The following is a 55,855-nucleotide window of genomic DNA, read 5'->3' as shown; positions in this document are numbered from 1 at the left end:
CTCAGCCGTGACGCTTTCCGGCTTCGAACCGGACGCCGTCGATGTCCTGTCCGGCCGGGAGGCCCGGCTCGACGAGGGTCTGGTGCTGCGTCCGAAGGAATACCTCTGGCTGAGGGTCTCGGCACGGCAGCCGGCCTGAGGGCTGGTTTGGAGACGGCAGCGGGGGCGGGAAATCCGTGATTTCCCGCCCCCGCTGCCTTTGAATTCCGGGCCTGTGTTAGTTCCTGACCAGGGTGTTGCCGTACGCGGCGTCGCACTTTCCGTCGTGCAAGACGCCGGAGCCGGGAGCAACGACGTAGTTCGGAGCGGGGTTGAAGACCACGGTGTGGAGCTTGCTGGAACCGTCGGTGACCGTCCCGGCGCAGGCAGCGGCAGTATCAGCGGTAGCGCTCTGGCCGCCGAGCCACAGATCCAGCCAGATGGTGGAGCCGGAGCCGTCGGCATTCACGCCCTGGTGGCAGGAGCCGTCCTGCGGGGTGGGGCCGTCACCGCAGGAGTCCTCCACGATGAAGTAGCGGCGCACGTCAGGGATGTACATGCGCGTTCCGGCCGGGTAGTCAGGGATGTCCTTGCCATTGATGATCGAGTGTCCAACGGCGATGGTCAGCGGGTCGGCGTAGGTGCCGGTGCCGCCGGCCGTCTTGTGCAGCACGGGGTAGGCGATCGCGGACGAGCCCGCCGGGGTGTTGTCGAACCAGGTGTACCCGGTGGTGTAGGCGGTGGTAACGATCTTTTCGTTCGACGCCGGAGCGGCAGCGGGAACGGGCTGCGGCGCGGGAGCCGGAGCGGCCACCGGCGCGGCAACCGGGGCCACAGGTGCAGCTGCCGGTGCGGCCGGGGCAGGTGCCGGAGCAGGTGCCGGAGCGGCGGGAACGGCCTTGGCCGTCCGCTTGGGCTGGGCCTTCGGCTTGGGCTTGGCCTTCGTGGCGGACGGCTTGGGGGTGGGTTTGAGAGCGGAATGCTGCGTCCAGCCCACCCGGTCCGCGTCAGGACTTGCGGTGGCGGCGGAGCTCGAAGGCGCCGCAACGGGCTTCTGGGTGGCCGCGCTCACGGCCTGAATAATGCCGAAGGTGGCGAGCAGGGTGGCAAACAGCAGGACAAGAATCTTTTTGGAGCTTTTCATGAACTTCCGTATTTCGGGGTTTACGAGCGTGCCCCCCAAACACCACCGCACCGGAAAACGGCAAAGCAGTACACATTTAAAAGAAAAACCCGCACCCCGTTTAGGCACGGGAAGTGCGGGTTTTCAGTTGTGGCTCCGACCGGCGTCGATCCGGTGACCTTTCGATTTTCAGTCGAACGCTCTACCAACTGAGCTACAGAGCCTTGGTGCGCTAGTCACCGCAGCGACCTGGAAAAGCTCCAGGCTGCCGAAGCGACCCTGACGGGACTTGAACCCGCGACCTCCGCCGTGACAGGGCGGCGCGCTAACCAACTGCGCTACAGGGCCTTGCTAAACAAGAGTTCCATCGTACCAGTCTTCCGACCGGCCGCCGAACCCGTGCGTACCCCCAACGGGATTCGAACCCGTGCCGCCGCCGTGAAAGGGCGGTGTCCTAGGCCGCTAGACGATGGGGGCAAGGACACATTCGAAAATCCCGCCATTCCTGCGCGGGCCTCCCGTTGTGGACCTCTAAAACTATAGGGCCAAGCGTTCAAATACACAAAACGGCCGACGGGCCTGCTTCCGGCGGCAGCAGCCCAGTGCCGTCGGCCCGGTGTGGCGGCCGGCGGCGAGGCGTACCATCATTGACAAGTCGCCGCCCGGCCGACGCCGGGCGGGCCTCAATGCCCAGAGACGGCACAAAACCAAGAGGTGGCTCCATGCATCCTTTCGCGCAGATTCCCGCCGCACTTCCGGCCGATGACGGACTCTTTTCCGTCGTCGGGCCGATCCTGCTTGCCATGGGGGCGTCCTTCCTGCTCTTCCTGATCGCCGCAGCGGCCTGCGCCTGGCTGATCGTGCGCCGGGTGCGGCGGTCGGCCGCCCTGAAACGGCTCCGGCTCAAGGCCAGGCGCTTCACCACGGACCGCAGCCGGGCCCAGCTGGCCCTGCTGCAGCTTCAGCTTCACGAAGCGCTTCAGGCCACTGCCCGTGAGGTGGCGGCCTCGGGGGCGGCCGGCCGCCGGGCCGGAGAGCTTCCCGCCGCGGCGCGTCAGCTCAGCGAGGCCGGGGCCGCCCTTGACCGGCGGCTGCAGCTTGCCGAGCGCGAACCCGACCCCGCGGTGCGTTCCGCCCTCGCCGCCGAACTCGGGCAGCCGGTGCGTGAAGTCGGACGGGCGACGGCGGAGCTGCGCCGGGCCGTGTCCGCAACCGGGATGAGCATTGTTGACGCCGAGGTACGCGGTGCCGGACGGCGGATCGGGCACGAGGCCGCCGCGCTGCACGCCTGGTCTGCCGCCTACACGGCGCTCGGCACGTCAGCTGCGCGTCCATCCATGCTCGCGGAGCCGGCCGCTCCGAGGGAGCACCGATGAGCATCCTGCGGCGCATCACCACCATCTTCCGCGCCCACGCCAACGACGCGCTGGACCGCGCGGAGGACCCCCGCCGGATCATGGATTACTCCTACGAACGCCAGCTCGCCGTGCTCGAGGAGGTCCGGCGCGGAGTGGCCGATGTCGCCGCGAACCGTCAGCGGCTCGCCCTGCAGGTGCGCGAGCTGGAGGACTCGTCGCGCATACTGCAACGGCAGGCCGAACGGGCGGTCGCGGATGGCAGGGACGACGCAGCGCGCGCAGCCCTCGGCCGCAAGGTGGTCCTGGAAACCGAGCTGCGCACCCTGTCGGCCAGGCACGCACAGGTCACGGCCGAGGAGGAACGGCTCGCCGGCGGCCTGATGAAGCTTCAGCTGAAGGTTGAGTCCTTCCGCACCCGCAAGGAGAGCATCAAAGCCAGCTACTCGGCCGCCGAAGCGCAGGTCCGGATCAGCGCGGCCTTGTCCGACCTGAGCTCGGAGATGAGCGACGTGGGCCACGCCGTGCGCCGGGCCGAGGACGAGACGGCACGCATGCAGGCTCACGCGGGGGCGATGGAGGAGCTGATGACGGCGGGGGCCTTCGAGTTTTCCCCGGCCGATCCGGTGCAGCGCGAGCTTGACCGGCTGGCTGCCGAGACCGACGTCGAACGCGAACTGGCACGCCTGAAGCATCTGCCGCTCGATGGACGCCGGGGAGCCTGACCCGGCGCCGATGACGGCGGACGGGGGCAGCGGGGAAGGGGCTCCCCCAGGGTTCGCCATGTCCGAGGACGAGTTTGAGGCTGCCGTGGACCGGGCGCTTCGCGGGATCCCCGAGGAACTGGCCCGGGCCATGAACAATGTGGCGGTCTTCATCGAGGACGACTATGAGCCGGGCCCCGGCGAGGACCCCGATACGGTGCTCCTCGGCCTGTACGAAGGCACTCCGCTGACCGAGCGGGACAGCTGGTGGGACGCCGGATCGCTGCCGGACCGGATCACGATCTTCCGGGAGCCCATCCTGCAACTGTGCGCATCACTCGACGAGGTGGTGCGCGAAGTCCAGGTGACAGTGGTCCATGAGATCGCCCACCACTTCGGCATTTCCGACGCGCGCCTTCACCAGCTCGGCTGGGGCTGAGGCTGACGGCCCGGGCCCCGGCGCGGAAGGCTGGATACGATTAAGCGAAGGAGGTGGCCATGAGCGGACACAATCATTCGCACGACATCGACGCCTCAAAGAACCGCACCCGGCTGATCCTGGTGTTTGGCGTGACCGTCCTCGTGATGCTCGCCGAGGTGGCCGGGACGCTGCTCTCCGGCAGCCTGGCCCTGCTGGCTGACGCCGGACACATGTTCACCGACTCGGCCGGCCTGCTCATCGCCCTGATCGCCGCGTCGCTGGCACTGAAACCGGCCACCATGAAGCGCACCTGGGGCTACCGGCGCGCCGAGATCCTGGCGGCCGCGCTGCAGGCGGGTCTGCTCCTGGTGGTGGGCGGGTTTGTCATCTACGAGGCCGTGCGCCGGCTGATCGAGCCCCCCGCCGTGGCGTCATCGCTGATGCTGTGGTTCGGCGTCGTCGGACTGGCCGGAAATGCGCTCAGCCTGGTGATCCTCGCCGCCGGCCGCCACGACAACCTGAACCTGCGGGCCGCCTTCCTCGAAGTGCTCAATGACGCACTGGGGTCGGTGGCTGTCATCGCTGCTGCGGTTGTCATTGCCCTGACCGGCTGGGACCGGGCGGACACCCTCGTGTCCCTCCTGATCGGCGCGCTCATCATTCCCCGCACCCTGCGGCTCCTGAAGGAGACTGCCGACGTCCTTCTCGAGAGCACGCCCAAGGGCCTGGACCTGAACGAGGTGCGCGAGCACATCCTGGCGCTGCCCCATGTGATCGACGTCCACGACCTGCATGCGACACTGGTCGGCTCGGGGACGCCGGTGATCACCGGCCATGTCACCCTGCAGGACAAGTGCCTCACCGACGGCCACGCCCCCGAAATTCTTGCAGACCTGCAGCGCTGCGTGGCGGAGCACTTCGACGTTTCGGTCGAGCACTCAACCTTCCAGCTCGAGCCTGCGGCGCACCGGGACCAGGAGCACATCCCGCACTAGACGTCCGGGCACCCTCATCCGGACGACACGCCGTCCACGCTTCCACTCGAACTACACCAGTGTTGTTTATGTTAAAGATGTGATCAGTGTTGCCAAAGTGGCGTAACGCCCCTTAGCCTCTGTAGTGCTGGGGAAGCAGACAAGCCATGACGTCGGCGCGCGCGGAATATGCCGCGGGATGCCGCCTTGTCTTTGATCATCCGATCGGCCGTCCATGACAGGCGCCTCACCAGCTGAGCTAGTGAGGTTGGGAAATGAACTTGGCACCCCGTCGCGTCAGCGCGTTCCGCCGGTCCGGTCGAAGCGCCGCTGTCCTCTGCACCGCGGCAGCACTGGTGCTCGGCGGCGTGCTCACCCCCGCCTCCGCCAGCCCGCAGGACCCGTCCAATGACGAGATCGCCGCGGCCAAGGCCCACGAAGCGTCCAAGTCCGCCGAGGTTTCGGACATCGAGCAGCAGCTCGACGCGGCCGACACGCGCCAGCAGTCCGCGCTGGAGACCTCGCTGAAAGCCAATGATGCGTACAGCACGGCATTGCTGACCCTGCGCGACCGCCAGAACGCTGCCGCGGCTGCCCAGGCGAAAGCGGACGAGGCGGCGAAAACCTACGCCAAGGCCCGCACCGGGCTCGGACAGCTTGCAGGCGATCTGTACCGCAGCGGCGGAATGACCCCCGGCGTGCAGTCGGTCATTGACGGCGCCGACGCCGGGGACGTGCTGTACCGGGCCTCGACCCTGCAGGCACTTTCGACCAGCCGTGCCCGGACCTTCGACACCGCGGCCTCCGCCGCCGCCGCCCTGGCAGCACTGAAGTCCGCCGCCGACGACGCGCGCGGGGCGGCGGATGATGCCGCCAAGGCCGCCGAAACCACGAAGGCGCAGGCCGCGCAAGCCGACGCCGATCAGCGCAAGGTCGTCGCGGACCGGGCGGCCCAGCGCACCAAGCTCATCGCCCAGCTGGCGGGGCTCCAGCACACCACCGCTGCACTGGAAGAGGCGCGCATCACTGCCATCGAACGCAGGAAGCAGGAGGAGGCCCTCGCCCGGCTGGCGGCAGAGTCCGCAGCCCAGGCGCAGGCCGCCGCCCAGGCACAGCAGGCCCAGGCTGCGGCTCAGGCGCAGCAGGCTCCCGCGGCCGGCCCGGCTCTGCAGGCAGCACCGGTGCCCGCCGCGGCCGACAACCCTGCACCGGTCAGCAATCCGGCGCCGGTCAGGGCCCCCGCTCCCGCACCGGCCCCTGCACCTGACCCTCTGCAGGCTCCGGCTCCGGCTCCCGCACCCGCTCCTGCACCGGCTCCCGCACCCGCTCCCGCGCCGCCGGCGGCGGGCGGTTCGGTCACGCAGACCATGATCAACTTCGCCCTCTCGCAGGTGGGTTCGCCGCGCTTCTACCAATTCGGCGGCACCGGCCCGCTGGGCTACGACTGCTCCGGCCTGGTCATGCAGGCCTTCGCGGCGGCGGGGAAATCGGTGGCCCGCACGGGCACCGACCAGTTCTACCAGGCGCCGATCCACGTCCCGTTCTCCGAGGCCCAGCCAGGGGACCTGATTGTCTTCGGATCCGCCCCGAGCTTCTATCACATCGCCATTTACCTCGGTAACAACAAGGTCGTCCAGGCCCTGAACCCGGACCAGGGCCTCCAGGTGACGGACCTGGCCTGGATGAGCGGCATGGAGATGTACGGGACGGTTGCACGCTACTGACGCCGCTGAGCGGCGCGCAGGATCTCCTGCTGGTCCTGTGCCGACGGCCCTACTCGCCGAGCCCTGCCTGCTCCTGATCGAGCATCGGCCCGAACTGTGCCCGGTCCTCCAGCCGCGGGTCCTCCCGGTCCGGTACCACCATGACGGGCCCGCGGGCATGGTGCAGCACCCCGCCGGTGGTGGAGCCCAGCAGCATCCCGGCGAACCCGCCGCGGCCCCGTGTGCCCAGCACCAGCAGTTCGGCGTGCTTGGTCGCGTCGATCAGCACCTCCACGGGAGGCCCGTCGACAAGTTTCGTCTCGATGACCAGGTCCGGGAAATGGCTTTGGAGCCACTCGCGGCCGGCAGCCAGTGAGGCCCGGATGTCAGAAAACAGCTGCTCCCTGTCCAGCGGGGCCGGCACCCAGGCGAGCGAACCCGTGTAAGGCGGAACGGCGCAGACCACCCGCAGCGGGTAGCCCAGCCGCACGGCCTGCTCGGCCGCGACGAGGACGGCGACCCTCGCCTGGTCCGAACCGTCGGTGCCGACAATCACGACCGGCTCCACGGGACCAGCCTGGGCGTGCTTGTCCGGATGCTCCGGAACCTCGCCCAGCCGTGAGGCACAACTGAGCGGAACGGTCACTGTGGGGCATTTCGCGTGGGCGGGCAGCGCGCTGCTGACCGAGCCGAGCAGCCTGCCCACGAAGCCGCCGCGGCCCCGGGACCCAAAAACCAGCAGTTCCGCGCGCTCGGACAGCTCGAGCAGCACCCCGGCCGGGTCACCGCTCTCGACCGTCCCCTCGACATCGATGTCGTACCCGGAGATTTTCGCCAGCGCCGCATGGAGCACAGCTTCGGCTCCTTCGCGGATGACGTCGTCATCGATAGTCGCGTAGCCGCCGTCAAGGCCCGACGCGGCAAAGATCGGCACGGTGTAGGCGGTCACCACGTGCAGGGGCCGGTGCCGGCGCTGGGCCTCAGCTGCCGCCCAGACCAGGGCGCAGGTCCCGTGGTCGGAGCCGTCGACTCCCACCACGATTCCCCCTGGGACCGGCGGTGTTCCGGTGCTCGCGGTGTCGTCCATCGTGCGCCTCCTCAGCATGGCTTCCATGGGCCTTCGGGACCGATTATCCACCCCCCGGAGCCACTTTTCCCGCTGGCGGAAGCCGCGTCGGCCGCGGCCCGCCAGGCCGCCCCGGAACCCCTCCGATACATCGTTATTTAAGTTAACGAAAGGTCTACCACCGGCCCCGATTCTTCTGTAAGGTTCGAAGCACGTTGCTCCTGATGGTCTCCCGGAACACGTATGCCCGGCTCTCATTCCGGGCCGATTTGGCGCGGGAGGCGCGGGCAACGCCACGTTCACGATCGCTCAGCCAAGGGAGGCATTCGGTGTCCAGCGCGTCCTCTGCCGCAACGGTGACGGAGTCCACAACCACCGTGGTCATTGGCTCCGGGCTGCCCGGCCTCGCCGTCGCAAGCGAGCTGAGCCGGCGCGGCGTCGCCTCCATCGTGGTCGACGGCGCGACGGTGTTCGGGGACGGCGCGCAGCGGCGGAACGCGCTGACCGACGCTGCTTCGCTGACTGAGCGCAGCGAGATCCTGCGACTGCTGCGCCACTACGCCGCCAGCCACCAGCTGGATGTGCGGGGGGCCACCCGCGCCGTGGACATCAGCCTTACCCGGCAAGGCGGTGCCGCCGGGCCCAAATGGGTCATCTGCACCCCGGACGGCCTGCTGTTGGCGGACAACATCGTGCTCACCTGCGGCGCACACAACCAGCTCCGCCGCTTCCTCGCCGGGCTCGGCATCGCCGCCGGCAAGGACTTCCTCCACGCGGTCCGGTCACTGGGCATCTACCTCGTTGGCGTGGGCGAGCTCATCGCGCCCACCACGCGTGGAATCCTGCGCCAGGCCAAGGTGGTCAGCGAGGCGATTTCGACCGGCGCGGTGCTGCGCCAGGAGCTTCCCGCGCTCGTCTAGCGGCTTGCTGTGGCGAAGATCTCGCCCCAAGGTCCCGGAAACGGCTGCCGGGGCGTGCTCAACGGCGCAAGGCGCCGCCGGCACGCCACTAGAATAGTCCAGGCAACAAACTCGCGCTGGAGGACAAACCATGCTGGAAGAACGCACCCTGACGGGCGTCGACCGCTACTTCAAGATCACCGAGCGGGGCTCCACTGTCTCCCGTGAGGTCCGCGGCGGCCTGGCCACGTTCTTCGCGATGAGCTACATCGTGGTGCTGAACCCGCTGATCCTCTCCGGCGCCGACTCCTCCGGCCAGGTCCTCGGCCTCGAGCGCGTTGCCGCCGTGACCGCCTTCGTGGCCGGCATCCTGACCATCCTGATGGGCGCGTGGGCCAAGCACCCGTTCGCGCTGGCGACCGGCCTGGGCGTCAACGCGTTCGTCGCCATCACCGTGGCCACGCATCCCGGCCTGAGCTGGCCGGACATGATGGGCCTGGTGATGCTGTCCGGTATCACCATGCTGATCCTGGTCCTCACCGGCTTCCGCACCGCCGTGTTCAAGGCAGTGCCCGAAGGGCTCAAGACGGCTATCGTCGTGGGCATCGGCCTTTTCATTGCGCTGATCGGCTTGGTCAACGCGGGCTTCGTGCGGCGCATCCCGGATGCCGCGGGCACCACCGTGCCGGTCGGCCTTGGCTTTGACGGCAAGCTGCTGGGCTGGCCCACGCTGGTCTTCATCGTCGGCCTGATCCTCACCATCGCTTTGGTGGTCCGCAAGGTGAAGGGGGCGATCCTGATCGGGATCATCGCTTCCACCGTGCTGGCCAACATCCTCGAACTCACCTTGCACATCGGACCGAGCTTCGACGGCAAGAACTTCAACCCGGCGGGCTGGTCCCTGGTGGCTCCCGAGCTTTCCAAGTGGTCTTTCCCCGACCTGAGCCTGATCGGCCACTTCGACCTCTTCGGCTCCTTCAGCCACCTCGGCTTCGTCGCCGCGGCGCTGCTGGCCTTCGTGATCCTGCTGAGCATCTTCTTCGATGCGATGGGCACCATGGTGGGCCTGGCCGGTGAGGCCGGGACGATCGATAAGGACGGGAACATCCCCAACGTCGACCGCGTGCTCATGGTCGACGCCGTGGGCGCGATCGCCGGCGGCGGCGCGTCCGTCTCCTCGAACCAGATCTACGTCGAGTCCGGCGCGGGCATCGGCGAAGGCGCCCGCACCGGTCTTGCCTCCGTGGTCACCGGCGTGCTCTTCCTGATCGCTATGTTCGTTACTCCGCTGATCAAGCTGGTGCCGTTCGAAGCGGTCGCTCCCGCACTCGTCGTCGTCGGCTTCATGATGGTCTCCCAGGTCGGCAAGATCGACTGGGCCGACTGGGGCATCGCGATCCCGGCGTTCCTGACCTTCACCCTGATGCCGTTCACCTACTCGATCGCCAACGGCCTCGGCGCCGGCTTCATCGCCTACGTGCTGATCCGCACCTTCCAGGGCCGCGGCAAGGAAATCCACCCGCTCATGTGGGCCGTGGCCGCAGCGTTCCTGCTCTTCTTCGGCATCGGCCCGATCGAACAACTCTTCGGCATCCACTAGGTTCCAAGACGCCATGCGAAGGGCCTGTCCGGCATTCCGGACAGGCCCTTCGTGTTTCGGCTGGCAAACGATGCTGCTGTGCGGTGTGCTGAAAGAGTGAAGATTTCCGCAGCCGATGCTGCCCCCCAGCCCTGGACAGGACGCACCGACGGCGACGGCGCCGAGCACCGCCGCTGGCACCAGGCAGTGCTCCCGCTTCAACCCGGAACCGCACCGGGAGCCGCAACCCTGTGCACCATCGTCGGTTTCCGGAGCGACGAGGGAGTGCGCCGCAACCACGGCAGGCCCGGAGCCGCGGCAGCCCCGGCAGCGATCCGGACAGCCCTGGGGTCGCTGGCCTTCCACTCCGCCGGAAGCGCCTCCGACGCCGGGGACGTCGTCGTCGAGGGCCGGGAGCTCGAAGACGCACAGCGCCGGCTCGGTGACACCATCCGTTCCGTGCTCGACGCCGGCGGCTTTCCGGTGGTGCTCGGCGGGGGCCACGAGACGGCGTTCGGCAGCTACCTGGGGGCCGCATCCTCCCGGGTGGTGCGCGGCGGGGCTCGGCTCGGGGTGCTGAATCTGGACGCCCATTTCGACCTCCGTGAAGCTGACGCGCCAAGTTCGGGCACACCGTTCCTCCAGATGGCCCGGGCGGAGGCGGCCGAGGGCCGGGAGCTGAATTACGCCGTCCTCGGCATCAGCGAACCGAACAACACGGCGGCACTGTTCGACACAGCGCGGCGGCTGTCCGTGGACTGGCTGACCGACGAGGACTGCGGGACGGGCGCGCTGGACCGCGTGCTTGGCTTTGTCGACGGTTTCCTCGAGCGGATCGACGTCCTGTATTTGACGGTCGACCTCGACGTCCTGCCAGCGGCCGTCGCTCCAGGGGTGAGTGCGCCGGCCGCCTACGGGGTACCCCTGGACGTCATCGCGGCGGTGTGCCGGCGGGTGGCCGCCAGCGGCAAGCTGCTGTGCTGCGACGTCGCCGAACTGAACCCGGAGTACGACGTCGACTCCCGGACCGCCAAGGTGGCGGCACGGCTGATCCACACGGTCGTGCACACCAGGCGCTGACCCCGGTCAGCCGAGGCGCGGGCGGAAAAACCCCGGGCCGTGACCCCGGGGCTGCGGGTCAGCCGAGCGGGCCGGTGACCGATTCCGCGGCGGTGCGCACCGCTCCGCTGCGCAGCAGTTCCTCAGCGGCCTCGAGTTCGGGCGCAAGGAACCGGTCCGCGCCCGGGCCGGCCACGCGGCTGCGCAGCGCGCCGATCACCGCGGCCGAGGCGGGCCCCGGCTGGAGCGGAGCGCGCAGTTCGACGCCGCGCGCCGCGGCCACCAGCTCGACGGCGAGCACGCGGCGCAGGTTGTCCACGCTCCGGCGCAGCTTCCGTGCAGCGTGCCAGCCCATCGAGACATGGTCTTCCTGCATCGCCGAACTCGGAATTGAATCGACGCTCGCCGGCACGGCCAGGCGCTTGCTGTCCGAAACCAGTCCCGCCTGCGTGTACTGCGCGATCATGAGCCCGGAGTCGACGCCGGGGTCGTCGGCGAGGAACGCCGGCAGTCCGTGGGAGCGGGCAGGGTCGAGCAGCCGGTCCGTGCGGCGCTCCGCAATGGAGGCGACGTCGGCCGCCACGATCGCCAGGAAGTCCAGCACGTAGGCCACGGGGGCGCCGTGGAAGTTCCCGTTGGAGCTCACGCGCCCGTCCGGCAGCACCACGGGGTTGTCCACCGCGGCCGCGAGTTCGCGCGTGGCGACGGTGCACGCGTACTCCACAGTGTCGCGCGCGGCGCCTGCCACCTGGGGGGCGCAGCGCAGCGAGTAGGCATCCTGCACCCGGGTGTCGCCCTCGCGGTGCGAGGCGACGATGGGCGAGCCGGCCAGCACGCGCAGCATCGCATCGGCGCTCACGGCTTGCCCGGGGTGCGGCCGCAGGGCGGCGTGCAGTTCGGGCAGGAACACCTGGTCGGTGCCGAGCAGTGCCTCCACGGAGAGCGCGGCGGTGATGTCAGCGATGGTCAGCAGTTCGCGGAGGTCCGCGACGGCCATCAGCAGCTGGCCGAGCATGCCGTCGGTGCCGTTGACAAGCGCCAGGCCCTCCTTCTCCGCCAGTTCCACCGGCGCGATCCCGGCGGATGCCAGCAGATCGGCGACCGACCGGCCGGGACCGCCGTCGCCCCGGCCGCCGTAGAGCGTCCCGTCGGGACCGGTCGCCTCCCCCTCCCCCATGAGCACGAGGGCGCAGTGCGAGAGCGGTGCCAGGTCCCCTGAGCAGCCCAGCGATCCGAACTCACGCACCACCGGGGTGATGCCGGCGTTGAGCACGTCCACCATGGTCTGCAGGACGACGGGGCGAACCCCGGTGCGTCCGGAGGCGAGGGTCTTGGCGCGCAGGAACATCAACGCACGCACCACTTCCCGTTCGACGGCGGGCCCGGTGCCGGCGGCGTGCGAGCGGATCAGCGACTTCTGCAGCTGGACCCGGGACTCCTGCGGGATGTGCCGGGTGGCAAGGGCCCCGAAGCCGGTGGAAATGCCGTAGGCCGGGGTCTCGGAGGCAGCGAGTTCGTCGATGTGGGTGCGCACACGGGCCACGTAGTCCAGAGCCTCCGGGGCGATCTCTATCCGGGCGTCGTGCCGGGCGACCGCGATCACGTCCTCGAGCGTGGTGCCGCTGCTTCCGAGCGTGACAGTGGTCAAGTGGTTCGTGCCCGAGTGCACGGCGGTGGTGTCCGCGATGGCGGTCATGATGTTTCCTTGCCTTCTTTCATGGGGATGCGGACGCCGCGTTCTTTGGCGACCTCGACGGCGCGGTCGTAGCCGGCGTCGGCGTGGCGAATGACGCCCATGCCGGGATCGTTCGTGAGCAGTCGTTCAAGCTTCTGTGCCGCGAGGTCGGTGCCGTCGGCCACGGAGACCTGGCCGGCGTGGATGGAACGGCCGATCCCGACGCCGCCGCCGTGGTGGAGGGAAACCCAGGTGGCGCCGGAGGCGGTGTTGAGCAGGGCGTTGAGCAGGGGCCAGTCCGCAATCGCGTCGGAGCCGTCGGCCATGGCTTCGGTTTCGCGGTAGGGGGAGGCGACGGAACCGGAGTCGAGGTGGTCGCGGCCGATCACGATGGGCGCTTTGACCTTGCCGTCCTTGACGAGCTGGTTGAACAGCAGCCCGGCCTTGGCGCGGTCGCCGTAGCCCAGCCAGCAGATCCGCGCCGGCAGGCCTTCGAATTCGACGCGTTCGGCGGCGGCGTCGAGCCAGCGGTGCAGGTGCCTGTTCTCCGGGAACAGGTCCTTGATGGCCTGGTCGGTGACGGCAATGTCGTCAGGGTCCCCGGAGAGCGCGACCCAGCGGAACGGGCCCATGCCTTCGCAGAACAAGGGCCGGATGTAGGCAGGCACGAAGCCGGGGAAGTCGAATGCCCGGCTGTAGCCGCCCTTGCGGGCCTCGTCGCGGATCGAGTTGCCGTAGTCGAAGACCTCGGCGCCGGCGTCCTGGAAGCCGACCATGGCCTCGACGTGCCGGGCCATGGAGGCCTGCGCCTTCTTGGTGAAGCCTTCCGGGTCCGCCGCGGCTTCGCGGTGCCAGTCCGCGACGCTGATGCCCTCGGGCAGGTAGCTGAGCGGGTCGTGCGCGGAGGTCTGGTCCGTGACGATGTCTACCGTGAGTTCCCCGGCTTGGTGGCGGCGCAGAATTTCGGGGAAGACCTCGGCGGCGTTGCCCACGTACCCCACGGACCAGCCGCGGCGTTCAGCCTTGGCTGCCAGGACCTTGGCGATCGCGGTGTCCAGGTCGGTTTCGACCTCGTCGAGGTAGCGTTTGCCGGCCCGGCGGCGCAGCCGGGTCTCATCGACGTCGACGATCAGGCAGGCGCCCTCGTTCAGGGTCACGGCCAGGGGCTGGGCACCGCCCATGCCGCCGCAGCCGCCGGTCAGGGTGAGCGTCCCGGCAAGGGTGCCGCCCTGATCCCCGGTGAGCTTGCGGGCGATCGCGGCGAATGTCTCGAACGTGCCCTGGAGGATCCCCTGAGTGCCGATGTAGATCCAGGACCCGGCGGTCATCTGCCCGTACATGATCAGGCCCTCGGCTTCCAGACGGCGGAACTCGGGCCAGGTGGCCCAGTCGCCCACCAGGTTGGAGTTGGCCAGCAGCACCCGGGGGGCCCATTCATGCGTGCGGAACACTCCGACCGGCTTGCCCGACTGCACCAGCAGCGTCTCGTCCGCTTCCAGCGTGCGCAGCGTGCGGGTGATTGCGTCAAAAGCCTCCCAGCTCCGGGCTGCCCGGCCCGTGCCCCCGTAGACCACCAGATCATCCGGCCGCTCGGCGACCTCCGGATCCAGGTTGTTCATCAGCATCCGCAACGGCGCCTCGGTCTGCCAGCTCCTGGCCGTCAGCTGCGTGCCGCGGTCCGCCCGCACCGGGCGTGCTCCTGAAAGTGCCATGGGATACCTGTCCTTAGCGTTGGGGCCGCGCAAAGTCCTCGCGGCCATATCTCCATGAAACGCCCTCGGAGGACGCGCGGAAACGGGCTTTCGGCCGGTCCTGTCCGGGATCCCGGACAGGACAGATGGCGGGTGAAGCGTCGGTTGCTACGGTCAGTGAAAGCAGCCACCCGACAAATGAAAGGCGCACCATGGAGATCATCGACCTGCCCGCGGACCATCCAGGGTGGGAGCAGGCGCTTCCCGTACTCCAGGAACTGCGAACCACGCGGACCGCCGAGGAACTGCGGACGGTGATCACCGAGGGTGCGGACCAGGGGCTGGGCTTCCTCGGCGCGTTCGACGCCGGAGCCTGCCTTGGCGTGGCGGGTTGGCGCCTGATGATCAGCACCAGCGCCCTCCGCAAGCTCTACGTCGATGACCTCGTGACCCACGCCGGTGCACGCTCGACCGGTGTCGGGGCCATCCTGCTCTCCGAGCTCCGCAAGCGCGCCAGGGACCTGGACTGCACAGCACTGGAGCTCGACTCGGGCGTGCAGCGGCACGGCGCACACCGCTTCTACCTGCGCGAGCGGATGGACATCACGGCCCACCATTTCACACAGCAACTCTGATCGATCACGTGTTCGAACCGCCGCGGAAACACCCGGCCGCGCTGTTGTCCCCACACAGGCTGTGTATAACTTTGTGCTCAAAGAACCGGGCGGGTGAGGCCGCTGCCGGGCGAGCGGGCCTGAATTCACGCGGATCTGCGGTCGAATATGTCTTCTAATCCACAGTCCTGTCCCCAGCATGTGCACAGAAGGGTGGAGGTTATCGACAGGTTATCCACAGCTGTGAATTTCGATGGGTCCGGGCGCTGAGACCGCAGCTGCCAGCCCTGCCCGCGGAGTGGGCCGCGCGGTCCCGGCGGGACCACCAGGACGGGGCGGCAGACGCGAACCATTGCCCGTCACGGGCAGAGTTGGCGAAGGCTCAGCGGGCGCGGCCGTAAATGCGGTGCGAGAGCTCGTCGGCGACCTTGCCGATCCGAGCCCCCAGTTCCGGCCATTCCTCGGTCAGGATCCTGCCGCTAAGGAAAGTGACGGCAACCGCCGCTGCCGGCCAGCCGAGATGATCATGCACGGCCACGGCGACCGAACTGAAGTCCGGCGTGACTTCGCCGTTTTCTGTCGCGTAGCCGCGCTGCCGCACGCCCTCAAGATGGGCCTGCAGGGCCGAGTACTTGCTGATCGGCGCGCCGGTCTCGTGCCGGGAAGTGAACGCGGCAGCATTGGGGAAGAGCGCCCGGACCTGCGACTTCGGCAGCGCAGCCAGAATGGCCCTGCCGCTCGCGGTGAGATGGGCTGGCAGCCGGACGCCGACGTCGGTGACCAGCGAGGGCCTGTTTTTGGCCCGTTCCTCCACGATGTAGAGCACATCCCGGCCGTGCAGCACCGCCAGGTGCGCGCTTTCACCGATCTTGTCCACCAGCCCGGCGAGCAGCGGGCGGCCCAGCCGTGAGAGGGGCTCCTGCCGGGCGTAGGCGGAACTGAGTTCGAAAGCACTGATGCCCAGGCCGTACTTCCGCTCCTCATGCAGGTGCAGCACGAAGCCCTGGTCCTCCATGACGCCAAGGAGGTGGTAGACAGTCGAGCGGGGGAGCTCGAGCGCGGAGGCGATCGTGGACGCGGCAACGGGCCCGCGGCGCGAAGCAAGCAGCTTCAGGACCCGCAGGGTGTTCTCCGCGGCGGGGACCTTGGACGTACCGGCCATTTGCCTCATCTTTCCCGCTGCTGTCCGATGGCTACAGGCCCGATCCAACTACAGACCCGGGAGACCATCTGACCACAGAAACAGCTTCGCGTCCGGAATGCCAGACATTCCGAACGCGAAGCGGGATCTGCAGCGACCTCAGTGGGCGGTCCAGCCGCCGTCCATGGTGTACGAAGCGCCCGTGACCATGCCGGCATTCGGAGCGGCCAGCCAGCCCACCAGCGAGGCGACTTCGTGCGGTTCGACCAGCCGCTTGATCGCGTGTTCGGTCAGCATGACCTTCGCGAGCACCTCCGCTTCCGGAATACCGTGCACCTTCGCCTGGTCCGCGATCTGCGCCTCCACCAACGGTGTGCGCACGTACCCGGGGTTGATGCAGTTGCTCGTCACGCCGTGGGACCCGCCCTCCAGCGCGGTGACCTTCGAGAGTCCCTCGAGACCGTGCTTGGCGGACACGTAGGCGGACTTGAAGGCCGAAGCGCGCAGGCCGTGCACGGAGGAAATGTTGATGATGCGCCCGAACTCCGACGAGTACATGTGCGGAAGCGCGGCGCGGATCAGCAGGAACGGAACCTCCAGCATCAGCGTGTGGATCCGGCGGAAGTCCGCCGGATCGAATTCCTCGATGGGCTTGACCACCTGGATGCCGGCGTTGTTGACGAGGATGTCCACCTCGAGCTTCTTATCCTCGAGCGCGGCCGTGTCCAGCAGGTCCACCGTCCATGATTCGCCGCCAACCTCCTTGGCCAGCAGCGAGGCGCCTTCGCCGTCGCGGTCGGCGACGATCACATGCGCACCCTGTGCAGCGAGTTGGCGAACCGTTGCCGCCCCGATGCCGCTGGCACCGCCGGTGACCAGGGCGGTGCGGCCTTCGAGCGTTTTCTCTGTCATGACGTTCCTTCCGCAAGGGATAAAGCAAGGCGGCGGCCCGGTGGCACCGGACCGCCGCCCCTTGGTTCAGTTCTACTAGTTGACGGCCTCGGGCGCAGCAGCTGCCGGGGCAGCGGCGCGTCCGTGGCGCTCGACGTCGGCGTCATCGACGTCGCGCAGCGAGATGCCGGCGGTGTTCTTCAGTGCCAATGCGGAAACGAAGGTGATGACGCCGGCAATGAAGAGATAGAGCGCAGTCGGCCAGGCGGAACCGGTGTCCTTGAGCCACTGGGTGGCGAGGATCGGAGCCAGCGAGCCCGCGACAATCGAGGTGACCTGGTAGCCCAGGGAGACACCGGAGTAGCGCATCCGGGTCGGGAACATCTCGCCCATGATGGCTGGCTGGCCGGCGTACATCAGGGAGTGGAAGGCCAGCCCGACCATGATGGTCAGCAGGATGATCCAGTCGTTCTTGGTGCCCATGAGCGGAAAGGCCCAGAAGCCCCAGGTGCCGCCGAGTGCGGCGCCGGCGAGGTAGACGCCCTTGCGTCCGTGGCGGTCCGAGTAGCGCCCCACAACCGGGATGATCGAGAAGTGGAACAGGTGGGCGATGGCGATCAGGCCCAGGATCGTTGCCGTGCCCATCTTGAGGCCCTGGCTCAGGTAGACGATGGAGAAGCTGACCACCAGGTAGTACAGGATGTTCTCGGCGAAGCGCAGGCCCATCGCGGTCAGGATGCCCTTGGGGTAGCGCTTGACGACCTCGAAGACGCCGTAGCCCTTCGCTGCCTCGGCTTCAACCTCGGCCCGCGCGGCCTCGAAGATCGGGGACTCGGACACCTTGGTGCGGATGTAGTAGCCGATCAGCACGACGACGGCGGACAGCCAGAAAGCGACGCGCCAGCCCCAGCCCATGAACTCCGCCTTGCTCAGCGTGTTCGACATGATCCAGAGGACGATCGTCGCCAGCAAGTTGCCCAGCGGCACGGCGGCCTGCGGCCAGCTGGACCAGAAGCCGCGGGCGTTGTTCGGGGCTTGCTCGGCCACCAGCAGGACGGCGCCGCCCCACTCGCCCCCGAGCGCGAAGCCCTGGATGAAGCGCAGCACCACGAGGAGGATGGGGGCCCACAGGCCGATGGCGCCGAAGGTGGGCAGGCAGCCCATCAGGAAGGTGGCGACGCCGATCATCAGGATGGTGACCTGAAGGGTGTGCTTGCGGCCCAGCTTGTCACCGAGGTGGCCGAAGACGATGCCGCCGAGCGGGCGGGCGATGAAGCCCACCGCATAGGTCAGGAACGCGGCGATGATGCCGTCGTATTCGTTGCCCGTCTTCGGGAAGAAGGCGGTGGAGAAAACCAGTGCCGCCGCAGAGGCGTAGAGGAAAAAGTCGTACCACTCGACGACGGTTCCGACCATCGACGCCGAGACGATCTTCCTGAGGGCGGAGTTGCTCGCGCCGTTCGGGGTGGATGCCTGACCCACGCTCATAATGTTGCTCCTTCGGTGTCCGCGGTGACACACAGTGGCTCGAGGGCCAAAGCCCCAATGGTTCCGCGCGGTGGGTGCACCGTCCGCGGGTTGTGATCCGCAACACAAGGGTGCGGCCCTAATGAGTATCCATGCACATTCCATCTGCTTCAATGAGGAATACCGCAGAGCCCGCGTGCATAATTGCAGATATGACGAGCATGCCGGAGCCTCACGGGACTCCGAACCCGGATGATCTGCTGGTCCTTCTCGCCGTCGCGCGCACCGGCAGGTTCACGACGGCGGCGGACAGCCTGGACCTGAACCACACCACCGTTTCCCGCCGGATCGCGGCCTTGGAGAAGGCCCTCGGTGGCCGGGTCCTCGCCCGCACGGTCGGCGGCTGGGAGCTGACTCCGCTGGGCCAGCGGGCATCCGGGGTGGCCGAACGGGTCGAAGAGTCGCTGGCCCAGCTCAACGGAGACAAACCGGCAGCGGACCAGGTTACCGGCGTGGTGAGAATTTCCGCCACGGACGGCTTCAGCGCCTTCATCGCGACACCCGCCGTCGTCGAACTCCGACGGGCACATCCCGGCCTCAGCGTGGAGCTGATGACTGTCACCCGGCGCGCCCTGCAGCACCGTTCCGGGCTGGACCTGGAGGTCGTCGTCGGCGAACCCCAGGTCCACCGGGCCAAAGCCATTCGGCTCGGCGACTACGCCTTGGGAATGTACGCGTCCAGGAGCTACCTCGCAGAGCACGGAACGCCTGCCAGCGTGCAGGAAATCACCCGGCACCCGCTGGTCTACTTCGTCGAATCCATGCTCCTCGTCGACGATCTCGACGCGCCCCGCCGGCTGGTTCCCTCGATGCAGGACTCAATCAGTTCCACCAATGTCTTTGTGCACGTGGAGGCCACGCGTGCCGGAGCGGGGATCGGTTTCCTCCCCTGCTTCATGGCCGACATGCACGAGGACCTGGTGCGTCTGCTGCCGTCGGAGATCAACGAGCTGCTTCCGTATTGGATGGTGGTCCGGCCGGACTCGCTGCGGAGGCCTGCCGTGGCGGCGGTAGCCGAAGCGCTGCGGACCCGGACCGACGGCTTCCGCACCCAGCTGATGGGACGCGCCTCGTCGCAGGCGGCGGGGTCGTCACAGGCGGCGCGGGACGACGTCGGGGCTTAGCCGGCCGGGGTTTCCCCTGGTGCATCCCGGTACAGCGCAGCGCCCAGCCCGAACCGGCGGACCTGCGCATCGTCCCAGCAGTGGGCCGGCATGGCGTCCTTGAGCAGGTCGCGGGACAGCGACGGGCCGGCGCCCAGGTCGGCGTCGCTGCCGGCGATGATGATGTTCCCGTAGCGGCGTCCCTTGAGCATGGGCGGGTCCGCGATCGCTACGGTGTGCTCGAAGACGGACGCAATGGTGGCGGCTTCTCGACGCGCGTGGGCGAGGTCCGGCGAGTCGCCGCAGTTGACCATGTAGATCCCGCCAGGGGCGAGGACCCGTCCGGCGGCGCGGGTGAACTCAAGGGTCGTCAGGGGCACGGGCGTGAAGGCACCGGCGAAGACGTCGCGGATGATCAGGTCGCGGCTGCCTTCGCTGAGGGACTCGGTCACTTGCCGTGCCTCCCCCACCCGGATCCGCAGCAGCGGCGCCCGGGGAAGGTCGAACCACCCGCGCACCAGTTCCGCCAGCCTGCCGTCGATCTCCACGACCACCTGCCGCGCCTGCGGGTAGGCGGCCGCAAGATAGCGGGCCATGGAACAGGCGCCGCCCCCCAGATGCAGGGCGCGCAGCCTACTGGTGTCTTCCCAGCGGGAGCGGATCAGCGCCGCCATCCAGCGCATGTATTCGAATTCGAGCCGCAGCGGGTCCGCGAGGTCGATGTGCGAGCTCTGCACCCCGTTGAGCTTGAGCAGCCAGCCGCTCGGGTTGTCATCGTCGGCAACGAGCTCAGCCTCGCCGGTGTCAATCGGGTAGCGGCCCTCGGCCGGACCGCTCCCGGCCGCCGGTGCGCCGTCGTCGGCTGTCCCCTTCCGCTTCCTGCCCATCAGCCAACCTTAACCGACGGTGTCCGGGCCGGCGGCGGACCCTACTTGATGACGGCGAGCGCGAAGCCGTCCCAGCCCTTGGAGCCGACCGTCTGGATAGCGGTCGATTCAACCCGCGGATCCGTTCCCAGGAACTCCAGCGCTGCCCGGATCCCGCGGACGTCAGCATCCGGGTTTCGCGCATCGGTGATCGTGCCGTTCCAAACGACGTTGTCCAGCACGATGACGCCGCCGGGGCGCGACAGCCGCAGCGCCCACTGCAGATACGCCACGTTGCTGACCTTGTCCGCATCGATGAAGACCAGATCGAAGGGCCCTGCCCCCTCCGCTTCGAGCAGCGGCAAGGTCTCCAGTGCCGACCCCTGCCGGATCGTCACTTTGCGGCCCACCCCGGCCCGGTCCACGTTGGAGCGAGCGACATCGGCGTGCTTGCCCAGGAACTCCAGCGTGGTCACTGTCCCGTCCTCGGGGACACCCCGGGCCAGCCAAATCGTGCTGTAACCGGCCAGCGTGCCGATCTCGAGCACGTGCCGCGCACCGCTGAGCCTGGCCAGCAGCATCAGGAGTTTGCCGGCGGTCGGGGCCACCTCGATAGACGGCATCTCGGCCTGTCGGGCCGAGCTCACTGCCTGTTGCAGCGCGTCGTCGCTCTTGACCAGGGTCTCCGATAGGTAGCGCTCGACGTCGATCCAGGCCCGGTCAGCGGGGTGGTCCACCATCGCCCCAGTCTGTCACCGGCTCCTTGATTACGCGAGGCTCCGCCGGGCCAGTGTTTTCCGGGTCAGTCTCCGCCAGGTCAGTGTTCGCCGAGGGCCTTTTCCAGCCGCTCCACCTTGCCGGTGAGCTCGCCGGTGTGGCCGGGGCGGATGTCCGCCTTGAGCACGAGGGAGACCCGGCTGCCGTACTTGCCGACTGCCTCGGTGGCCCGCTTGACCACGTCCATCACCTCGTCCCAGTCCCCCTCGAGTTCGGTGAACATGGAGCTCGTCCTGTTCGGCAGGCCCGAGGAGCGGACGATGCGGACGGCTTCGGCGACGGCTTCGTGCACGGATGCGTCGGCGCCGGAGGTGGTGGGGGCTACGGAGAAGGCAACAAGCATGGGTCCAGTCTTACACCGACCAAAGGGGGCGGCCGTCCGCGTTGCTAGGCTGGTCCGATGCGAGATTCCGTCACTGTGCGTCCCCTGCTGCGGGCCGACTGGCCCGACGTCGAGCGTATTTACGCGGACGGCATCGCCAACGGGTCGGCAACGTTTGAGACGGAGACGCCCGCCTGGGAGGAGTTCGACGCCGGCAAGCTGGCCAGCCACCGCTTCGTGGCGGAGGCCGCCGGCCGCATCGTGGGCTGGGTGGCGGCTGCGCCGACTTCGAAGCGGGCAGCCTACGCCGGAGTGGTGGAGCATTCGATTTACATAGACGCCCTTAGCCAGGGCCAAGGCGTCGGCGGCTGCCTGCTGAACGCATTGATCGCCTCGACGGAGTCCGCGGGCATCTGGACGATCAGCGCCAGCGTCTTCCCGGAAAACACCGCGAGCCTTGCCCTGCACGCCAAGGCCGGTTTCCGGACCGTGGGAACCCGTGAACGCATCGCGGTCTACCGCGGCCGGTGGCAGGACACTGTGCTGATAGAGCGGCGCAGTCCTCTCGAGGAGCTGAATGAGGGCCGCCTGCATTCGCCAACACCTTAAAGGTGACATCATCTCTCTACAGCGGCGCGCGCAACGCGGAAGTGCGGGCTGCGACGGAAGACCAAGAAGAAGGACCGGAACACCTGTGACTACGGCACCCCCCTCAAGCGGCCGGTTCGCCCGCTGGAACCAGAAATTCATCGTCGAAGAGCGCTACCTGGAACCTGCGGACCGCCGGAGGCTGTACATCACTTCGGCCGTCCTCATCATCGTCGGGCTGGCCGCCTTCTTCGTGCTGCTCATCAACGTCCTGACCCACACCGGGTTCGAACGCCTCGACGTGCCGGTTGAAACCTGGTTCGACTCGATGCGGTCGAACGGACTCACCGGGTTCATGATCGCCCTCGCCATCATCTTCGGCCCGTACGCCATGCCGGTGATCGTCCTGGTGGTGACCGTCGCCTGGATCATCGGCTCGAAGCACGCGTGGCGGCCCATCCTGCTGGCCGGCGGCATGCTCACCGGCGTCATCCTGGCTGGGGTCCTGGCTCCGATCGTGCAGCATCCACGGCCGCCCATCGGGCTGATGCTCTTCGGACCGGACAAGTCGTTCTCCTTCCCCTCCGGGCACGTCCTGGGCACGTCGGACTTCCTGCTGCTGCTGGCCTTCCTGTTGGCCAGCCGCCGGCAGAACAAGCGGTTCACCGTCTGGGCCGTGGTGATCGCAGTCCTGATGATCGCCCTCCAGATTGTCAGCCGGCTTTACCTGGGCTACCACTGGATCAGCGACACCACGGCCTCAGTCGCACTGTCCTTGGCGGTTGTCGGGGTCGTCATCGCACTCGACACCTGGCGGACCGTCCGGGTTCCCGGAGAACGGATCGAGGGCGAACACTCGCAGCCCCAGGTCCACGGGACGTAGGCGGTTATGCTCACCTCCGATGACGCCAGGCGGGCTGCCCGGGAGGCCAAGCACGCCGCACGGGAAGCAGCCAACAGCAAGACTCTCGAAATTGCCGCGAGGGCTGGGTTCGCCGCGAGTGGCCTGGTCCACCTGATGCTGGGCACCCTTGCCATCTCGGTGGCAAACCACGACGGCGGCGAACCCGACCAGACCGGTGCCCTCGCCCAGGTCGCGAAGCTGCCCGGCGGCATGGTCGCCCTGTGGCTCACCGTGGCAGGCTTCGCCGCACTCGGTCTGTGGCTGCTGCTGCAGGCCCTGTTCGGCGTCGGCTCCAGATCCAAGAAGCGCTGGGCGCGCAGCCTCGTGTCCGCCGGCAAGGCCCTGGCGTACTTCACCCTCGGCTGGACGGCGCTCACGATCGCGCTCGGAGGCTCGACGAGCGCCACCCGTTCCACCCGCAACACCAGCGCCACCATCCTGTCGTTTCCGGGGGGACAGCTGCTGCTCATCCTCGTGGGACTCATCGCCGCCGCCATTGGGATGTACTTCATCCACAAGGGCGCCACCAAGGGCTTCCGTGATGACATTTTCGTGCCGGACGGCGCGTGGCGCCGGAGCATTTTCGCTCTGGCCATCACCGGTTATCTCGCCAAGGGCGTCGCCATCGTCGTCGTGGGCATCCTCTTCATTGTGGCGGCGGTGCAGGTGGATCCGAATAGCGCCTCCGGCCTGGACGGGGCACTCCGCGCTCTGGCCGGGCTGCCACAAGGCGAGGCGATCCTGAGCGGCGTCGGTGCCGGCCTGATAGCGTACGGGGTCTACAGCTTCGCCAGGGCCCGGCTCGCCCGGTTCTAGGCCCGGGGCGGCGGGGCGCGATGGCGGCACCGGCCCGGTTTTGCAAGGATACTAAGGTCAGCTTCAGGCACAGGAGGACCGGATGACCGTCGGTGTTTACGTCAGCGCGATGACCCCCGGCTCCGGCAAGTCGCTGATCAGCCTCGGGCTCTCCGACGCACTGCACCGCCACGCGGACCGGATCGGCTTCTTCAAGCCCATCGTCATGGGCGACGACGCCGCGGCGGATCCGATGGTGGCCCTGATGCGGCGCAGCTTCAACCTGGATGAGACCCGGGCCCGCGGCGGGATGACCGAGCACGAGGCGCGGGCGCTGATGGGCACCGGGCAGCGCGCGGAGATCGACGCCCGCAGTGTGGCGATCTACAGCGAGATGGCCCGGCACTGCGACGTGATCATTGTCGAGGGGACCGATCTGACCGGGCACGACGCCGCCGTCGAGTTCGACCTGAACGCCCGGCTCGCGAACAACCTGGGATGCCTCGTGCTCGCCGTGGTCAGCGCCCGCGAAATGACCGCCGCCGAGGCCGTCGAAGCCGTGGACATTGCCCGGCGCGAGCTTCTGGAAGCCAAGTGTTCCCTGCTGGCGATCATGGTGAACCGCGCGCAGCCGGACGCCCTCGGCTCGATTGAGTCGAACGTGCGCCGGGGCGCGTCCGGCCGTCCCGTCTACGTCCTCCCGGAGCTGGCCGCGATTTCGCAGCCAACGGTCGCGGAGGTGTCCGCGGCGCTGGACGCGCAGCTGATCGCGGGCAGCTCCCGGCTGGACCGGGACGTAACGGGAATCAAGGTCGCGGCCATGAACGTGGGCAACTTCCTGAACCTGCTCGACGACGGCCACCTGGTGATCGTGCCCGGCGACCGGGCCGACGTCATGGTCGCCACCCTCGCCTCGGCGCTCTCCGCGGATTTCCCGGTGCCTTCGGCCCTGGTGCTCACCGGCGGCCTGAACCCTGATCCGCACATCTACCCGCTGCTCGCCCACGCCCCGTTTCCCGTGTTCTCCGTACAGCCTGACACCTACGACACGGCCCGGCGGGTCAGCGAGGTGCGCAGCGAGATTGCCTCCGGCCAGCGGCGCAAGGTGGCTGCAGCCTTGGGCCTCTGGGCCGTGCGGGTGGATGAAAACGAGCTGCTCGAGCGCCTCACGCTCCCCCGGCCGGCCACCATGACCCCGCTGCGGTTCCTGCACGAACTCATCGAGCGTGCCCGGAGCCAGCGCCGCCGGATCGTGCTGCCGGAGGGCTCGGACATCCGCATCCTGCGCGCAGCGGAGATCCTGCGCCGCCGGGACGTCTGCGACCTGACCGTCCTCGGCTCCGAGCAACAGATCCGCGACCTGGCCTCCACCGAGGGGATCGATCTCTCGGGCATCGAGCTGGTGGACCCGGCGCTGAGCCCGCTGCGCGAGGAGTTCGCCGTCGAATACGCCCGGCTCCGGGCCCACAAGGGCGTGGACCTCGAACGGGCGCGCGAGGTGATGACGGAGGGCTCCTACTTCGGCACCATGATGGTCCAGCTGGGCAAGGTGGACGGCATGGTCTCCGGTGCCGCGCACACGACGGCCAACACCATCCGCCCGGCGCTGGAGTTCGTCAAGACCCGTGAGGGCGTGAAGATCGTTTCATCGGTGTTCATCATGCTGCTGGCGGACCGTGCCCTCGTCTACGGGGACTGCGCGGTCAATCCGGAGCCGGACGAGGAGCAGCTGGCGGACATCGCCATCGCCTCGGCGGAAACCGCCGCCCAGTTCGGCATCGAACCGCGGATCGCGATGCTCTCCTACTCGACCGGCGGCTCCGGCGCGGGCGCGGCCGTGGACAAGGTGCGCCGCGCCACCGAGCTGGTCCGCAGCCTGCGGCCGGACCTGGCGGTCGAGGGTCCGATCCAGTACGACGCCGCGGCGGACGCATCGATCGCTGCGTCGAAGATGCCCGAATCGTCGGTCGCCGGGCAGGCGACGGTGTTCATCTTCCCCGACCTGAACACCGGCAACAACACCTACAAGGCGGTGCAGCAGTCCTCCGGGGCGGTCGCCGTCGGCCCGGTGCTGCAGGGCCTGCGCAAGCCGGTCAACGATCTCTCCCGCGGCTGCACGGTCGAGGACATCGTCAACACGGTCGCCATCACCGCCATCCAGGCCCAAACCGACACATCGGGCGGGTCACCGTCCGAGGCCTACGTCCCCGCAACCGGCCAGGAGGCCTGAATGCTCGTCCTCGTGCTTAATTCCGGCTCGTCCTCGATCAAGTACCAGGTGCGGGACGTCCCGGACGACGGCGGGTCCGGCGAGGATGTGATTGTCACCGAAGGCATTGTCGAGCGGATCGGCGAAGGGCCGGTGAAGGATCACGCGCAGGCGCTGGAGGCCATCAGCAGGAAGGTCGGGGACGCGGTCGGCGACACCGACATCGACGCCGTCGGCCACCGCGTGGTGCACGGCGGCGAGCGCTTCGACGAGCCGGTGCTCATCAACAACGAGATCACCCGGGCCATCGAGCGGCTGAACCCGCTGGCACCGCTGCACAACCCGGCCAACGTCCTGGGCATCCGCGCCATCACCGAGAAGTGGCCGAAAATGCCCCAGGTTGCCGTCTTCGACACCGCCTTCCACCGCCGCAGCCTGCCCGAGCATGCGTGGCGCTACGCCGTCCCCGACGAGCTGTACCGCCGGTTCGGCATCCGCCGCTACGGCTTCCACGGCACCTCGCACGAATACGTCAGCCGCAAGGCCGCGGCGTTCCTGGGCACACCGCTGGAGGACTTTGACGCCGTCATCGCGCATCTGGGCAACGGCGCCTCGGTGACCGCCGTCAAGGGCGGCCGCAGCATTGACACCTCGATGGGCTTCACCCCGCTGGAAGGCCTGGTGATGGGCACCCGTTCGGGCGACATCGACGCCGGGATCCTGCTGTTCCTGCAGCGGGAGGGCTACACGGCCGAGGAAATCGACCAAATGCTCAACCGCGAATCGGGGCTGAAGGCGCTGGCCGGCAACAACGACATGCGCTCGGTCGTGGAGGCGGCCGAGGACGGGGACGCCCGGGCCGCGATGGCGCTGGAGGCGGCCGCCTACCGGCTCGCCAAGTACATCGGGGGCTATCACGTCGCCGTCGGCGGGGCCCACGCCGTCGTGTTCACCGCGGGCATCGGGGAAAATTCCTGGCAGTTCCGCGAACGCGTCGTCGGCCGGCTCGATGCGCTGGAGATCATGCTGGACGAGCGGGCCAACCGGGAGCGCAGCAAGGAGCCGCGGATCATTTCCACCGAGGACTCGGCGATTCCGGTGCTGGTCGTGCCGACGGACGAGGAGCGGGCCATCGCCGAGGCCACCGCCGCCGTCGTCAGTGCTGCGAAGGCGTGAGCCCGGGATGAAGCTGAGCATTCTCGGAGGCGGAGGGTTCCGGACGCCGTTCGTCTACCAGGCCCTCCTGCGCGACACGGCGCGGCCGCGGATCGAGGAGGTGTTCCTGCACGACACCGATGACGAGCGGCTGCGGACCATGACATCGATCCTGACCGAGCTGGCCGCCGGCTTTCCGGACGCGCCGCGGCTGCAGGCAACGACGTCGCTCGAGCGCGCAGTCGAGGGCAGCGACTTCGTGTTCGCCGCGGTGCGGGTGGGCGGCCTCGAGGGCCGCCGGTGCGACGAGCACGTCGCGCTGGACCTCGGGGTACTCGGCCAGGAGACGACGGGCCCGGGCGGCCTGGCGTACGCGCTGCGCACGATCCCGGTGATGCTGGACGCCGCGCGCACGATCAGGCGCCTGGCCCCGCAGGCGTTCGTGCTCAACTTCACCAACCCCGCCGGCATCATCACGGAGGCCCTGCAGCCGGTGCTGGGCGACCGGGTGGTCGGCATTTGTGACACGCCCTCCGGCTTCAGCCGGCGGGCCGCGGAACTGCTGGGGCTGGACCCGGCGCGCCTGCTGCCCGACTATGTCGGGTTGAACCATCTGGGCTGGACCCGACGCCTGATGCATGACGGCCGGGACGTGCTGCCGGCGCTGCTGGCCGACGACGGGCTGCTCGGCGAATTGGAGGAGGGCCGCGTCTTTGGTGCGGACTGGCTCCGGAGCCTGGGCAGCATCCCGAACGAGTACCTCTACTACTACTATTTCAACCGCGACGCCGTCCGCTCCATCAGGGCAGCCGGCATCACCCGCGGCGACGCGCTGAAGGTCAGCCAGACCGAGTTCTTCGACCGGGCCGCCCGGGAAGGCACCGGGGCCGTGGACCTGTGGCGGCGGACGGTCGCCGCCCGCAGCGCCAGCTACATGGCGGAAGCAAGGGGCCAGGGCAGCGCCGGGGAGGCCGCGCGGCAGTCCGGGGAGGTGGAGACCGATCCGAACGAGCAGGGTTACGCCGGCGTCGCGGTTGCCGTGATGGCAGCAGTCAGCCGGAACGAGCAGTCAACCATGATCCTGAATGTGCGCAACGGTACGGCGGTGCCGGGCCTGCCCGCGGATGCTGTGGTGGAGGTGCCGGCCATGGTGGACGCCAACGGCGCACACCCGCTGGCGACCGCCCCGCCGGACCTGCACCAGCTGGGGTTGATGCAGCAGGTCAAGGCCGTGGAACGGCATGTGATCGCGGCGGCCGTCACCGGCTCCCGCGAGGAGGCGCTGAAGGCCTTCGCCCTGCATCCACTGGTGGATTCGCTCCCGGTGGCGCGGCAGCTGCTGGAGGGCTACATCGCCCGCATTCCGGAGGTCGCCGCGGTCTTCGAGCGGTAGCCGGGGCCCCGTTGCCCCCGGGCCCCGGTTAGGCCCCGCTGCCTTCAGGCCGCGCCGGCCATCCGCAGCAGGGCCGCCGCCGCGGCACCGGCGACGACCACCACGAGGAAGGGCGCGCGCAGCCACAGCGCCAGCCCGGCGGCCGCCAGCGCGCCGAGGCGGGCGTCGAGCCCCAGGGACTGGCCGGAGGAGAAGGTGTTCATGGCGGTCAGCGAGGCCAGCAAACCGATGGTCAGCGTCCCGGCGATCCGGGTCATCCGCGGGTGTTCCAGCAGCTGCGGCGGCACCAGGTAACCGAGCAGCTTGGTCGCATAGGCCAGGCCGGCGGCCAGCACCACCCAGGGCCACAGGCTCATCGCTGCTCCCCTCCCCCCGGGCGGGGAGCCCGGCGGGGCACCGGGCCCGGCTCCGGGTAGGGCTCGACGTCGGGCTCGAGACCCTCCGAGGCGCGGCCGTGTGAAACCCAGCCGATCACCGCGGCCACCGCCGCCGCCACCAGGATCGGCACGCCGGGTGGCAGCAGGGGCACCCCCAGCACGGTCACCAAGGCGCAAACGACGGCGATCGCAGCCGGTTCCCTGCCCTTCAGCCGGGGCCAAAGCAGACCCAGGAAAGCGGCCACCGCAGCGCCGTCCAGGCCGATCCGCCGCGGGTCGCCCAGGGCATCCCCGGCCAGCGCCCCGGCCAGGGTGAAGAGATTCCAAAGCACGAAGACGCCGACGCCGGCCACCCAGAAGCCCCGGGACTGCTCGGCGGGTTCGCTCTGGCCGGTGGCGGTTGCCGTGGATTCGTCGATGGTGACCTGCGCGGCCGCCAGGCGCCGCCACCCGCGCGGGCGCAGCAGGGCATTGATCTGCATGCCGTAGATACCGTTGCGGATGCCCAACAGGGCCGCGGCGCTCATCGCGGCGACGCCGGTCCCGCCGCCGGCAACGACCCCGACAAACGCAAACTGGGAACCGCCGCTGAACAGGAGAAGACTCAGCGCCTGGGTCTGCAGCACGTCCAGGCCGGCGGCAGAGGAGAGCGCCCCGAAGGAGATCCCGTACAGGCCGGTGGCAATGCTGATGGAAAGCCCGACGCGCGCGGCGGCCGAAGCGAGGAGCTTCACTCCGCGGCCGCCGGAACCGCCTCGCCCCGGCCGGCCGACGTGGAGCCCAGTGCGAGCCGCTCGACGCCGTGGATCGCGTCCGCGGCCCGCACCAGGGCCAGGTGGGAGAAGGCCTGCGGGAAGTTGCCGGCCATCCGCTGCTCGCTCACCGCGTACTCCTCGCTGAGCAGCCCGAGCTCGTTCGCGAAGCCGACCAGCTTGCCCATGAGCGCGGTTGCGTCCTCCCGGCGGCCTGAGCGGGCATACTGCTCCACGAGCCAGAAGGAACAGGCCAGGAACGGGTGCTCGCCCGGTTCAAGCCCGTCCACGCCGGTCTCCGTCCGGTACCGCAGGAGCAGGCCGCCGCCGTCGAGCAGCTCCTGCTCAAGCCGCTCCACCGTTCCAAGCATGCGCGGGTCGTCGTACGGCAGGAAGCCCACCTGGGGCAGCACCAGCAGCGACGCGTCGGTCTGGGTGCCGCCGTAGTGCTGGGTGAAACTGTTCAGCTCCTTGTTGAAGCCGTGTTCGAGCACCTCGGCGCGCAGCTTGGCGCGCAGCTCCTCCCACCGCTCCACCGGGCCCTTGAGTCCGTGCTGGCGGACGGCGCGGACGGCGCTGTCGAAGGCCGCCCACATCATCACCCGGGAGTGCGTGAAGTACCGCGGCTCGCCCCGGGTCTCCCAGATGCCGTTGTCCTTCCGGTCCAGGTGCTTTTCCGCGAATCCGAGGAGGGCGCGCTGCAGCGGCCAGGAGAAACTGTCCTCCGCGCCGCCGGCCAGGCGCAGCTTCTCCAGCGCCACCAGGACCTCCCCGACGACGTCGGCCTGGTACTGGTCGACGGCGCCATTGCCCACGCGTACCGGCAGGGCTCCCTCGTACCCAGGGAACTGGGGCAGCTCGCGTTCGGGCAGCTCCCGCTCCCCGGCCACCCCGTACATGATCTGCAGGTCCTCCGGATCCCCGGCGACGGCGCGCAGCAGCCAGTTGCGCCAGTGGATCGCCTCCTGCGCGTAGCCGTGGGTGAGCATCGCCTCCAGCGTCAGGGCGGCGTCGCGCAGCCAGCAGTACCGGTAATCCCAGTTGCGTGCCCCCCCGAACTGCTCCGGAAGCGAGGTGGTCGGGGCGGCGACGATGCCGCCGGTCGTCTCGTGGGTCAGCGCCCGCAGCACCAACAGCGAGCGCTCGACCGCGTCCGCGTACTCGCCGTCGTGGCTGCACTGGGACGCCCACGCGGACCAGTAGCCCACCGTGTCCGCGAGCGCCTTGTCAATGTTGATGGGCGCCGGAACCCGCTGGTGGGAGCGGAACCAGACGAGTTCCAGGTCGACGGTCTCGCCCTCCCCCAGCTCGAGCTCGCCGACGTGCCTGTGGTTGTGGGCCCGGGGGATCCAGTCCCCGCGCAGCACGAGCGCGTCCGGGCCGGCCACAGCGATCAGGATTTCGCTTCCGTCCCGGCTGCTGCGCCTGACCCAGGGCAGCACCTTGCCGTAACCGAACCGCAGCACGAGTTCCTGCTTCATCTGCACCGTGCCGGAGAGCACCTCGACCCGGCGCACCAGCGAGGACCGGCGGTCCCCCACCGGCATGAACTCGGTCACGAGCACCTCCCCGGTGGCGGCCCGCCAGCGGGTCTTGAGCACGAACGTGGAGGCGAGGTAGTGGCGGTCCACGACGACGGGCGGCTCCTCGCCGTCGCCCGTTACGGGGGCCAGCAGCCAGCGCCCGTGCTCCGGCGCGCCCAGCAGGGCACCGAAGACCGAGGGCGAGTCAAACCGCGGAACGCACAACCAGTCGACGCTGCCCTCGCGGGAGACCAATGGGCCCGTGTGCAGGTCGGAGAGAAGGGCGTAATCCTCGATCCGTGAAGCCATGCCCCAACTCAATCACAATTGGCTCAAAGAGCCCTCCGGTGCCGCGTCCGTGCCTGCCGCGAGGACCTGGGCGAGCACTTCGGCCGGCCGATTGGTGGTGATCTCCTGGATGCCTTCGGCGAGGCACAGCTGCACGTCCTCGGGCTGGTCCACCGTCCAGACCCGGAACACCCTTCCGGCCCTCAGCCAGTCGCGCACGGTGTTGGGGTGCGTGCGGACGTAGTCGATGCCGGGGCCGGCCATGCCTGCCTCGCCCGCGGTGAGGATGCGCTCGGCCTCGGTCTGGGCGGCCTTGAAGACATTGGTCACGGCGGAGCCGGTGAGGGTGCCCAGTGCCAGTTCCTCCCGGACCTCGTCCAGCTCCACCTCGTCGACGAGCATGCAGAGCTTGCCGACGGGAACGACCGCCGCGAGGAACTTCACCGAGTCCGGATTGAAACTCATGAAGGAGACGTCGATGTTCTCCAGCTGGGAACTGGCCGGGTCCCAGCCCTGTTCGGTGAGCGTCCGCAGCACCTGCTCCTCGAGCTTGAGCTCGTAGGGGCTCGGGTGCTTGAGCTCTATGGCCAGGCCGATGGGACGGCCGGCGGCCCGCAGGATGTCCAGCAGCTCCTCGAGCGTGAGCAGCTGATCCGCCACGCCGCCGTACTCGGCCGGAATGCGCGCACCCTTCCAGGAGGCGAAATCGAGCCCGCGCAGCTCCTGCAGGTCGCGTTCGGCCACCGGGCCGGTCCCGTCGGAGGTGCGGTCCAGGTTCGCGTCGTGCAGCAGCACCAGCTTCTGGTCCCTGGTCAGATGGACGTCGCACTCCACGCCGTCCGCGCCGTCGGCGATGGCTTGGAGATAGGCGGCTCTGGTGTGTTCGGCGAACTGGGCGCTGGCGCCGCGGTGGGCGTAGATCCGGGGAGTCATGGGATTACCGTAGACGACCGCCCGGGCCGAATGGCACCCCCGGAGGTGGACGGACGCTTAACTTAGGCTTGCAGTATGGCTACCAGGACTTCCCAAGCCCCCCGCTCCCGCGGATACCGGAGCGCGGACGGCGGCCTCAGCCCCGCGGACCAGGCCAAGGCAGCGGCGCTGCGCCGGATGAAGTCCCTGGCGCTGACCCTCCTGCTCGCGATGGCCGTTGTGTTTGCCGTGGCTTTCGCGCTGCAGCGGCAGTACGCGTGGCTGGAATACGTGCGGGCTGCGAGCGAGGGCGGCATGGTGGGTGCCCTCGCGGACTGGTTCGCGGTCACAGCCCTCTTCCGGCACCCGCTCGGCGTCCCGATCCCGCACACCGCCATCATTCCCCGGCGCAAGGACGCGATCGGGGTCAGCCTGAGCCAGTTCGTGGAGCAGAACTTCCTCTCCGAGGAGGTGGTGCGGGAGAAGCTTGCCTCGGTGGACGCGGCGCAGAAAGCCGGTGGCTGGCTTGCCCGGCCGGAAAACGCGCGACGGGTGGCCACCGAGGGCGCCGCCGCCATCCGGGGCGCCTTCGCAGTGCTGCGCGACGACGACGTGCAGGACGTGATCGAGGCCATGGTCCGCAAGCACCTGCTGGGGCCGCCCTGGGGCCCGCCGGTGGGCCGGATGGCCGCCCGGCTGTTCGCGGACGGCCATCACCACAAGCTCGTGGACCTGCTGGTGGACCGGGCCGCCGAATGGGTGGACACCAACCACACCGTGGTTGCCGGGCTCGTCAGCGAGCGGTCGCCCTCGTGGGTCCCGAACTTCGTCGACGACCTGGTGGGCGACAAGGTCTACCTCGAGCTGCGCAAGTTCATCCGCGCCGTCCAGGCCGACCAGGACCACCAGGTGCGCCGGTCGCTGGACAAGTACCTGACCGAACTGGCCGAGGACCTGCAGCACGATCCGGAGATGATCGCGCGGGCCGAATCGATCAAGGCGCAGGTGCTGGACGACCCGCGGGTGCGCGAACTCGCCGCGCGCACCTGGGAATCGGTCAAGGCCGCCCTGCTCGAGGCCGTGGATGACGGGAACAGTCCGCTGCGGATCCAGTTCACCGCCGCCGTCCGCGACTTCGGGACAAGGCTGGCGGAGGACCCTGACCTCGCGGCGAAGGCCAACGCGTGGCTCGCCGACGCCGCCGGGTATGCGGTGCGCACCTACCGCAGCGACATTGCCTCGGTCATCAGCGACACGGTGGAGCGCTGGGACGCCGAGGAGACCTCCCGCAAGATTGAACTGCAGGTCGGCAGGGACCTGCAGTTCATCCGGATCAACGGCACCGTCGTTGGGTCCCTGGCGGGCCTGCTGATCTTCGCGGTCGCCCGGCTGTTCCTGGGTTGAGGCTCGGCTGAGGCTACTCGGACTTCCTGCCGCGGCCCAGCCGGAAGCGGGACGGCACCTCATCCAGGAGTTCACCCTGCAGCAGCTCCGGCGCCGGACCGAACGCTTCGCGGGTGGCGGCAATGACCGCACGCCCCATCATCAGGTTGCCGGTGCCGCCGACGACTGCGCCCACCCCGAACGGCAGCGCGCGCCCCAGGAACGCCCCGCTCTGCTGCTTCACGAACCGCTTCAGGAAGGCCTTCTGGATCCGGCCGCCCACGCCGCGGACGACCTGCAGCGGGACACTCTTGCCGATCGCAGTGCCCCAGTGCTGGGCCGGTCCGCCGCCCCTGCCCAATGCCGTGCCGCTGAAGGATTCGAGCAGCGCGGTGCCTTCCTCGCCCAGCATGATCGCCATCACGGTAGTGCGCGCACGCTCCGGGTCCTCCATGTGCACGCCGTGCAGCTCGGCAACGGAGAGCGCGTAGAGCGCGGTGGCCTCGAGGAAACCGGCGGTCGCGGCCGCGGAGAGCCCCAGGGCTGCCGCGGTTCCGACGCCGGGTACGAGGGCCGTGGCACCGATGGCCGCTCCGCCCCCGGTCACGGTTGCGAGGAAGTCCCGTTCCAGCTTCGCGCTCAGCTGCGCGGGAGTCGCGTGCGGGTACTTGCGGCGCAGCCGGCGCAGGTTCGCCACCACGAGGGGCCGCTGCACGTCCATTGCGCGCAGCAGCACGTTGTGCAGACCCGGCTTCGGGCGCCCGTCGGCGTCGAACGCGACTCCGTGCGCGATCTTGACGGCCGGATTGATTCGCTTGCGCATACTCACCTCGGATAAGTAAGGAGACTTACTACTGCCAGGTTCAAGCCTACGGCCCACGGCTTGGTTAGCAATCCGGACCGGCCCGTGAGCAACCTGGACCGGCGATAGGGAGATTCCCCTAACGCAGGTCCAGGTTGCTAACGCGGGGCCGTCCTATCCGGCAGGCGCTGCCGGAGGCGCGGTCGATTCGCGCACGACAAGCTGGGTGGCGAGCTCCACCCGGTGCGAGTCGAGGACCTCGCCCCGCAGCTCGCGGAGCACGGACCGCAGCGCGGCCCGGCCCATCTCGCGCAGCGGCTGCGCCACCGAGGTGAGCGCAGGGACAGCCTCTTCGGCCTGGTAGGTGCTATCGAACCCGACGAGGCTCAGCTCCTCCGGAATGCGGACCCCTTGGCGGCGGGCCTCCCCGAGCACCCCCAGCGCGATGCTGTCGTTCGCCGCGAAGATGGCCGTCGGCCGTTCCTTGAGCTCCAGCAGCGCCTTCAAGCCGCGGACTCCGTGCTCGGAGCGGAAGCTGCCCGGCAGGATGTACTCGGGGTTCACCGGAATCCCCCGCGCCATCAGCGCCGCCATGTACCCGTGCTGGCGCGCCTGGCTGCATTCGGCCGCGGCCGGCCCTCCGAGGTAGGCGATCCGGCGGTGCCCCAGTTCGAGCAGATGTTCGGTGGCCGCCTTGCCCCCGGCCCAGTTCGTCGCCCCGACGCTGACGACGTCGCCCGCGGGCGGGTTCAGCGGATCGATGACGACGACGGGGATCTGCCGGCGGCGAAACGCGGCGAGCTGCGGAACGCTGAACGCGGAGGTCACGACGATCATCCCGCTCCGGCCCTCCTCGAGCATGCGCTGGGCGCGGCGCTCCGGGCTGAGCCTGCTCGCGGGCTGGTCCCGGTTCACACTGACCAGGACCTCGACGTCGGACACTGCCGCGAACTCCAGCACGCCGTTGAGGACCTCGATGGTGTAGGCGGAATCCAGCGCATCGAAGACGAGGTCCACGACAGTGGTTGCCGGCGCGGCATTGCGCCGCTGCACCGGCGACTGGTAGCCGGCGTCCTCCAGGGCGGCCAGCACCCGTGCACGGGTGCCGGGGGCGACGTCGTCCCGGCCGTTGACCACCTTGGAGACCGTGGGGGCGGAGACACCGGCAGCGCGGGCGACGGCTGCGAGGGTGGGCTTCGGCGGGCGCACCACGGTCGTCATATTTGCCTCGAATCTTTCGAAATAATTTCGCTAAGCCCAGTGTGGGGGACAGAGTTACCGCGGTCAATCCCCATTAGTAAACATCGTGAACTTTTTTCTTGGATTCCCTTGACGGTGATATCCCTCACAGCTAGGTTTGCTGCTACGGGCCGACCGGACTTCGAAATATTTCGAAATTTGCGAAGCCTCTTTCGTTGACAGCACCCAGTTGGACGGCTTCCGGTTCAGAGACGGCGGAAGCTCCCACCCACTACCCGGACGGCCAGTGTCGGCCGCCGGAGGATGAACGGAAAATGCACATGAACATTCGCAAGTTGCGCTCGGCCGCCATGGCAGTCTCCGCCGCCGCGCTCACCATCAGCCTGGCGGCCTGCGGCTCCAGCGGCCCTGCAGGGTCGGGCACCAACGCCGATTCGGCCACCATGTGGGGCCTCACCGGCGGAAACCAGCCCGTCCTGCAGAAGTCGGTGGATGCCTGGAACAAGGCGCACTCGGACGAAACCATCAAGCTGGACTTCTTTGCCAATGATGCCTACAAGACCAAGGTCCGCACCGCCGTCGGCGCCGGCCAAGGGCCCACGTTCATTTACGGCTGGGGCGGCGGCGTGCTGAAGTCGTATGTCGATGCGGGCCAGGTGGCCGATCTGTCCGACTTTGTGAAGCAGAACCCGGAAGTGAAGAGCCGCTACCTGCCCGCCGTGCTCAAGAACGGGGTCATCAACGGCAAGACCTACGCCCTGCCGAACAACAACGTCCAGCCCGTGGTGCTGTACTTCAACAAGGACGTGTTCGCCAAGGTCGGCGTGCAGCCGCCGAAGACCTGGGATGAGCTCATGGCCCTCGTGCCGAAGTTCAAGGACGCGGGCATTGCCCCGTTCTCCCTCGGCGGCCAGTCCAAGTGGCCGGACCTGATGTGGCTGGAGTACCTGGTGGAGCGCATCGGCGGCCCGCAGGTGTTCGCGGACATCGCCGCAAACAAGCCCAACGCCTGGTCCAACCCCGCCGTCACCGAGGCTCTCACGAAGATCCAGCAGCTGGTCGACGCCGGCGGCTTCGTCAACGGCTTCTCCTCCATCGCCGCGGACAGCAACGCCGACCAGGCCCTGCTCTACACCGGCAAGGCCGCCATGATTCTGCAGGGCGGCTGGATCTACCAGGGCATGAAGAAGGACGCGCCGGACTTCGTCAAGAGCGGCAAGCTCGGCTTCTCGACGTTCCCGACCGTCTCCGGCGGCAAGGGCGATCCGGCCGACGTCGTCGGCAACCCGTCCAACTTCTGGTCCATCTCCTCCAAGGCCACTGACAAGCAGAAGAAGGCGGCCCTGGACTACGTCAAGAGCGGCATGTTCACCGACCAGAACACCCAGGACCTGATCGACTCGGGCGCCGTCCCGGTCGTCACCGGCATCGAAAGCAAGCTGGCGGCGTCCCCGGACAAGGACTTCCTCACCTACGTCTACGGCATGGCGAAGAACGCCCCCAGCTTCACTCTCTCCTGGGATCAGGCCCTCAGCCCGGCCCAGGGCGACGCAATGCTCGCCAACCTGGACCAGATCTTCCTGAAGAAGATCACCCCCGAACAGTTCGTGTCGACCATGAACGCGACGATCGGAAAGTAATCAGTGTCAACCACAACCAGTTCCCCCCGGCGGGCCCGCGACAAGGGCCCGTCGGGGTGGCTGGCAGCGCCAGCCCTCGTGTTCTTCCTGGTCTTCGCGATCATCCCGCTGATCGGCGTCGTCGCGCTCAGCTTCACCCGCTGGGACGGGCTGGGCGAAATTCAGGTTGACGGTTTCTCCAGCTGGAAGACCGTCCTGACCGATCCCGTCACCGGAAATGCCCTTTGGGTGACGGCGAAGATCATGTTCTTCTCCTTCATCGTGCAGGCGCCCATCAGCCTGCTGCTCGGGGTCTTCACGGCCGGCGGCCAGAAATACCGCGCCGCCCTTGCGGTGCTCTACTTCATCCCGCTGCTGCTCTCATCGGCCGCGGTCGCGATTGCCTACAAGGCCCTGCTGGACCCGAACTTCGGGCTCGGCCCCGGGCTGGGGCTCCCGTTCCTCGCACAGGACTGGCTGGGCAACTCGGACCTGGTGCTGTTCGTGGTCGTGTTCGTGATCGCCTGGCAGTTCGTGCCGTTCCACACGCTCATCTACCAAGGCGGTGTCCGGCAGATCCCCGCGTCCTTCTACGAGGCGGCACAGATCGACGGCGCCGGCCGGGTGCAGCAGTTCCTGCACATCACGCTCCCGCAGCTGAAGTACACCATCATCACGTCCTCCACCCTGATGGTGGTCGGCTCGCTGGCCTACTTCGACCTCGTGTTCGTCCTCACCGGCGGCGGCCCCGGCTACACCACCCGCCTGCTCCCCCTGCACATGTACCTCACCGGTTTCAAGGCCAACGACATGGGTGCCGCGAGCGCCCTCGGTGTCATCCTCGTGGTCATTGGACTGGGCCTGGCGCTGCTGCTCCAGCGCCTGGGCGGCCGGAACCGGAATGCAAGCCAATTGGAAGGTGCCTGATGGCTTCCACCACCCAGCTCCCCGTCCCGCCGGTGACCCGGCAGACCGCCAGCCCGCGGCCCCGAACCAAGGGCCCCGGCCGCTTCCGGCCGAACCTGCTCGGCGGGCTCGGCGGCTGGGTGTGGCTGGCGATCATCATCCTGCCCATCTACTACGTGGTGGTCACCAGCCTGAAGAACCAGGCCGGTTTCTTCACCTCGAACCCGATGCTGCCGCCCACCGAGCCGACGCTGGACAACTACAAGCTGGTGCTCGAGAACGATTTCGCGATGTACTTCTTCAACAGCCTTGTGGTGACGCTGGGCAGCGTGATTCCGGCGCTGCTGATCTCCTTCATGGCCGCCTACGCGATTGTCCGCGGAAAGAGCCGGTTCCTGAGCTGGACGAACAGCCTCTTCCTGCTCGGCCTGGCCATCCCGCTGCACGCGACGATCATCCCGATCTACTGGATGATCACCCGCGCGCACCTCTACGACACCCTGCTGGCCCTGATCCTGCCCTCGATTGCCTTCGCGATCCCGATTTCGGTGCTGATCCTGTCCAACTTCATGCGGGACGTGCCCAACGAGCTGTTCGAGTCGATGCGCCTGGACGGCTGCTCCGACTGGGCGATGATGTGGCGGCTGGCGCTGCCGATGACGCGGCCCGCCGTGGTCACGGTCGGCATCTACAACGCCCTCGGTGTCTGGAACGGGTTCCTGTTCCCGCTGATCCTGACGCAGAGCCCGGCCACCCGGGTACTGCCGCTGTCGCTGTGGACCTTCCAGGGCGAATTCAGCGTCAACATCCCCGCCGTCCTTGCCTCCGTCGTGCTGGCGACGCTGCCGCTGCTGGTGATCTACGTGGTCGCCCGCCGCCAGCTCCTCAGCGGACTCACCGCCGGTTTCAGCAAGTAGATTCCCGAAAGGACCATTGATGACCACCGCTAAGCCTTTGCGGGTCGGCATGGTGGGTTACGCCTTCATGGGCGCCGCCCACTCGCACGCCTGGCGCACCGCCCCGCGCTTCTTCGACCTGCCGCTGCGCCCTGAACTCGCCGCCGTGGCCGGGCGCAACCCGGACGCGGTCCGGGCCGCCGCGGACAGGCTCGGCTGGGAGTCCACCGAGACGGACTGGCGGGCGCTCATCCACCGGGACGACATCGACCTGATCGACATCTGCACGCCCGGGGACACGCACGCCGAGATCGCCATCGCCGCGCTGGAGGCCGGCAAGCACGTTCTGTGCGAAAAACCGCTGGCCAACTCGGTGCAGGAGGCCGAACGGATGACCGCGGCCGCGGAGGCCGCCGCCGAACGCGGGGTGTTCTCGATGTGCGGGTTCAGCTACCGCCGCACCCCGGCCCTGGCCCTGGCCAGGAGGTTCGTCGAGCAGGGCCGCCTGGGCGGCATCCGGCACGTCCGGGCGCAGTACCTCCAGGACTGGCTCTCGGACGAGAACGCGCCGCTGACCTGGCGGCTGGACAGGACCAAGTCCGGCTCCGGAGCCCTGGGCGACATCGGCGCTCACATCATCGACGCCGCACAGTGGATCACCGGGCAGAACATCGCCGGGGTTTCGGCCCTGACGGAGACGTTCGTCAAGGAGCGACCGCTCGGCGGGGACCTGGTCGGCCTCGGCGGCCACGGCGCCGCGGGGGAGGATGTTCCGCGCGGGCCGGTGACGGTCGATGACGCCGCCGTCTTCAGCGCCCGCTTCGACGGCGGCAACGGAGCCGCAGGCGCCATCGGCGTTTTCGAGGCCACCCGCTTCGCCCTCGGCCGGCGCAACGCCATGCGGTTGGAGCTCAACGGCACGGCAGGCTCGCTCGCCTTCGACTTCGAGGACATGAACGTCCTCTGGTACTACGACGCTGCCGACGGCGCCGACGCCGGCTTCCGCCGCATCCTCGTTACCGAACCGGAGCACCCGTACGTGGGCAACTGGTGGCCCACCGGCCACGGCCTCGGGTACGAACACGGCTTCACCCACCAGGTCGTGGACCTCGTCAACGCCCTGGCCGAACACCGCCAGCCGGCCCCCTCGTTTGCCGACGCCTTGCAGGTGCAGCAGGTGCTGGCCGCCGTCGAAGCCAGCGCCGCCGCCCAGAGCCGCTGGCAGCCGATCCGAAAGGAAGAGAAATGACCCGCCCGATTACGCTCTTCACCGGCCAGTGGGCCGACCTGCCCTTCGAGGAAGTGGCCCGCCTTGCCGGGGAATGGGGCTTCGACGGCCTCGAAATTGCCTGCTGGGGCGACCATCTGGACCCGGTCCGCGCCGCCGAGGACGACGCGTACCTGCAAAGCCGCCTCGACATCCTGGACAAGCACCACCTCAAAGTGCACGCCATCGCCAACCACCTCACCGGCCAGGCCGTGTGCGACGACCCGATCGACGAGCGCCACCAGGACATCCTCGCTCCCGAGGTCTGGGGCGACGGCGACCCGGAAGGTGTGCGCACCCGCGCCGCGGAGGTCATGAAGGCCACCGCCCGGACCGCCGCCCGGCTGGGGGTGAAAACCGTCACCGGGTTCACGGGCTCCTCGATCTGGAAGGCCGTGGCGATGTTCCCGCCGGCCTCGGACGCGATGATCGAACGCGGCTACCAGGACTTCGCCGACCGCTGGAACCCGATCCTGGACGTCTTCGACGCCGAAGGAGTCCGCTTCGCCCTCGAGGTGCACCCCTCCGAGATCGCCTACGACTACTGGACCGCCAAACGCACCCTGGACGCCGTCGGCCACCGGGAGAACTTCGGCCTGAACTTCGACCCTTCCCACTTCATCTGGCAGGACCTTGACCCGGTCATGTTCCTGCAGGACTTCGCCGAGAAGATCTTCCACGTCCACGTCAAGGAATCCGTCCGCCAGCTCAACGGGCGCAACGGCCGGCTCGGCTCGCACCTGCCCTGGGCGGACCCGCGCCGCGGCTGGGACTTCGTCACCGCCGGGCACGGGGATGTGAAGTGGGGACCGATCTTCCGCACCCTCAACGCCATCGGCTACCAGGGACCGACCAGCATCGAGTGGGAGGACGCCGGCATGGACCGCCTCATCGGCGCTCCCCAGGCGCTGGCCATGGTCAAGGAACTCGCCGCCATCACCCCGCCCGCCGCAGCATTCGACGCCGCCTTCAGCAAACGCTGAGCGCACCCGAGCCTAAGGAAACCAGTGACAACCGAAACCAAGACAGCCCTCGTGGTGCGCGGCGGCTGGGACGGCCACCAGCCCGTCGAAGCCACCGACCTGTTCATTCCCTACCTGAAGTCCAACGGCTACGACGTGCGGGTGGAGGAATCTCCGAAGATTTACGCCGACGCCGAGTACATGGCCACCGTGGACCTGGTGATGCAGTGCATGACGATGTCCACGATCGAGAAGGACGAGTTCGAGGGCCTGCGCAGCGCCGTCGAGAACGGCACCGGCCTGGCCGGCTGGCACGGCGGGATTGCCGACTCGTACCGCAACACCTCGGACTACCTGCACCTGATCGGCGGCCAGTTCGCCTGCCACCCGGGCAAGCACCCCTCAGAACGCACCGGCGAGCAGTCCGACAACTACGTGCCGTATACGGTGAACATGCTCCCGGCCGCCGCGGAGCACCCGATCACCCAGGGCATCAGCGACTTCAAGCTCGTCACCGAGCAGTACTGGGTCCTCTCCGACGACTACATCGACGTCCTCGCCACCACCACCCAGAAGGTGCGCGAATGGGACCCCTGGAACCGCGAGGTGACCTCCCCGGCCATCTGGACACGCCAGTGGGGCAAGGGCCGGATCTTCGTCTCCACGCCCGGCCACCGGGTGGAAATCCTCCAGGACAGCAACGTCCGCACAATCATTGAAAGGGGCCTGCTGTGGGCAAGCCGTTAAACGTAGGAATCATTGGCTGCGGGAAGATCATCAGCCAGTACCTGGAGAATTTCCGCCGGTTCGACGACGTGAACCTCGTCGCGGTGGCGGACCTCGACCCGGCGCGGGCCCAGGCCGTGGCAGACGGCTACGACGGCGTCCGCGCCATGCCGGTCGAGGAGCTGCTCAGCGCCGGCGACGTCGACCTGGTCCTGAACCTGACCATCCCGGCGGCCCACGCCGAGGTCGCCCTGAAGGCGATCGCGGCCGGCAAAAGCGTGTACGGCGAGAAGCCGCTCGCTGCCACCACCGGCCAGGCCCGCGAGGTGCTGGACGCGGCGCGCAAGGCCGGCGTCGTCGTCGGCTGTGCCCCGGACACCGTGCTGGGAACCGGCATCCAGACGGCCCGCAAGGCGATCGACGACGGCCTGATCGGCAAGCCGATCGCCGCCACCGCGACCATGGTCACGCCCGGCCACGAGCGCTGGCATCCGGACCCGGACTTCTACTACCAGCCCGGTGGCGGACCGCTGCTGGACATGGGCCCGTACTACGTCAGCGCCCTGGTCACCCTGCTCGGCCCGGTGGTTTCAGTGCTCGGCGCAGCCAGCCACACCCGCCCGGAGCGCACCATCGGTTCCGGGCCGCGGGAAGGCCAGAGCGTGCCGGTGAACATCGACACGCATGTCACCGGGGTGCTCACCCACGCCTCCGGCGCGCTGTCCACGCTGGTGATGAGTTTCGACGCGGTCAAGAGCAAGTCCCCCAACATCGAGATCCACGGCGAGCTCGGCTCGCTCGCGGTGCCGGACCCGAACCACTTCGACGGGGACGTGGAGCTGTTCGCCCTGGGGGCTGACGAGTGGGAGACCCTGCCCGTCTCGGCCGGCTACACGGATTCCGGACGCGGCTTCGGCATCGCCGACCTCGCCCGCACCCCCCGGGGCGAGGAGCCGCGGGCCGGGGGCGCCCTCGCCTACCACGTGCTGGAGGTCATGGAGTCGGTGCTCGAGTCGGCGCACAGCGGAAATTCGGTGGCGATCGAAAGCAGCGCGGAGCGGCCCGCCGTCGTCGAACTCACATCCCTGGTGCAGCCGCAGGAAGACAGGCAGCCTCAGGAAATCAGCTCGTAAGGGCGGGCGAGCACGCCACGCAGGCAGCTGCCGGCGGCGCCTGTCAGCGCCGCCGTCTGCCGCAGCCCGGAGAAGGCAATCGACCCGTCGGGCACCAGCCCCGGGGCGAAGTTGGCCAGGCTGCGGCGCAGCGCCGGTTCGATCCACTCCTCGAGAGCCGCGAAGTGGCCGCCCAGCACCACCGCTGAGATGTTCATCAGCCGGGCTGCGGAGGCCACCGCGACCCCGAGATAGTGGCCGGCCTGCTCGACGGCGGCCAGGGCGCGCGGTTTCCCGGCGTCGAGGGCGCGGAGCAGGTGGCTCATCCGCAAAGCGGTGGAATCGTCGCCGATGCCGGCGGCGGAGAAGATGGCCTGCTGGCCGGCGAACTTCTCCAGACACCCGTGGCCGCCGCAGGTGCAGCGGGGACCCTCCGGGTGGACCACGACATGGCCGATCTCCCCCGCGTGACCGGCCGGTCCGGTGAACAGCTCCGAGCCGATCACCAGCCCGCCGCCGACCCCCACTTCACCGGAGACATAGAGGTAATCGCGGAAGGAGACACCGTGGCCGTACCAGAGCTCGGCGAGCGCGGCGCTGTTGGCTTCGTTGGAGAGCGTGACGCCGAACGGGGCCGCGGGCAGCAGCGCCGCGAGTTCGGCGGACAGGTCGACGGCGGACCAGCCCAGGTTCGGCGCGGTCACCACGACGTTCCGGTCCGGATCCACGAGGCCGGGCACGGCCAGGCCTCCCCCGAGCAGCACGATGCCCGCCTGCCGGGCCGCGTCGGCCGCCCGGTGCACGAGGACGCCGAGCGCTGCCAGCACGTCCCCGGGACTGCTCCCCCGGTTGTGCCGCTCCACTGTCTCCTGGAACTGGAGTGTCCCGCCCAGGTCCAGGACCCCCACCGCGAGGTAGTCGACGTTGATCTCGGCGCCGATCGCACCCCGCAGCGGGTTCAGCACCAGGCCGACGCCGGGCCGGCCCCGTTCGCCGTCGCGGGTGACGCCCGCCTCGGTGAGCAGGCCGGATTCGAGCAGGTCCGCCACGAGGCTGGAGACCGACGCCTTTGTCAGGCCGGTCTCAGCGGCGAGCTGCGCACGGGTGGCTTGTCCCTGCGGGTCGATCCGGTCCAGCAGCAGCGCGAGGTTCCGGCGGCGCACATCGCCGACGCGTCCGGGTGCGGCGCCATCGGCCGTACGCGTGGGGGACATCGCCCCTCCTTTGAAAAGTGGTGTCGAAACCGTTGACCTAAGTTCATCATGCAACATATAGTTCAGATTGAAAACTAATTCTTTTCCCATCCCCTTCCAGCCCAATGAGGTGCTCAATCATGGCAGTGCAGCCCACCCCCGAAGACCGTTTCACTTTCGGCCTCTGGACCGTCGGTTGGACGGGCAACGACCCGTTCGGCGTCCCGACCCGTGCCGACGTCGACCCGATCGAAGCCGTCCACAAGCTCAGCGAGTTCGGCGCCTACGGCATGACGTTCCACGACAACGATCTGATTCCGTTCGACGCCACCGCCGCCGAGCGGGACCGGATCCTCTCGGACTTCAAGGCCGCCCTGGCGGAGACCGGCCTGCAGGTTCCGATGATCACCACGAACCTCTTCAGCCACCCCGTGTTCAAGGACGGCGGCTTCACCTCCAACGACCGTGCCGTGCGCCGGTTCGCGCTGCGCAAGGTCCTCACCAACATCGATCTCGCTGCAGAACTTGGCGCGAAGACGTTCGTGATGTGGGGCGGCCGCGAAGGCTCCGAGTATGACGGCTCCAAGGATCTCGCCGCCGCCTTCGACCGCATGAAGGAAGGCGTCGACACCGTCGCCGGCTATGTCAAGGAGAAGGGGTACGACCTGCGCCTGGCGATCGAGCCCAAGCCGAACGAGCCGCGCGGCGACATCCTGCTGCCCACGGTGGGCCACGCCCTGGCCTTCATTGCGCAGCTCGAACACGGCGACATCGTCGGCCTGAACCCGGAAACCGGCCACGAGCAGATGGCGGGCCTGAACTTCACCCACGGCATCGCCCAGGCGTTGTGGGCCGGCAAGCTCTTCCACATCGACCTCAACGGCCAGCGCGGCATCAAGTACGACCAGGACCTGGTCTTCGGCCACGGCGACCTGACCAGCGCCTTCTTCACGGTGGACCTGCTGGAGAACGGCTTCCCCAATGGCGGTCCCAAGTATGACGGCCCGCGCCACTTCGACTACAAGCCCTCCCGCACCGACGGCTACGACGGCGTGTGGGAGTCGGCCAAGGCCAACATGCGGATGTACCTGCTGCTCAAGGAGCGGGCGGTCGCGTTCCGGGCCGACCCCGAAGTGCAGGAAGCCCTGAAGACCTCCGGTGTCTTCGAGCTCGGCGAGTCCACGCTGGCCGCCGGCGAAAGCACCGCGGACCTTCTGGCCGACACGGCTTCATTCGAGGACTTCGACGCCACCAAGGCTGCCGAGCGCTCGTTCGCCTTCATCCGCCTGAACCAGCTGGCCCTCGAGCACCTGATGGGCGCCCGCTAACATGCCGTTGGTCGCCGGGGTGGACAGCTCCACCCAGTCCTGCAAGGTCGTCATCCGCGACGCCGCCACAGGGGCGCTCGTGCGGCAGGGGTCCGCGCGCCACCCGGAGGGGACGGAGGTGCACCCCGACGCCTGGTGGAGCGCCCTGCAGTCCGCCATTGAGGCGGCCGGCGGGATCGACGACGTCGCCGCGGTCGCCGTCGGCGGCCAGCAGCACGGCATGGTGTGTCTGGACGCCGACGGGAACGTCGTGCGTCCGGCGCTGCTGTGGAACGACACCCGCTCCGCCGGCGCCGCGCAGGCGCTGACGGAGGAGTCCGGGGCGGACTTCTGGGCGCAGGCGACCGGCACAGTGCCGGTCGCCTCGCTCACGGCGGCCAAGCTGCGCTGGCTGGCGGAGAACGAGCCGGAGAACGCAGCGCGCACGGCAGCTGTCTGCCTGCCGCATGACTGGCTCAGCTGGCGGCTGGCCGGCTTCGGCCCGGGCAGCGGAGCCGACGGCCTCGCCGCGCTGCGCACCGACCGGTCCGACGCCTCGGGCACCGGCTACTGGTCACCGCGGACCGGCCAGTACCTCCCGGAGGTCCTCGAGCGCACGCTCGGGCACGTCCCGGTACTCCCCGAGGTACTCGGTCCGCTTGAATCCGGGCTGAAGACGCCCTCCGGCGCCCTGATAGGTGCGGGGGCCGGGGACAATGCAGGCGCCGGCCTGGGCGTGAGCGCCGCCGTCGGCGACGTCGTCGTCTCGATCGGCACCTCCGGGACTGTCTTTGCGGTCTCGGAGCGGCCGACGAGTGACCCGTCCGGGCTGGTGGCAGGGTTCGCCGACGCGACCGGCCACTACCTGCCGCTGGTGTGCACCCTGAACGCGTCCCGGGTCTTCGATGCGACAGCCCGGCTGCTGTCCGTGGATCTTGGGGAGTTCGCCCGCCTGGCCCTCGCCGCACCCGCGGGCTCGGGCGGACTGGTGCTCGTGCCCTACTTCGAGGGCGAGCGCACCCCCAACCTGCCGGATGCCACAGGTTCGCTGCACGGGATGACCTTGGCCAACTTCACCCCCGCGAACCTCGCGCGTGCCGCCGTCGAAGGCGTCATCTGCTCGCTGGCGGACGGACTGAAGGCTCTCACCGACGTCGGGGTGGGCGCTGAACGGATGATCCTGGTCGGCGGCGCCGCGCGTTCCGAAGCGGTGCAGCACGTCGCCGCGGCCGTTTTCGGGCTGCCCGTGGTGGTGCCCGATCCCGGGGAATACGTGGCCGACGGCGCCGCACGACAGGCCGCCGGAGTTCTCATCGGCGAACTGCCGGTATGGGAATCCGCCGGGACCGCCGTGGTGGCCGCCGAGGCGACCCCGGAGGTGCTGGAACGGTACCGCGAAGCCGCCGCTTCGTCGACGCCCTTCGCGCGAACGGCCAGCTAAGGCGGCCTTTTCACGCCGGAAGCCGCCGTTTGTGGCCTCTCGCGGGGTTACTCTGCCCCGGGCTGGACCCACGCCCCGGCGCGCATGACCGCTTCGACGTTCAGGTCCGCGTCCAGCGCCACCAGGTCCGCGCGCCGGGATGCTTCGATGCTGCCGACCTCGGCCAGTCCCAGCATCTGCGCCGGCGTTTCGGTGGCCGCCCGGACCGCATCCACGAGGGGGATGCCGGCGACGTTCACGGCGTAGCGAACGGCGGCGTCGAGCGTGAGGGTGCTGCCGGCGATGCTTCCTCCCGCAGCAAGCCGCGCTTCACCCGCACGCACGACGACGTCGAGCCCGCCCAGGCGGTACGCGCCGTCCGGGGCTGCAGCCGCCGCCATCGCATCCGTGACCAGCACTGTCCGCGCCGGGCTCGCGAAGACCAGCCGGACGATCGCCGGGTGCAGGTGCACCCCGTCGGCGATCACCTCGGCGAAGACATCCGGATCCTCCAGCAGCGCGGGAACCGGCCCAGGATCGCGGTGATGGATGGGACGCATGCCGTTGAAAACATGCGTTCCCGCGCGTGACCCGGCCGCCAGCGCGGCGCGGGTTCTCTCGTAGTCCGCGCCCGTGTGGCCCACCGCCACCACGACGCCGCGGGACACGAGGCTTCCGATGGCCTCCAGGCTGCCCTTGAGTTCGGGGGCGATGGTGACCATGCGGACCGTCCCGCCGCCCGCCCCGAGCAGCTCCTCGACCTCGGCCCGGTCAGGTGTCCGCAGCTGTCCGGCGTCGTGTGCGCCGCGGTGCTCCGGGCTCAGCCACGGCCCCTCCAGGTGGATTCCCGCCAGCGTGCCGTCCTCGACCAGGGCCCGCAACCGCCGCACCGACGCCGTTAGGGCGGCCAGCGGGGCGGTGACCAGGCTGGCCACCATCGACGTCGTGCCGTGCCGCAGGTGCGCTGCGGCGATCCCGGCTGCGGCGGCCGGACCGGCGTCGTCGAAGCCCTGACCGCCGCCGCCGTGCACGTGGGCGTCGACGAAACCGGGCGCCAGCGTTCCGTCGAAGCTGCGGGCGGCCGGGCCTTCCGCGCGCCCCGCCCCGACGGCGGCGATCCGTGTGCCGTCGACCTGCACCCAGCCGGGTTCCAGCGGGCCGGCGGCGGTCAGGACACGGGCGGCTTCGAGGATCATCGCTGGCTCCCTGGACTCACTACAAAAGGACAACGGGCGGACATCGGGATGCACAACAGCGGCACCCGCCGCGCATGGTCGCGACGCGGTGTTCCATCCGGGGCCGCCGGAGACATCGTTCGCTTATCATAAGGACACCCACCGGCGCGCGGGTTTTGACCCGCGTCGTGTGGCCGAGTGCCTGCTGGGGGCACGGATCATGCGATAGGGATGTATGTCTGACTGGCTAGTCATGCCTGGTGCTGGCACCCGGCGCAAGCGGGCGGGACTCCGGTGACCGCCGAGATCGTGGCGGCCAGCCGCGAACCCGGGGACGGGCTGCCCGCCTCCCCCGCGCACACGGTCACGGTGACGATGACGGACAGCGGGGTGATCGTGCTCCGGCTCCCGGGCGGCACCTCCCTCGGGGCGGAATGCGCCGAGGCCGCCGGGGCGGCTGTCCGGCACGCGGCCGGTGCCCGCAAGCGGCCTGTCCTGATCGACGTCTCCGGGCTCAACTCGATCAACGACGACGCGCGGGACGTCTACCTGCGCTCCACGGTGGTCACCGCCTTCGGCCTGATCGGCAGCAGCCCGGTGGATCGCGTGCTGGCGCATTACCTGCTCCGCGCGCAGCTGCCCGGGATTCCCGCGCGCTACTTCTCGTCCGAATCCGAGGCGCTGACGTGGCTGGAGACCTTCACCCATGACGGCTGAAACAACGCGCGACCCGCGCCTGGGCGAGCTGGTGGACGGCATCGTGCGGCTCGCCGCCGGGGACCACTCGGTGCGCTTGCACTCCTCGCCGGCCCGGGACGAAGTCGACGCCGTGATGATCGGGGTGAACATCCTCGCCAAGGACCTCGCCGCCAGCTACAGCGAACTGGAAGAGCGGGTGGCCACGCGCACCGCGGAGCTCGTCGCGGCGCAGGCCGAGCTCGAACGGGCGGCGCTGACCGATTCGCTCACGTCGCTGAGCAACCGGGTGGCCTTCACGCGCGTGCTCGGCCACACCCTTGAGGCGGCAATGGCTGGCGAGCCGGCGCCGGCACTGCTGATCCTGGACCTGGACTCCTTCAAGGGCGTCAACGACACCATGGGGCACGCGGCCGGCGACGAGCTGCTGCGCCTCACTGCCGGCAGGTTGCTCGGGTGCGTACGCAGCGGAGACACCGTCGCGCGGCTCGGCGGCGATGAATTCGCCGTGCTGCTGCCGCATTCGACCGAAGACAGGGCCCGCAGCGTCGCGTCGCGCATCCTCGAGAGCATGCGCGAGCCCTTCGACCTCGACGGCCGCCGGGCCTCCTGCGGCACGAGCATCGGCATCCGGGTCGCCGAAGCGGGCCAGTCCGCCGAGGAAGTCATCCTGCACGCGGACATAGCGATGTACGCAGCGAAGGCGCAGAAGGGCAGCTCGGTCAAGATTTTCGAACCGGTGATGCTGTACGCGCGGGAACTCGAAACTCTTGCCACGACCGAACTGCAGTCCGCCATCGCAGAGGGGCAGCTGGTGCTGCACTATCAGCCCGTCGTCGAACTGGCCACGGGCGCACTCGAAGGCGTCGAGGCGCTCGTCCGCTGGGACCACCCGGCCCGCGGCCTGCTGATGCCGGACCAGTTCATCGGGCTGGCAGAGTCCACCGGCCTGATCGAGGACGTCGGGCGCTGGGTGCTGCGTGAAGGGACGCGCCAGCTGCAGGCATGGCGCGAGAGCGGACTGACTCCCCCCGGCTTCAGCCTCCGGGTGAACATCTCGAGCACCGAGCTGCAAAGCCTTCAGCTCATCGACATCGTCCGGGACGCCCTGCTGGCCTCCGGCACCGACCCGGCGGAACTCATCATCGAGATCACCGAGTCCTCCGCCGTGGCCGGCGGCGAGGTGGACCAGTATTCGCTCCTGGGGCTGCACAAGCTCGGGGTGCGGCTGGAGATCGACGATTTCGGCACCGGCTATTCAGCCATCAGCTATCTGCAGAAACTGCCGGTCAACGTCGTGAAGATGGACCGGTCGCTGATCAAGGATCTCAACCCCTGCTCGACGCAGGGACCGTTCGTGGCGGCGATTCTGGATTTGATTCATGCCTGCGGCATGCGCGCCCTCGCCGAGGGCATCGAAAGCCCGGAGCAGGCCCGCACCCTGCGTGAACTCGGCTGTGAGAGCGGGCAGGGATATTACTTCTCGCGGCCCGTCCCGGCGGCTGCCTTCGAGGAGCTGGTGCGGGGGTGGCCGGCCGGCGCCTAGAGGCCGGAAACGGAGCTCCTGGAAACGCGAAAGCGGAGGCGCCTCGTCGGGTGCCTCCGCCCTCGCACCCGGTCCTGCAGGGTTCCTGCAGCCGGCAGAGCTAGTTGGTGGCCGCCTTCGGCCACCAACCCACGGCCACCGAGTGCCCGCTGTCGGCGGAGGGAGCCGCGGAGACAGCGGACGCAACCGAGACGCCGCCGGCAACCAGGGCAGCCGCAACCAGCGCGGCGGAAACGAGCTTCTTCATGTGCTACTCCTGATACTGGTGTGATGGAAGTGGAAATTGTGAGGCGCCTTCAGTATGAGGGCCTCGGTGCATGAAAATCCATAACTTTGAAAATAAATATGCTAGTCCGCCGCGACCAGCCGCTTCTGGTGCCGCCCAGCGGGTTTGCGGCCCCATAATTGCCCTATGCCCAAGTCAGCTCCGATGGAATACGTCCTCGCCGAAATGCGGGCGCGGGAGCTGCGGGCCGCCCACGACTTCGCTGCCGCAGCCGCCTCCGCGCGCGAGGCCTCCCGTCTCGCAGAAGAGGCCGGGGATTCGACGTCGGCGTGGCACATGCGCTTCTTCGAGGGCGACTGTCTCGTCGAGGCAGGACAGCGGGAGCTGTGCCTTCCGCTGGTGCAGGCCCTGATCGATTCCCCTGTCGCGTCCGCGGAGCCCGGACTGCTGGCGCGGGCCCTGGTGCTCGCCGCCAAGTGCCTGCAGTCCACCGGACGGCTGGCCGAGGCCGTTGAAGCGGCCACGCGCAGCGTCGGCATCCTGCAGTTCGGCCGCGGCGACGGTGCCCTGCTGCTGCAGGCGCGGCAGGCCCTCGTCGCCGCCCTCGCGGAGAGCGGGGAGCTTGGGTCAGCCTGGGACCACTGCCTGGCCATGAAGGACGAGATCACGGACGACATGAACCAGCAGGACGTCGGAAGGGCCTACTGGACCATCGGCAACGTTGCCTTCCTCAATGACCGCCCGGATGACGGCGTCGACTTCCATGAACGGGCCACGGACACTTTCTCCCCGGGCCGCGACCTGGACCTGTGGGCCAAGTTCAACAAGGCCTCCGCCGCCATGCGGCTTGCCGCGGGCATAGCCGACGCCGGCACGCTTCAGTGCCTGCAGCGCGCGGAACTGGCGATGGAGATTGCCGGGGGCTCCGTGCAGGACCATTTGCTCCTCGATATCGCCCGGGCGAACTGGAACCTGCTCGCCGGGCACGCCCAGTCGGCGGTGGACCTCCTGGCCCCCATCTGCGACTCCGGCGGGGGCAGCATCGCCGCGCAGACCGCCGCCGAAGCCACCGCGCTGCTTGCGCGGGCCCTGAAGCAACTCGGGCAGCACGGGGAAGCGCAGGAAAGGCTGGAGTCGGCCGCGCGGCTGTTCCGTGGGGCCGGGGCGCAGGAGAGGGCCCGCCAGCTGGAGGAGGCTTAGATGGCAAACTCCGCCTCGGGCGACTCCGTCGTCGAGCGCGTGGTGCGGATCCTCGCTGCCTTTCCGGAGAGCGCCGACGCCGTCCAGCTCACCGAACTGGCGAACCGGGCGGGTCTGCCGCAGGCCACGGCCCACCGCCTGGTCCGGCAGCTGGCCGAGCAAGGCCTGCTGGAGGCCGGCCCCGGCGGATCGGTGCGGATGGGCCTGCGGCTGTGGGAACTCGTCAACCGGAGCTCTCCCGCGCTGCAGCTGCGCCAGGCCGCGGCACCGTTCATGGAGGACATCCAGCAGGTCCTGAACCAGAACGTGAACCTGGCCGTGCTCGAGGGCTGGGAGGCGCTCTTCGTGGAGCGGATGTCGCGGCGCGGCTCGGTGGCCAACCGTGCCCGGATCGCCGGCCGGATGCCCGTGCATGTCTCCTCAGCGGGAGTGGCTCTGATGTCCCACCAGGCCCGGGAAGTGCAGGCACGGTACCTCGCGCAGTTCCACGATCCCGCCGGGAAGGTCACCGCCGACGACGTCCGGGGCCTTCTGGCCGAGGCCTCCCGGCTGGGCTATGCGCAACTGGCCGGCGTCGTGGACCCGGACACATGGGGAATCGCCGTACCGGTCGCCGACCAGCAGGGACGGACGGTCGCGGCGCTCGGCGTCGTCGTGCCGCTGAAGGAGGCGCGCATCCAGGCGCTCGTGCCCGCGCTGCGGACGGCCGCCCGGGGCATCGGACGGCAACTCGGGCGGCAGCCCGGCTCCGGCACCCTCCCTCGAACGGCCACCTAAGGCGACCTTTCCGCGCCCGACGTCGCCGTTGGCGCCCTTTCGTGCCGGGTTCCGGCCCGCTCGCACCGGAGTTCAGAGCCCGGGCAGTATCCGGTCCCGCACCTGTGTGCGCAGGATCTTTCCGAGCATGGACCTCGGCATCTCGTCGATGGCCACGATCCGGCGCGGCACCTTGTACGCAGCGAGGTGCTCGCGGCAGTGCGCCCGCAGCGCTTCCTCGTCGAGCGCCGTCCCCGGCTCGAGCTCGACCGCCGCAACCACCATTTCCCCGCCGCGCTCGAGCGGCTTGCCGACGACGGCCGCGTCCTTGACGTCCGGGTGCAGGCGGAGTGCCGCCTCGACCTCGGTGGGCGACACGTTGAAACCGCCCGTGATGATCAGTTCCTTGGCCCGGTCCACCACCGTGGTGAACCCGTCCGCGTCCACCGTGACGACGTCGCCGGTGCGGAGCCAGCCGTCGGCGGTGAGGGTCCTGGCGGTTTCCTCCGGGTTGTTCCAGTAGCCCTGGAAGACCTGCGGACCCTTGAGCAGCAGTTCGCCCGGTTCGCCCCGCTGCACTTCCCTGCCGACGTCGTCGACATCCACGACCTTCATCAGGGTCGAGGGAAACGGCACCCCGATCGTGCCCGTCCGCCGGCTCGGGTGGAAGGGGTTGCCGAGGGCCACCGGGGAGGACTCGGTCATTCCGTAGCCTTCCACCAGCAGGCCGCCGGAGACCGATTCCCACAGCTCCACGACGTGGTCAGGCAGGTTCATCGCGCCGGAAATGCAGAACCTGCAGGAGCGCAGCGAGATGCCCTTCTCCTTCGCGGCCATCGCAGTGCGCTCGTAGATGGGCGGCACCGCGCAGTAGACGGTGGCAGGCGACTTCTTCATCGCGTCCAGCACCAGGTCGACGTCGAACTTGGGGAAAAGGACCAGCAGCCCTTGCTTGAGGACGCCGTAGGTGAGGTAGAGCGTCATGCCGAAGGCGTGGAACATCGGCAGGATCGCATAGAACACCTCCTTGCGGTACTCCGCGCCCTGCATCCATGCCTCGCCCTGCAGAGCGTTGGAATAGAGGTTGAAATGCGTGAGCATGGCGCCTTTGGGGCGGCCCGTGGTGCCCGAGGTGTACTGGATCGCTGCGAGGTCCTTGACCGACGGGCGCGGGTGGGAGGAGTCGATCCTGCCGTGGCTGAGCAGTTCCTTCCACGTCGTGGTGCCTGGCGCCGGTGCCGTGAGGGAGGCGCGGGTGGCGCGCAGCTTCTTCACCGGCAGGCGAAGGGCAAGCCGCTTTGCCGCGGGAAAGGCGTCGAGGAGGTTCACCGAGACGACATGGTCAATTTCGATGTCCGCGGGGAACTCGCGGAGGGCGGCAGTTGCTTTGTCCCAAGCGACCACGACCCGCGCCTGGTGGTCCTCGAACTGGTGGCGCAGCTCGCGGGAGGTGTACAGCGGATTGTGCTCGACGACGACGGCGCCCAGGCGCAGCACCGCGTAGAACGCGACGACATGCTGCGGGCAGTTGGGCAGGATCAGCGCCACCCGGTCCCCCGCGCGCACGCCCAGCCGGCGCAGGCCCTCCGCGGCGCGCTCAACCTGTTCGCCGAGCTCCGCGTAGGTCGTCCGCCGGCCGAAAAACTCCATCGCCGGATGGGTCCCCGCCTCGGCGACGGACCTTTCGAACATCGCCACGAGCGACTGCGTCGGCAGCTCGATCTCGGCCGGGACGCCCGGCTGGTAGTTCCGCACCCAGGGCTGTGTGTTCGCCATGCTGCCATCATTGCGCGGGCAGACGGGCGGAGCGAATCGGGGCCGCCGCACGCGACCGGGAATGCACTCCATTCAACGGAAACGGTGTAACGCCGGTCACGCGGTCCGCCGCACACTGGGAACGGAGGCTTTCGGAACCAAGTACGGTTCCCCGACCAAGCGAGGAATGCGATGACGCAGCGCACGACAGTCAAGACCCAGGTGGCCATCATCGGGGCAGGTCCGGCCGGCCTGATGCTTTCCCACCTGCTGGCCACGGCGGGCATCACCTCGACAGTCATCGAGCTCCGCAGCCGCGAGGAGATCCACCGGACCGTGAGGGCCGGGATCCTCGAGCACGGGACGGTCAACCTGCTCGTGGACAGCGGCGTTTCGGACCGGGTGCTGCGGGAGGGCGACAAGCACGACGGGATTGAGCTTCGCTTCAACGGCGAGAGCCACCGGATCGACTTCAAGGACCTGGTCGGCGAGGCTGTCTGGCTCTACCCGCAGACCGATGTCTTCGCGGATCTGGCGGCCCGGCGCGAAGCCGACGGCGGCGACGTGCGTTACGGTGTGACCGATGTGAGCGCGGAGGACGTGGAGACAAATCCGCGGGTGCTGTTCACCGACGTCGACGGCACGGACTGGGAGCTGCAGGCGGAGTTCCTGGTGGGCGCCGACGGATCGCGCAGCCACTGCCGGTCCCGGATCCCGGAGGCCGCCCGCCGCCGATACTTCCACGAATACCCGTTCGCCTGGTTCGGCATCCTGGCGGAAGCACCGCACAGCTCCCCCGAGCTGATCTACGCCAACTCCCCGCACGGCTTCGCACTGATCAGCCAGCGCACCGAGACGGTCCAGCGCATGTACTTCCAGTGCGACCCGGCGGAGAACCTGGCCGGATGGGACGACGACCGGATTTGGGCCGAGCTGCGCCGGCGCGTCAACGGAAACGGGTTCGAACTCAAAGAGGGTCCCGTCATCGACAAGGTGGTGCTGCCGTTCAGGTCCTTCGTGCAGGAGCCGATGCGCCACGGCAAGCTCTTCCTCGCCGGCGACGCCGCGCACACGGTCCCGCCGACGGGCGCGAAGGGCCTGAACCTTGCAATCCACGACGTCAAGGTCCTCTTCGAAGCCTTTGAGAGCTTCTTCAGGTCCGGATCGACGGCGCTCCTCGACGGGTACAGCGGCGGCGCCCTGGACCGGGTGTGGAAGGCCCAGCACTTCTCCTACTGGATGACGTCGATGCTCCACCAGCTCCCGGCCGCGGACGACTTTGAGCGCTCCCGCCAGCTGGGCGAGCTGCGCTCGGTTGTCTCGTCGCGGCACGGCCGGGCGTA

52 protein-coding genes and 3 tRNA genes (2 of these 55 only partly in view) are annotated in these 55,855 nt (G+C 68.9%); 32 read left to right on the top strand and 23 right to left on the bottom strand.

What is annotated here, in order from left to right; genetic code table 11:
* Positions 1–139, top strand: partial view of an alpha-amylase family protein gene (locus tag KIH31_RS12340; RefSeq protein WP_214427437.1) — the final stretch only. The gene continues 1,781 nt to the left of window position 1, outside the view; only the last 139 of its 1,920 coding nucleotides appear in the window; its start codon lies beyond the left edge, outside the window; the stop codon is at positions 137–139.
* 78 nt (positions 140–217) lie between these two features.
* Here KIH31_RS12340 and KIH31_RS12335 read toward each other — a convergent pair whose 3' ends face one another.
* From KIH31_RS12335 to KIH31_RS12320, 4 genes are all read right to left on the bottom strand, one after another.
* Entirely contained in the window at positions 218–1,123 is a 906-nt protein-coding gene (locus tag KIH31_RS12335; RefSeq protein ID WP_214427436.1) for a hypothetical protein, read from the bottom strand.
* A gap of 130 nt (positions 1,124–1,253) precedes the next feature.
* Positions 1,254–1,326 (bottom strand) — tRNA-Phe (locus KIH31_RS12330).
* Positions 1,327–1,376: 50 nt separating this feature from the next.
* Positions 1,377–1,450: transfer RNA gene (locus KIH31_RS12325), tRNA-Asp, on the bottom strand.
* A 56-nt stretch (positions 1,451–1,506) separates the two neighbouring features.
* A tRNA-Glu gene (locus tag KIH31_RS12320) sits at positions 1,507–1,579 on the bottom strand.
* A 245-nt stretch (positions 1,580–1,824) separates the two neighbouring features.
* On the opposite strand from KIH31_RS12320, the gene KIH31_RS12315 reads away from it, so the two are divergent.
* From KIH31_RS12315 to KIH31_RS12295, 5 genes are all read left to right on the top strand, one after another.
* The gene (locus KIH31_RS12315; RefSeq protein WP_214427435.1) at positions 1,825–2,478 is read left to right on the top strand and encodes a hypothetical protein; all 654 of its coding nucleotides are present in this window, start codon (positions 1,825–1,827) and stop codon (positions 2,476–2,478) included.
* Positions 2,475–3,182, top strand: a complete 708-nt coding sequence (locus KIH31_RS12310) for a PspA/IM30 family protein (RefSeq protein ID WP_214427434.1) — start codon at positions 2,475–2,477, stop codon at positions 3,180–3,182. The genes KIH31_RS12315 and KIH31_RS12310 overlap by 4 nt, the downstream gene beginning before the upstream one ends.
* On the top strand, positions 3,163–3,600 hold the full coding sequence (locus KIH31_RS12305) for a metallopeptidase family protein (RefSeq protein WP_374224873.1): 438 nt from the start codon (positions 3,163–3,165) through the stop codon (positions 3,598–3,600). Before KIH31_RS12310 ends, KIH31_RS12305 begins: the two co-directional genes overlap by 20 nt.
* Positions 3,601–3,659: 59 nt before the next feature.
* Entirely contained in the window at positions 3,660–4,577 is a 918-nt protein-coding gene (locus KIH31_RS12300) for a cation diffusion facilitator family transporter (RefSeq protein WP_214427433.1), read from the top strand.
* Between the two features lie 254 nt (positions 4,578–4,831).
* On the top strand, positions 4,832–6,280 hold the full coding sequence (locus KIH31_RS12295; protein ID WP_214427432.1) for an NlpC/P60 family protein: 1,449 nt from the start codon (positions 4,832–4,834) through the stop codon (positions 6,278–6,280).
* A 49-nt stretch (positions 6,281–6,329) separates the two neighbouring features.
* On the opposite strand, the gene KIH31_RS12290 is transcribed toward KIH31_RS12295, so the two are convergent.
* Entirely contained in the window at positions 6,330–7,346 is a 1,017-nt protein-coding gene (locus tag KIH31_RS12290) for a universal stress protein (RefSeq protein WP_250545930.1), read from the bottom strand.
* Positions 7,347–7,654: 308 nt separating this feature from the next.
* Here KIH31_RS12290 and KIH31_RS12285 point away from each other — a divergent pair, with 308 nt between their 5' ends.
* The 3 genes from KIH31_RS12285 (at position 7,655) to hutG (ending at position 10,883) form a co-directional block, all read left to right on the top strand.
* The gene (locus tag KIH31_RS12285) at positions 7,655–8,245 is read left to right on the top strand and encodes an FAD-binding protein (protein WP_307857636.1); all 591 of its coding nucleotides are present in this window, start codon (positions 7,655–7,657) and stop codon (positions 8,243–8,245) included.
* Between the two features lie 130 nt (positions 8,246–8,375).
* On the top strand, positions 8,376–9,824 hold the full coding sequence (locus KIH31_RS12280; RefSeq protein WP_214427430.1) for an NCS2 family permease: 1,449 nt from the start codon (positions 8,376–8,378) through the stop codon (positions 9,822–9,824).
* Positions 9,825–9,920: 96 nt separating this feature from the next.
* Complete coding sequence (gene hutG / locus KIH31_RS12275; protein ID WP_214427429.1) at positions 9,921–10,883, top strand: formimidoylglutamase; 963 nt, start codon at positions 9,921–9,923, stop codon at positions 10,881–10,883.
* A 58-nt stretch (positions 10,884–10,941) separates the two neighbouring features.
* On the opposite strand, the gene hutH is transcribed toward hutG, so the two are convergent.
* Both hutH and hutU read right to left on the bottom strand, forming a co-directional pair.
* Positions 10,942–12,558 (bottom strand): histidine ammonia-lyase, encoded by a 1,617-nt coding sequence (gene hutH, locus KIH31_RS12270; RefSeq protein WP_214427428.1) that lies wholly within the window; start codon positions 12,556–12,558, stop codon positions 10,942–10,944.
* A complete protein-coding gene (gene hutU / locus KIH31_RS12265) occupies positions 12,555–14,249 on the bottom strand; it encodes a urocanate hydratase (protein WP_214427427.1) in 1,695 nt (564 codons plus the stop codon). Before hutU ends, hutH begins: the two co-directional genes overlap by 4 nt.
* A 191-nt stretch (positions 14,250–14,440) precedes the next feature.
* Here hutU and KIH31_RS12260 point away from each other — a divergent pair, with 191 nt between their 5' ends.
* Entirely contained in the window at positions 14,441–14,863 is a 423-nt protein-coding gene (locus tag KIH31_RS12260; protein WP_214427426.1) for a GNAT family N-acetyltransferase, read from the top strand.
* A gap of 361 nt (positions 14,864–15,224) precedes the next feature.
* On the opposite strand, the gene KIH31_RS12255 is transcribed toward KIH31_RS12260, so the two are convergent.
* The 3 genes from KIH31_RS12255 to KIH31_RS12245 form a co-directional block, all read right to left on the bottom strand.
* Entirely contained in the window at positions 15,225–16,004 is a 780-nt protein-coding gene (locus tag KIH31_RS12255; RefSeq protein ID WP_250545929.1) for an IclR family transcriptional regulator, read from the bottom strand.
* A gap of 138 nt (positions 16,005–16,142) precedes the next feature.
* Positions 16,143–16,895: a 3-hydroxybutyrate dehydrogenase gene (locus KIH31_RS12250; protein ID WP_214427424.1), complete on the bottom strand. Its 753-nt coding sequence runs from the start codon at positions 16,893–16,895 to the stop codon at positions 16,143–16,145.
* Between the two features lie 75 nt (positions 16,896–16,970).
* A complete protein-coding gene (locus KIH31_RS12245) occupies positions 16,971–18,362 on the bottom strand; it encodes an MFS transporter (RefSeq protein WP_214427423.1) in 1,392 nt (463 codons plus the stop codon).
* A 191-nt stretch (positions 18,363–18,553) separates the two neighbouring features.
* On the opposite strand from KIH31_RS12245, the gene KIH31_RS12240 reads away from it, so the two are divergent.
* Entirely contained in the window at positions 18,554–19,525 is a 972-nt protein-coding gene (locus KIH31_RS12240) for a LysR family transcriptional regulator (protein WP_250545928.1), read from the top strand.
* Here the strand turns inward: KIH31_RS12240 and KIH31_RS12235 are convergent.
* The 3 genes from KIH31_RS12235 to KIH31_RS12225 form a co-directional block, all read right to left on the bottom strand.
* Complete coding sequence (locus KIH31_RS12235) at positions 19,522–20,391, bottom strand: spermidine synthase (protein ID WP_214427421.1); 870 nt, start codon at positions 20,389–20,391, stop codon at positions 19,522–19,524. The two genes, KIH31_RS12240 and KIH31_RS12235, sit on opposite strands and share 4 nt — an antisense overlap.
* A gap of 41 nt (positions 20,392–20,432) precedes the next feature.
* Complete coding sequence (locus KIH31_RS12230) at positions 20,433–21,110, bottom strand: O-methyltransferase (RefSeq protein WP_214427420.1); 678 nt, start codon at positions 21,108–21,110, stop codon at positions 20,433–20,435.
* A gap of 77 nt (positions 21,111–21,187) precedes the next feature.
* Positions 21,188–21,490: a thiamine-binding protein gene (locus tag KIH31_RS12225; protein WP_214427419.1), complete on the bottom strand. Its 303-nt coding sequence runs from the start codon at positions 21,488–21,490 to the stop codon at positions 21,188–21,190.
* A 57-nt stretch (positions 21,491–21,547) separates the two neighbouring features.
* Here KIH31_RS12225 and KIH31_RS12220 point away from each other — a divergent pair, with 57 nt between their 5' ends.
* The 6 genes from KIH31_RS12220 to KIH31_RS12195 all read left to right on the top strand — a co-directional run bounded on the left by KIH31_RS12220 (position 21,548) and on the right by KIH31_RS12195 (position 28,513).
* Positions 21,548–22,078: a GNAT family N-acetyltransferase gene (locus KIH31_RS12220; protein ID WP_214427418.1), complete on the top strand. Its 531-nt coding sequence runs from the start codon at positions 21,548–21,550 to the stop codon at positions 22,076–22,078.
* An 85-nt stretch (positions 22,079–22,163) separates the two neighbouring features.
* On the top strand, positions 22,164–22,940 hold the full coding sequence (locus KIH31_RS12215; RefSeq protein ID WP_307857635.1) for a phosphatase PAP2 family protein: 777 nt from the start codon (positions 22,164–22,166) through the stop codon (positions 22,938–22,940).
* A gap of 6 nt (positions 22,941–22,946) precedes the next feature.
* Positions 22,947–23,777, top strand: coding sequence for a DUF1206 domain-containing protein (locus KIH31_RS12210; protein WP_214427416.1), 831 nt, complete (start codon positions 22,947–22,949; stop codon positions 23,775–23,777).
* An 82-nt stretch (positions 23,778–23,859) separates the two neighbouring features.
* Complete coding sequence (pta, locus tag KIH31_RS12205; protein WP_214427415.1) at positions 23,860–25,986, top strand: phosphate acetyltransferase; 2,127 nt, start codon at positions 23,860–23,862, stop codon at positions 25,984–25,986.
* The gene (locus tag KIH31_RS12200; RefSeq protein ID WP_214427414.1) at positions 25,987–27,141 is read left to right on the top strand and encodes an acetate/propionate family kinase; all 1,155 of its coding nucleotides are present in this window, start codon (positions 25,987–25,989) and stop codon (positions 27,139–27,141) included. It abuts the gene before it with no gap.
* A gap of 7 nt (positions 27,142–27,148) precedes the next feature.
* The gene (locus KIH31_RS12195) at positions 27,149–28,513 is read left to right on the top strand and encodes a 6-phospho-beta-glucosidase (protein WP_214427413.1); all 1,365 of its coding nucleotides are present in this window, start codon (positions 27,149–27,151) and stop codon (positions 28,511–28,513) included.
* A 44-nt stretch (positions 28,514–28,557) separates the two neighbouring features.
* On the opposite strand, the gene KIH31_RS12190 is transcribed toward KIH31_RS12195, so the two are convergent.
* From KIH31_RS12190 to KIH31_RS12175, 4 genes are read right to left on the bottom strand one after another with little or no spacing between them, the layout of a single operon-like run.
* Positions 28,558–28,869, bottom strand: coding sequence for an AzlD domain-containing protein (locus KIH31_RS12190; protein ID WP_214427412.1), 312 nt, complete (start codon positions 28,867–28,869; stop codon positions 28,558–28,560).
* Entirely contained in the window at positions 28,866–29,624 is a 759-nt protein-coding gene (locus KIH31_RS12185) for an AzlC family ABC transporter permease (RefSeq protein WP_214427411.1), read from the bottom strand. The genes KIH31_RS12190 and KIH31_RS12185 overlap by 4 nt, the downstream gene beginning before the upstream one ends.
* Positions 29,621–31,474 carry a glycoside hydrolase family 15 protein gene (locus KIH31_RS12180; protein WP_214427410.1) on the bottom strand — a complete coding sequence of 618 codons (1,854 nt, stop codon included), beginning with the start codon at positions 31,472–31,474 and terminating at the stop codon, positions 29,621–29,623. Before KIH31_RS12180 ends, KIH31_RS12185 begins: the two co-directional genes overlap by 4 nt.
* 12 nt (positions 31,475–31,486) lie before the next feature.
* Entirely contained in the window at positions 31,487–32,386 is a 900-nt protein-coding gene (locus tag KIH31_RS12175; protein ID WP_214427409.1) for a glycerophosphodiester phosphodiesterase family protein, read from the bottom strand.
* Positions 32,387–32,461: 75 nt separating this feature from the next.
* Here KIH31_RS12175 and KIH31_RS12170 point away from each other — a divergent pair, with 75 nt between their 5' ends.
* A complete protein-coding gene (locus KIH31_RS12170) occupies positions 32,462–33,769 on the top strand; it encodes a DUF445 domain-containing protein (protein ID WP_214427408.1) in 1,308 nt (435 codons plus the stop codon).
* 13 nt (positions 33,770–33,782) lie between these two features.
* Here KIH31_RS12170 and KIH31_RS12165 read toward each other — a convergent pair whose 3' ends face one another.
* Positions 33,783–34,571 (bottom strand): hypothetical protein, encoded by a 789-nt coding sequence (locus KIH31_RS12165; RefSeq protein ID WP_214427669.1) that lies wholly within the window; start codon positions 34,569–34,571, stop codon positions 33,783–33,785.
* A 153-nt stretch (positions 34,572–34,724) separates the two neighbouring features.
* Positions 34,725–35,771: a LacI family DNA-binding transcriptional regulator gene (locus KIH31_RS12160; RefSeq protein ID WP_214427407.1), complete on the bottom strand. Its 1,047-nt coding sequence runs from the start codon at positions 35,769–35,771 to the stop codon at positions 34,725–34,727.
* Positions 35,772–36,070: 299 nt separating this feature from the next.
* Here KIH31_RS12160 and KIH31_RS12155 point away from each other — a divergent pair, with 299 nt between their 5' ends.
* Genes KIH31_RS12155 through KIH31_RS12125 form a run of 7 tightly spaced genes read left to right on the top strand, consistent with a single transcriptional unit; the run spans position 36,071 to position 43,259 of the window.
* A complete protein-coding gene (locus KIH31_RS12155; protein ID WP_214427406.1) occupies positions 36,071–37,390 on the top strand; it encodes an extracellular solute-binding protein in 1,320 nt (439 codons plus the stop codon).
* A 3-nt stretch (positions 37,391–37,393) separates the two neighbouring features.
* Positions 37,394–38,296: a carbohydrate ABC transporter permease gene (locus tag KIH31_RS12150; protein WP_214427405.1), complete on the top strand. Its 903-nt coding sequence runs from the start codon at positions 37,394–37,396 to the stop codon at positions 38,294–38,296.
* Positions 38,296–39,192 carry a carbohydrate ABC transporter permease gene (locus KIH31_RS12145; RefSeq protein ID WP_214427404.1) on the top strand — a complete coding sequence of 299 codons (897 nt, stop codon included), beginning with the start codon at positions 38,296–38,298 and terminating at the stop codon, positions 39,190–39,192. The genes KIH31_RS12150 and KIH31_RS12145 overlap by 1 nt, the downstream gene beginning before the upstream one ends.
* A 19-nt stretch (positions 39,193–39,211) precedes the next feature.
* A complete protein-coding gene (locus tag KIH31_RS12140; RefSeq protein WP_214427403.1) occupies positions 39,212–40,420 on the top strand; it encodes a Gfo/Idh/MocA family protein in 1,209 nt (402 codons plus the stop codon).
* Positions 40,417–41,421 carry a sugar phosphate isomerase/epimerase gene (locus KIH31_RS12135; RefSeq protein ID WP_214427402.1) on the top strand — a complete coding sequence of 335 codons (1,005 nt, stop codon included), beginning with the start codon at positions 40,417–40,419 and terminating at the stop codon, positions 41,419–41,421. Before KIH31_RS12140 ends, KIH31_RS12135 begins: the two co-directional genes overlap by 4 nt.
* A gap of 24 nt (positions 41,422–41,445) precedes the next feature.
* Positions 41,446–42,147 (top strand): ThuA domain-containing protein, encoded by a 702-nt coding sequence (locus tag KIH31_RS12130; RefSeq protein WP_214427401.1) that lies wholly within the window; start codon positions 41,446–41,448, stop codon positions 42,145–42,147.
* The gene (locus KIH31_RS12125; protein WP_214427400.1) at positions 42,132–43,259 is read left to right on the top strand and encodes a Gfo/Idh/MocA family protein; all 1,128 of its coding nucleotides are present in this window, start codon (positions 42,132–42,134) and stop codon (positions 43,257–43,259) included. The genes KIH31_RS12130 and KIH31_RS12125 overlap by 16 nt, the downstream gene beginning before the upstream one ends.
* Here the strand turns inward: KIH31_RS12125 and KIH31_RS12120 are convergent.
* Positions 43,241–44,452, bottom strand: a complete 1,212-nt coding sequence (locus KIH31_RS12120; RefSeq protein WP_214427399.1) for an ROK family transcriptional regulator — start codon at positions 44,450–44,452, stop codon at positions 43,241–43,243. The genes KIH31_RS12125 and KIH31_RS12120 overlap by 19 nt on opposite strands.
* Before the next feature lie 119 nt (positions 44,453–44,571).
* On the opposite strand from KIH31_RS12120, the gene xylA reads away from it, so the two are divergent.
* Positions 44,572–45,759: a xylose isomerase gene (xylA, locus tag KIH31_RS12115; RefSeq protein ID WP_214427398.1), complete on the top strand. Its 1,188-nt coding sequence runs from the start codon at positions 44,572–44,574 to the stop codon at positions 45,757–45,759.
* A gap of 1 nt (position 45,760) precedes the next feature.
* Entirely contained in the window at positions 45,761–47,179 is a 1,419-nt protein-coding gene (locus KIH31_RS12110) for a xylulokinase (protein ID WP_214427397.1), read from the top strand.
* 47 nt (positions 47,180–47,226) lie between these two features.
* On the opposite strand, the gene nagA is transcribed toward KIH31_RS12110, so the two are convergent.
* Complete coding sequence (gene nagA / locus KIH31_RS12105) at positions 47,227–48,354, bottom strand: N-acetylglucosamine-6-phosphate deacetylase (protein WP_214427396.1); 1,128 nt, start codon at positions 48,352–48,354, stop codon at positions 47,227–47,229.
* 273 nt (positions 48,355–48,627) lie between these two features.
* Here nagA and KIH31_RS12100 point away from each other — a divergent pair, with 273 nt between their 5' ends.
* Positions 48,628–49,050, top strand: coding sequence for a hypothetical protein (locus KIH31_RS12100; RefSeq protein WP_214427395.1), 423 nt, complete (start codon positions 48,628–48,630; stop codon positions 49,048–49,050).
* Entirely contained in the window at positions 49,040–50,575 is a 1,536-nt protein-coding gene (locus tag KIH31_RS12095; protein ID WP_214427394.1) for a bifunctional diguanylate cyclase/phosphodiesterase, read from the top strand. Before KIH31_RS12100 ends, KIH31_RS12095 begins: the two co-directional genes overlap by 11 nt.
* A gap of 100 nt (positions 50,576–50,675) precedes the next feature.
* Here KIH31_RS12095 and KIH31_RS12090 read toward each other — a convergent pair whose 3' ends face one another.
* Positions 50,676–50,822 carry a hypothetical protein gene (locus tag KIH31_RS12090; RefSeq protein WP_214427393.1) on the bottom strand — a complete coding sequence of 49 codons (147 nt, stop codon included), beginning with the start codon at positions 50,820–50,822 and terminating at the stop codon, positions 50,676–50,678.
* A 165-nt stretch (positions 50,823–50,987) separates the two neighbouring features.
* Here KIH31_RS12090 and KIH31_RS12085 point away from each other — a divergent pair, with 165 nt between their 5' ends.
* Together KIH31_RS12085 and KIH31_RS12080 are read left to right on the top strand one after the other, a co-directional pair.
* Complete coding sequence (locus tag KIH31_RS12085; RefSeq protein ID WP_214427392.1) at positions 50,988–52,001, top strand: hypothetical protein; 1,014 nt, start codon at positions 50,988–50,990, stop codon at positions 51,999–52,001.
* Complete coding sequence (locus KIH31_RS12080) at positions 52,002–52,778, top strand: IclR family transcriptional regulator (RefSeq protein WP_214427391.1); 777 nt, start codon at positions 52,002–52,004, stop codon at positions 52,776–52,778.
* A gap of 72 nt (positions 52,779–52,850) precedes the next feature.
* Here KIH31_RS12080 and KIH31_RS12075 read toward each other — a convergent pair whose 3' ends face one another.
* On the bottom strand, positions 52,851–54,533 hold the full coding sequence (locus KIH31_RS12075) for a long-chain-fatty-acid--CoA ligase (protein WP_214427390.1): 1,683 nt from the start codon (positions 54,531–54,533) through the stop codon (positions 52,851–52,853).
* Positions 54,534–54,704: 171 nt separating this feature from the next.
* On the opposite strand from KIH31_RS12075, the gene KIH31_RS12070 reads away from it, so the two are divergent.
* A protein-coding gene (locus tag KIH31_RS12070) for a 4-hydroxybenzoate 3-monooxygenase (protein ID WP_214427389.1) crosses the window boundary here: on the top strand, positions 54,705–55,855 show its 5' portion. Its footprint extends 37 nt past the window's final position; 1,151 of the gene's 1,188 nt are visible here — the first part of the coding sequence; the start codon lies at positions 54,705–54,707; its stop codon lies beyond the right edge, outside the window.

The organism is Paenarthrobacter sp. DKR-5, from assembly GCF_018531425.1.
Lineage (GTDB): Bacteria > Actinomycetota > Actinomycetes > Actinomycetales > Micrococcaceae > DKR-5.
Note: the sequence above shows the minus strand (reverse complement) of the source record. Positions and strands in the feature narration are given on the sequence as shown.

What these genes read in the sequence shown, in the direction of transcription:
- KIH31_RS12335 (WP_214427436.1), bottom strand. Translation starts at nt 1,123, where the DNA reads ATGAAAAGCTCCAAAAAGATTCTTGTCCTGCTGTTTGCCACCCTGCTC.
- KIH31_RS12315 (WP_214427435.1), top strand. Translation starts at nt 1,825, where the DNA reads ATGCATCCTTTCGCGCAGATTCCCGCCGCACTTCCGGCCGATGACGGA.
- KIH31_RS12310 (WP_214427434.1), top strand. Translation starts at nt 2,475, where the DNA reads ATGAGCATCCTGCGGCGCATCACCACCATCTTCCGCGCCCACGCCAAC.
- KIH31_RS12305 (WP_374224873.1), top strand. Translation starts at nt 3,163, where the DNA reads ATGGACGCCGGGGAGCCTGACCCGGCGCCGATGACGGCGGACGGGGGC.
- KIH31_RS12300 (WP_214427433.1), top strand. Translation starts at nt 3,660, where the DNA reads ATGAGCGGACACAATCATTCGCACGACATCGACGCCTCAAAGAACCGC.
- KIH31_RS12295 (WP_214427432.1), top strand. Translation starts at nt 4,832, where the DNA reads ATGAACTTGGCACCCCGTCGCGTCAGCGCGTTCCGCCGGTCCGGTCGA.
- KIH31_RS12290 (WP_250545930.1), bottom strand. Translation starts at nt 7,346, where the DNA reads ATGGACGACACCGCGAGCACCGGAACACCGCCGGTCCCAGGGGGAATC.
- KIH31_RS12280 (WP_214427430.1), top strand. Translation starts at nt 8,376, where the DNA reads ATGCTGGAAGAACGCACCCTGACGGGCGTCGACCGCTACTTCAAGATC.
- hutH (WP_214427428.1), bottom strand. Translation starts at nt 12,558, where the DNA reads ATGACCGCCATCGCGGACACCACCGCCGTGCACTCGGGCACGAACCAC.
- hutU (WP_214427427.1), bottom strand. Translation starts at nt 14,249, where the DNA reads ATGGCACTTTCAGGAGCACGCCCGGTGCGGGCGGACCGCGGCACGCAG.
- KIH31_RS12260 (WP_214427426.1), top strand. Translation starts at nt 14,441, where the DNA reads ATGGAGATCATCGACCTGCCCGCGGACCATCCAGGGTGGGAGCAGGCG.
- KIH31_RS12255 (WP_250545929.1), bottom strand. Translation starts at nt 16,004, where the DNA reads ATGGCCGGTACGTCCAAGGTCCCCGCCGCGGAGAACACCCTGCGGGTC.
- KIH31_RS12250 (WP_214427424.1), bottom strand. Translation starts at nt 16,895, where the DNA reads ATGACAGAGAAAACGCTCGAAGGCCGCACCGCCCTGGTCACCGGCGGT.
- KIH31_RS12245 (WP_214427423.1), bottom strand. Translation starts at nt 18,362, where the DNA reads ATGAGCGTGGGTCAGGCATCCACCCCGAACGGCGCGAGCAACTCCGCC.
- KIH31_RS12240 (WP_250545928.1), top strand. Translation starts at nt 18,554, where the DNA reads ATGACGAGCATGCCGGAGCCTCACGGGACTCCGAACCCGGATGATCTG.
- KIH31_RS12235 (WP_214427421.1), bottom strand. Translation starts at nt 20,391, where the DNA reads ATGGGCAGGAAGCGGAAGGGGACAGCCGACGACGGCGCACCGGCGGCC.
- KIH31_RS12230 (WP_214427420.1), bottom strand. Translation starts at nt 21,110, where the DNA reads ATGGTGGACCACCCCGCTGACCGGGCCTGGATCGACGTCGAGCGCTAC.
- KIH31_RS12225 (WP_214427419.1), bottom strand. Translation starts at nt 21,490, where the DNA reads ATGCTTGTTGCCTTCTCCGTAGCCCCCACCACCTCCGGCGCCGACGCA.
- KIH31_RS12220 (WP_214427418.1), top strand. Translation starts at nt 21,548, where the DNA reads ATGCGAGATTCCGTCACTGTGCGTCCCCTGCTGCGGGCCGACTGGCCC.
- KIH31_RS12210 (WP_214427416.1), top strand. Translation starts at nt 22,947, where the DNA reads ATGCTCACCTCCGATGACGCCAGGCGGGCTGCCCGGGAGGCCAAGCAC.
- pta (WP_214427415.1), top strand. Translation starts at nt 23,860, where the DNA reads ATGACCGTCGGTGTTTACGTCAGCGCGATGACCCCCGGCTCCGGCAAG.
- KIH31_RS12200 (WP_214427414.1), top strand. Translation starts at nt 25,987, where the DNA reads ATGCTCGTCCTCGTGCTTAATTCCGGCTCGTCCTCGATCAAGTACCAG.
- KIH31_RS12195 (WP_214427413.1), top strand. Translation starts at nt 27,149, where the DNA reads ATGAAGCTGAGCATTCTCGGAGGCGGAGGGTTCCGGACGCCGTTCGTC.
- KIH31_RS12190 (WP_214427412.1), bottom strand. Translation starts at nt 28,869, where the DNA reads ATGAGCCTGTGGCCCTGGGTGGTGCTGGCCGCCGGCCTGGCCTATGCG.
- KIH31_RS12180 (WP_214427410.1), bottom strand. Translation starts at nt 31,474, where the DNA reads ATGGCTTCACGGATCGAGGATTACGCCCTTCTCTCCGACCTGCACACG.
- KIH31_RS12175 (WP_214427409.1), bottom strand. Translation starts at nt 32,386, where the DNA reads ATGACTCCCCGGATCTACGCCCACCGCGGCGCCAGCGCCCAGTTCGCC.
- KIH31_RS12170 (WP_214427408.1), top strand. Translation starts at nt 32,462, where the DNA reads ATGGCTACCAGGACTTCCCAAGCCCCCCGCTCCCGCGGATACCGGAGC.
- KIH31_RS12165 (WP_214427669.1), bottom strand. Translation starts at nt 34,571, where the DNA reads ATGCGCAAGCGAATCAATCCGGCCGTCAAGATCGCGCACGGAGTCGCG.
- KIH31_RS12160 (WP_214427407.1), bottom strand. Translation starts at nt 35,771, where the DNA reads ATGACGACCGTGGTGCGCCCGCCGAAGCCCACCCTCGCAGCCGTCGCC.
- KIH31_RS12155 (WP_214427406.1), top strand. Translation starts at nt 36,071, where the DNA reads ATGAACATTCGCAAGTTGCGCTCGGCCGCCATGGCAGTCTCCGCCGCC.
- KIH31_RS12145 (WP_214427404.1), top strand. Translation starts at nt 38,296, where the DNA reads ATGGCTTCCACCACCCAGCTCCCCGTCCCGCCGGTGACCCGGCAGACC.
- KIH31_RS12140 (WP_214427403.1), top strand. Translation starts at nt 39,212, where the DNA reads ATGACCACCGCTAAGCCTTTGCGGGTCGGCATGGTGGGTTACGCCTTC.
- KIH31_RS12135 (WP_214427402.1), top strand. Translation starts at nt 40,417, where the DNA reads ATGACCCGCCCGATTACGCTCTTCACCGGCCAGTGGGCCGACCTGCCC.
- KIH31_RS12120 (WP_214427399.1), bottom strand. Translation starts at nt 44,452, where the DNA reads ATGTCCCCCACGCGTACGGCCGATGGCGCCGCACCCGGACGCGTCGGC.
- xylA (WP_214427398.1), top strand. Translation starts at nt 44,572, where the DNA reads ATGGCAGTGCAGCCCACCCCCGAAGACCGTTTCACTTTCGGCCTCTGG.
- KIH31_RS12110 (WP_214427397.1), top strand. Translation starts at nt 45,761, where the DNA reads ATGCCGTTGGTCGCCGGGGTGGACAGCTCCACCCAGTCCTGCAAGGTC.
- nagA (WP_214427396.1), bottom strand. Translation starts at nt 48,354, where the DNA reads ATGATCCTCGAAGCCGCCCGTGTCCTGACCGCCGCCGGCCCGCTGGAA.
- KIH31_RS12095 (WP_214427394.1), top strand. Translation starts at nt 49,040, where the DNA reads ATGACGGCTGAAACAACGCGCGACCCGCGCCTGGGCGAGCTGGTGGAC.
- KIH31_RS12090 (WP_214427393.1), bottom strand. Translation starts at nt 50,822, where the DNA reads ATGAAGAAGCTCGTTTCCGCCGCGCTGGTTGCGGCTGCCCTGGTTGCC.
- KIH31_RS12085 (WP_214427392.1), top strand. Translation starts at nt 50,988, where the DNA reads ATGCCCAAGTCAGCTCCGATGGAATACGTCCTCGCCGAAATGCGGGCG.
- KIH31_RS12080 (WP_214427391.1), top strand. Translation starts at nt 52,002, where the DNA reads ATGGCAAACTCCGCCTCGGGCGACTCCGTCGTCGAGCGCGTGGTGCGG.
- KIH31_RS12075 (WP_214427390.1), bottom strand. Translation starts at nt 54,533, where the DNA reads ATGGCGAACACACAGCCCTGGGTGCGGAACTACCAGCCGGGCGTCCCG.